This is a genomic window from Streptomyces sp. NPDC060031, from assembly GCF_042736805.1.
Taxonomy (GTDB): domain Bacteria; phylum Actinomycetota; class Actinomycetes; order Streptomycetales; family Streptomycetaceae; genus Streptomyces.
This window is the reverse complement of sequence record NZ_JBHWVM010000005.1, coordinates 1-55,123: the sequence shown is the minus strand read 5'-3', so window position 1 is coordinate 55,123 and position 55,123 is coordinate 1. Positions and strand designations below refer to the sequence as shown.

The following is a 55,123-nucleotide window of genomic DNA, read 5'->3' as shown; positions in this document are numbered from 1 at the left end:
CGGCATCGATGCGCGCCGGGGCCTCGGCACGCAGCTGCTCGATGAGCCCGGGCACCTTCTTGGCCTGCTGCACCGCGAGGTCGGCGGTGCCGGCGGCGAAGTAGAGCGGGGTCGGGTCGGTGAGGGTCTTCTTCAGGTCATCGGCGATGGCCATGTGCTTGGTCCTCCCGGATCACAGTTCAGTTCGTAGCCGTAGGGGGCATCGCGTCGCCGACGCCGGCCGGATCAGCCGGGTCGACGGGGTCGGACGGGGCGGCCGGGTCGGCCTCGAGCGCGTTCTCCTTGCGGAACGACTCGTAGATCTGGAGCAGCACCTGCTTCTGCCGCTCGTTGATGGACGGGTCGGCGAGGATCGCGGCCCGCGTCTCCACCTCGTCCCGATCCCGCTCGTCCAGGATCCCGGCCTGCACGTACAGCGTCTCCGCGGAGATCCGCAGCGCCTTGGCCAGCTGCTGCAGGATGTCCGCGCTCGGCTTGCGCAGGCCGCGCTCGATCTGACTCAGGTACGGATTCGACACCCCCGCCGCGTCGGCAAGTTGCCGCAGCGAAAGTTGAGCCTGCCTGCGCTGCTCGCGCAGGTACGCGCCGAGATTTCCGACGTTGAGCGATGCCATGCCCCCGATCCTGCCCGATGCTGCTAACTATTGCAAGCAGTTGCTTGCAACATCACGCACGAGCAGATCCGACCGCGCGCCAGAAGGGGTTGCCTTGTTTCATCGCGCCCCTAGCGGTTACGTTGCGTGAAATTGCGTACGCTGCGTAACCGTAAGGAGTGCCCGAATCGCCCGGCAAGGGCGCACGGCAGCCTTAGGGGGGCGTGACGGGCTCAAGGGGGCGTGACGGGGGCGCGCACCGCGCCCTTCCCTCACGCAGCGGGCGCGCGGGCGATGATCACCGTCGCGTCGTACTCGTCCGAGGTGACCTCGCGGACCCCCAGGCCCGCCGCCGACAGGGCCGAGGCCGTCACCGGGGACTGGCGGGCGCTCGTCTCGATCAGCAGGTGGCCGCCCGGCGCGAGCCACGCGAGGGCGCCCGCAGCGATGCGCCGGTGCAGGTCGAGGCCGTCCGCGCCGCCGTCGAGGGAGATCAGCGGCTCGTGGTCGCGGGCCTCCGGCGGCAGCAGGGCGATCTCGGACGTCGGCACGTACGGGGCGTTGACCACCAGTACCTCGACCCGGCTCCGCAGGGCCTCGGGGAGCGGGTCGTACAGGTCTCCCTCCCACACCGCGCCCCCGTACGGCGCCACATTGCGCCGCGCGTAGGCCAGCGCTCCGGGGTCGACGTCCGCCGCGTGCAGCTCCACGCCCCCGGCGCCCGGCAGCGAGGCCGCCACCAGCGCGCCCAGCGCGCCGACCCCGCAGCACAGGTCCAGCACCACCGCGCCGGGCCGGGCCAGCGCCACCGCCTCCCGCACCAGGAACTCGGTGCGCCGGCGCGGCACGAAGGCCCCCGCCCCCACCTCCACGCGCAGCCCCATGAACTCGGCCCAGCCCACCACGTGTTCCAGCGGTTCACCCCGCACCCGGCGGGCCAGCAGCTCCGCCAGGTGCCGCTCGTCGCTGGCGGCGGCCTTCAGCAGGTCCGCCTCCTCCTCCGCGAAGACGCAGCCGGCCGCGCGGAGGTGTTCCACAAGTGACTTCAAATACCTCAGTCCTCAGTTCTCGGTCTCAGTTCTCCAAGACCGTCACATCGATGCGGTCCAGCCTCGCCGGATCCGCCAGGATGTCGATCGCGACGATACGGCCGCCGCTCACCGTGAAGCCCATCACCGCAACCGCCTTGCCGCCCGGCGGAATCGTGACGACGCCCGGCGCCCCGTTGACCAGCGCGGCCCGCGCGTACGGCGCCATCCGGGCGAAGGTGAGCGCCTGCCGGGCCACCGCCCACGCACCCAGCGCCGTCTCCTCCAGATCCACCCGCAGCACCACGTCCGGGTCCAGCACCGCGATCAGGCCCTCGAAGTCGCCGCCGCGCGAGGCCGCCATGAAGGCCCCGACCACCTCGCGCTGGCGCCGCAGGTCGCGGTCCGGCGCCGGCGCGCCGCCCTGCACCCGGCGCCGCGCCCGGCTCGCCAACTGCCGCGCCGCCGCGGGCGTACGCTCCACGATCGGCGCGATCTCGTCGAACGGCACCCCGAACATGTCGTGCAGCACGAAGGCCAACCGCTCCGCCGGCGCCAGCTGTTCCAGTACGACGAGCAGCGCGAGCCCCACCGAGTCCGCGAGCAGCACCTCCTGCTCCGGGTCGAGCCCCTCCGGGCCGCTCAGCACCGGCTCCGGACCGCTGAACACCGGGCCGTCCAGGGACTCCTCGCGACGCGCCTTGCGGGTGCGCAGCTGGTCGAGGCAGACCCGGGCGACGACGGTGGTCAGCCATCCGCCCAGGTTCTCCACCTCGTCGGTGTCCGAGCGGTCGAGCCTGAACCAGGCCTCCTGCACGGCGTCCTCCGCCTCGCTGAGCGAGCCGAGCATCCGGTAGGCCACCGCCCGCAGGTGCCCGCGCTTCTCCTCGAAGCGCGCCGCCAGGTACGCGATGTCCGCAGACCGGGTCTCCGCCGTGCCGTTCATCCCGTGCTCCCTCGTCCGTGCCGCCGGTGCCGTCCGTGCAGTCGCTCCGTAGACCTGACGGTCGGCGGCCCGCCCGTGTGACGGGATCGGCGGATCAGAAGATGTCCGGGCACCAGGGCCTGCGGGCCGTGCGGAAGACCGTGTCCGCGAGCGCGACCGCCCCCGGCCGCTCCTCGTCGATGCGGCCGAGCGCGGCGAGCCGCAGCGCGGACTCCTCGCCGAGGTAGAGGGAACCGAGCGCGGCCACGTCCAGGCGCAGGTCGGCGGGGTCCCCGGTGACCTCGCACTCCCCCGTCGCGGCGTCCAGCCGGTAGCGGCCGCCGGCCAGCCCGGCGGGGTCCGTCACCTCCAGGACGAGGATCCCGGGGCAGGCGTACGTCCTGGCGCTCAGCGCGCGGACGACGTCCAGCAGCCGCACCCACAGGAAGTCCGAGACCGTCACGACCCTCGCGGCGCGCGGGTCGGGCAGCAGCTGTGCGACGAGGTCGTCAGGGGCGCGGTAGCCGGTACGGACCGTCTGCACCCAGTCGATGGAGCACAGGAAGTGCCACAGGGCCCGCTCCGCGGCCGGGGACAGCGCCAGCAGCCCCCTGACCTGGAGGGTGTTCTGCGGGGTCTTCGCTTCGGTCCACCGGTCGTCCAAGGTGTAGGCGGCCAGGCCCTCCACCTCGCCCGCCGCCGTCCGGTACACGGCGTGGAACTTCTCCTTGTACGGGCGGTGCGACAGCTCCTCCAGCCCGGTCGTCAGGTTCCACCAGCGCTCGTCGCGGTCGATGAAGCCGTGGGTGACCGCCCGCAGCCGCTCGTGCAGCCCCGGGCCCACCCGCCGCACCTCGGCCGCGTCCACGAGGTCGATCCGGGCGCCGTCGGCGGGCGCGGACCAGCGCCGGTCGAGTCCGCCGCGCGGTACGTCGATCTCCCATTCCGTGACGGAGGCCGCGGGCCCGTACCCGTACCGCCCGTAGATCGGGTACTCGGCGGCGACCAGGGTGCTCAGGACCTCGCCGCGCGCCTTCGCGGCGGCCAGTTCGGCGGCCATCATCCGGGTGAGCAGGCCTTGGCGGCGGTGCGTGGGCGTCACGGTGACGTTGGAGACGGCGCTGGCCGGGACCACCGCCCCGCCCGGCACGGTCAGTTGCTGGGCGAAGGAACGGAAGGACGCGACGCAGCGGCCGGTCGCGGTGTCGAACCCGCCCTGGAGGCGGGCGAGGTCGCTGTACTTGGCCCGATCGGCGACGTCCGGCTCCGTCACCCGGGCCGGGGTCAGGAACCCCGTGTTCAGGGCGTTCAGCCAGTCGGCGAGTTCGGATGCGGCGATCGGCCGGACTTCAGCGGTCATGACCGGCCACGCTAATCCCGCCCGTGCGGCCCCGTCGCCTGATTTTCCCGGCCGCGCCCGTGGGCCTCAGGCCAGCAGATCGTCCACCTGCGCCTCGCCCTCGCGGTAGCGCCGGGTGATCTCCGCGCTGGAGTCGTCCACCGTGCGCTGGAGCTGCTGGCGGCGCCGCGAGACCTGCTGCTCGTACCGCACGAGGCGGCCCATCGCCTCGTACAGCTCCTCGTCCGTGCGCGCCGCGAGGTCCGACAGCTCCACGTCGGACAGCATCTCGGCGACCAGCAGCCGGGACTCCTCGCCCTGTGGGGTCCTGAGGGTGAGGTGCCGGGCGGAGGCACTGCGGCTGGAGGGGGCGTCGGCGAGGATCTCGGAAAGCCGGTCGACCACCGGCGTCTCGGGGTCCGTACGCCGCGCGAGTTCGGCGCGCAGGATGTCGATGCGGCCCTGGAGCAGTCGGCGTACGTAACTCACGTCGGCCTCGTCGCGCTGCGCGTCGCGGCGCAGCGTGCGCAGCTCCGGCAGTTCGAGCGCGGTGGCCGGCGTCGCCGGTGCGTGCGGGTCGCCGGTGCGCTGCACGGGCGGCCGCAGGGCTCCCGTGACGTCGGAAGCGGGTACAGGTACGGAGGTACCAGAGATATTCATGTGAACGTGTCCGTCCCCTCGACCGGTGCTGGGGGCACCGCCTGCGTGCATCGTGCCACTCTCCGTGGTGCGGATGCAGTCCCGGACCACCCGATCGGCCCCGGACGGGCCAACGGTTGATTCGTTCTGCCTCTGGTTGGCCATCGGATACCTCGTACGGGTGAACGGTGGCGCGCGGCTACGCGAACCGGGCCGAACGCGCCCGGAAGCAAGGCCGGTTGCAGGTGCTCACCGTCCCCCTGGCCGGGGTGGAGCGGCGCGTTGAGACCGCGTCGGCCAAGCCCATACCGGCCGACCTCGCTAGGGACGGTGCACGCCTGGTACACAGGTGGTATGCGAGCAGTGGTGCAGAGGGTGGACGGCGCGAGTGTCGTCGTGGCCGGTGAGACCGTGGGCGAGATCGTCGGCGAGGGGTTGTGCGTGCTGGTGGGGGTGACCCACGACGACACCCCGGAGAAGGCGGCGCAGCTGGCGCGCAAGCTGTGGTCCGTGCGGATCCTGGAGGCGGAGAAGTCCTGCAGCGACGTGGACGCGCCGCTGCTGGTGATCTCCCAGTTCACGCTCTACGGAGACGCCCGCAAGGGCCGCCGGCCCACGTGGAACGCGGCGGCGCCCGGCGAGGTGGCCGAGCCGCTGGTCGACGAGGTCGTGGCGCAACTGCGGGCGCTGGGCGCGAGGGTGGAGACGGGCCGGTTCGGCGCGGACATGCGGGTCTCGCTCACCAACAACGGCCCGTTCTCCCTCGTCATCGACATCTGAGGCATCCGACGCCGGCTACGGCGCGACGACGACCTCCTGCGCGGCGGCCGTCTTGCCGACCAGCAGCGGCGCGTCCACCGGAACGTTCCTCTTGACCAGCGCGAGGGCGATCGGGCCCAGCTCGTGGTGGCGGACCGCGGTGGTCACGAAGCCCAGCTGGCGGCCCTCCTCCCCGTCGGCGGCGAGGCGTACGGGCGCGCCGTGCGCCGGGAGCAGCACCTCGGAGCCGTCCAGGTGCAGGAAGACCAGGCGGCGCGGGGGCTTCCCCAGGTTGTGGACGCGGGCGACCGTCTCCTGGCCGCGGTAGCAGCCCTTCTGCAGGTGCACGGCGGTGCCGATCCAGCCGAGCTCGTGAGGGATGGTGCGGTGGTCGGTCTCGGCGCCGAGCCGCGGCCGGTGCGACTCGACGCGCAGCGCCTCGTACGCGAGCAGGCCGGCGGCCGGGCCGTGCGTGGCGGCGAAGGCCTCCAGCTCGGCGCGGGGCAGGAACACGTCGCGGCCGTGCGGGGTCTCCCGTACGGCGTGCTCCTCGGCGACTTCGGCGATGGAGCCGGCGGGCAGGTGCACGACGGCGAAATCGGCGGTGCGGTCGGCGACTTCGACGCGGTAGAAGAACTTCATCGCCTCCAGGTAGGCGATCAGCGCCTCCTGGGTGCCGGGCTCGACGTGCGCCCACACCGTCTCGCCGTCGTCCACGAGGTACAGCGCGTGCTCGATGTGGCCGTTGGCGGAGAGGATCAGCGCCTCGGTCGCCTGCCCGGCCGGCAGCTCGGTGAGGTGCTGGGTGAGCAGCAGGTGCAGCCAGCTCAGCCGCTCCGGTCCGGAGACGGTGACGACGCCGCGGTGGGAGAGGTCGACGAAGCCGCGGCCGTCGGCGAGGGCGCGCTGTTCTCCGTACAGCTCTCCGTAGTGGGCGGCGACGCCCTCATCGCGGCCTTCGGCCTGCACGGCGCCGGGGAGATGGAGCAAAGGGCTGGTCATGAAACCAAGCCTACGACCCTATGGCGCGTGGCCGTCACGGTGTTTGGCGGCGCACTTCTTGCAGAGTCCGAAGATGGCGAAGTGCTTCATGTCGGTCTCGAAGCCGAAGGTCGCGCGGAGCTTGGCGGTGAACTCGGAGGCGATGTCCACATCGGCCTCGATGACGTCCGCGCATTCGCGGCACACCAGGTGGATGTGGTGGTGCCGGTCGGCGAGGTGGTAGGTGGGCGCGCCGTGGCCGAGGTGGGCGTGCGAGACGAGCTTCAGCTCCTCCAGCAGCTCCAGCGTGCGGTAGACGGTGGAGATGTTGACCCCGGAGGCGGTCTTGCGCACTTCGGCGAGGATCTCGTCCGGGCTGGCGTGCTCCAGGGCATCGACCGCTTCCAGCACGAGCTGGCGCTGCGGGGTCAGGCGGTATCCGCGCCGGCGCAGGTCGGTCTTCCAGTCGGCGCTCTCACTGGTCTCGCGTGCATCGGTGCTCTCGGCGCTCACCACTCGGCCAGTGTAAGCGCGGGAAGGGGACCGCGGGCTGCCCGGCGGTCCCCTTCTCGCACTCCGGTCAGTGGAAGAAGGCGATGCCGTCGTCCGGCATGTCGGGGAGGTTGCGCGCCATCTCGGCGACCTCCTCGGGGCTGACGACCTTCTTGAGCTGGGCCGACATGTACGGGCGCAGCTCGACGTCCGGGGTGGCCTTCTCGCCGACCCACATGAGGTCGCTCTTGACGTAGCCGTAGAGCCGCTTGCCGCCGCTGTACGGGCCGGAGGCCGCGGTGCGGGCGACCGCGTCGGTGACCAGGTCGATCTGGGGCTTCTGGTCGGCGAGCTCGCCGTACCAGACCTCGACGACGCCCTGGTCACGGACCATGACGATCTCGACCTTGCGGTCCTTGTCGATGCGCCAGTAGCCCGACTCGGACTCCAGCGGACGCACCTGCTTGCCCTCGGCGTCGAGGACCCAGGTGTGGGAGGTGTACTCCAGGAAGTCCCGGCCGTCGTGGCTGAAGACGACCTCCTGGCCGAAGTTGCACTTCTCCTCGCCCGGGAAGTCGAAGACGCCTGCGCCTTCCCAGGTGCCGAGGAGGAAGGCGAGGGGGACGAGGCCCGGGTTCAGGTCGGACGGGATCTGGATCATGGATGTCTGCTCAGGCGATCTGTGGGAGGGGTTCCGGTATCCGGGGCCAGGCGGTCAGCGCTGGCCCTGGTACAGCTTCTTCACGGCCAGACCGGTGAAGGCGAGGACGCCGACGCAGACCAGGACCAGCAGGGAGGTGAAGACTGCCTCAAGCACGGTGTGCTCCTCGGAGGTTTCGTTCGGGGGTACGGGCCGGTCCCCAAGCCTACTGGCCTGGGGACCGGTGCACTCTGTGAGGTGGGCCGTACAGCGGCGCCGGGCCGCCGCCGTCAGCGCAGCAGCTGGTCCTGGAGGATCACCGTCTGGTGGAACGGGACGGCCGCCACCTCGCCCTTGCGGGTCTGGAAGACCACGGTCTGGAGGTCGCCGGACTGGACGCATCCGACCTTGACCTGCTCGTCGCCGAACGGGGCGGCCTCCGAATAGAGGGACACCTCGCGCAGGTCGGGAGCGGACTGGGTGCGCTTGGCCCTGCTCCAGGCGGGGTCGGGCTCGATCCGGTTGACGCCGCTCACCTTCATCTTCAGGCCGCAGCCCTCGAAGGCGTCCGCGAAGCCGGAGGAGTGGAAGCGCAGCACGTAGATCCGGGTGCGGGTGCCGTCCGGCATGACCCAGCCGCGGGCCGCGATCTGGCGCAGGCCGTCGTCGACGAAGCTCTGCTTGATCTCCTGGCGCGCGCCGGGGTCGTACTCCTCCAGGAAGGTGTCCTGGGACACCATCTGGTCCTTCTCCAGCTTCAGCGCGGGGTCCTGGGCGGATCCCTGCGGGGCCGGCAGGAGCAGCTCGCCGAGGGTGGCGTAGTGGACGCCTTCCTTGTTGTCCTCGGCGAAGGGCTGCGCGGCGCCGGGAGCCAGGGTGGGCTTGGCCAGCGCAGGGAAGACCCAGCGGCCGTCGTCCTCGGTGTGCAGGCCGGGGATGTCGGTGCGCTCGGGCTGGGTGATCCCGTACGCGACGCCCGTGCCGACGGCGCCGAAGGCGAGGACCGCGGCGGTCCAGCGCAGGGCGGCGAACAGCTTGCGGCGGTCCTTGGGCACCTTCGGCGCCTCGGGGGCCTCCGGGGCCTCCGGGGCCTCCGGGGTCGCCTGCGTCTCGGGGACCGCGGGGGCCGCGGGGGCCGCGGGGGCCGCGGGGGCCGCGGGGGTCTCGGGCTCCTGGGGAGCCGTCGCCTCGGTCACGGTCTCGGGGGCGGTGTTCTGCTCGGTCACACGGACTCCCCGGGGGACTTCAGGTGGGTCAGCTGGTTCTTGAAGAACTGCGTGGCATCGGCGGTGGAGAAGGGCTTCGGCCCGTAGGCGCGGAAGTTGACCATCACGTCACCCTCGACCGCCACGCAGTCGAGCGAGTCGATCGTCTCCTTGTCCTTCTCGCCGAGCCCCATCACGGAGCACTTCGCGTCGGGGAAACCGTCGACCTTGGGCGCGTCGCGGCCCTCGCCCATGAACTCGATGAGCTTCTTGGTGACCTCGGCGAACTTGCCCAGGGACTGCGGGTCGGCCTGCATGATGCGGACCTCCAGCACCATCTGGCCGCCGCCCTTGGTGTAGCTGCGTCCGGCCAGCCCCTTGAGCTTCAGCTCGGCCAGGGCCTCGTCGCGCTGCTTGCGCTCGGTGCTGGACAGGCCCTTGCGGGCGTCCTTGAAGCCCTCGACCGCGCTCTCGCCGGAGACGACGAAGTTGTTTCCGTCGTCCGCGAGGTCCGGGCCCAGGGTGAAGGTGGTCGGTACCGGCAGCAGCTTGCCCGACAGCTCGTTCGCCGGCACGGCGGCCGGCTTCTCGGGCTGCGCGGCGTGCCCGCCCGCGGCGGTCCAGTAGCGGGTCGGCGAGGTGCGGTCCGCGTCCGCGATGGCGGCGGACGCGGCGACGGCGCCGCCCACGAGGACGGCCACGGCCACGCCGGCGGCGATGACGGCGATCTTCTTACGGTTCACCGTGCGCGCGGGCTTCACCGGCGCGGCCTCGGCGACCGGCGCCGGGGTCTCGGTGGCGACCTCGGTGACGGTCTCGGTGACGGTCTCGGCGACCGGTGCCGGAGCCTCGGCGACGGCCTCCGGAACGGCCTCGACCGGGGTGTTCTCGTTCTGCGGCTCGGTCACAGTCGCTCCAGCTGTCGCTTGGCCAGGTCGATGACATCGCTCTCCGCGATCTTGCCGCGGTTGTTGAAGTAGCCGATGTCCAGGACGATGTCGCCGCGGCGGGCGATGGCCCGGGCCCCGCGGATCGGGTAGTACCCCGGCTTCTCGTGCGCCTCGGCGTCCACCCACACGTGGCCGAGGTCGCCGGCGAGGCCGGGGATCTCCACGCCGGAGTTGCCCGCGTACTTCACCTGGGGCATGTACCGCGACTGTTCCTTCTCGTAATCGTCCGCGCCGGAGCGGTCGTTGAACTGCAGCAGCCGGACCTCGACGAACACGCGGTCGTCCTCGGACCAGACCGTGGACGCGACCCGGCGGACGTTGTCGCTCAGGATGCCGGGCAGCCCGTGTTCCGGGTTCTCGAAGAACTCCGCGGCGAAGAAGTCCAGCGATTCGTAGCCGCTGCCCTCGACCTTGGCCCCGCCCGGGGCCTCGATCAGCAGCTTGGCCAGGTCGTCGTCGGTCTTGTGCCAGCGGTTGGCGTTGATCGTCTTGTTCGTCGTTGCACCGTCCGGCGCGAGCGCCTTCGGGGTGACCACCTTGGCCTGGGCCAGCGGCGCGAGCGGCGTGGGTTCGCGGTTGAACTGGATCGCGTAACCGGTGACCGTCCCGGCGAGGACGCCGAGGACGACGGCGCTCGCGATCAGGAAGGTCGTACGCCCGCGGCGGCGCAGCCGGGCCGGAGCAACGGAATTTACGGCCGGAAATTCCGGACTGTCTGATTCCGGTACGTTCTCCGTCTCTTTCCGCTGCTCAGAGATGGTCTGTTCGTGTTCCAAAAGAGTCCCCCCACAGGACTGGTGGCGCGGGCCAATTACCCGTGCACACACATGACAGCTTGCTGTGGAGAGATGTTGTACGCACTCTTATTACAATTTTATATCGGCGGGTTTCACTCCTCGTGGCGCCGCTTTCCGTCGAGTTCGTCCCACCACTCGTCGGACTTCGGATCGCCCGAGGGGTCGTCCCACCAGCGGTCGTCCGGACCCCGGCGGTTCGCGACCATCGCGGCCACCGGCGGGATGACCATCGCCACCACGCACAGGGCGACGGCGGCCTCGACCGACCACAGGCGCACGAAGGACCAGGCGGAGACGAAGAGGAACAGGCATCCGCCCATCAGCAGGAAGTAGGCGCGGCGCCGCCGGGCGTACATGTCTCCAGCGTAGGGCCGGCGCCTGCGAAAACAAGTTCGGCGAGCGAGCACGGACGGCACGAGCACGGACGGCACGACCGCGGACGGCACGAAGGGCCGCACCCCGTTCCAGTGGCGTCCAACCCCCTGGGGTGCGGCCCTCCGGCCGGTTCAGCTGACGATCACACCGCGATGGCCACGTCCGTCACGCCGCCGGCGTCGGCGACGACCACGGCGCGGTCGGCCTGGCGGCCGCCGGGGACGAGCGCCCGCAGCGTCCAGGTGCCGGTCGCCGCGTAGAAGCGGAACTGGCCGGTCGCCGAGGTCGGGACCTCGGCGGTGAACTCGCCGGTCGAGTCCAGCAGGCGGACGTAGCCGCTCACTCCCTCGCCGTCCTTGGTGACCTGGCCCTGGATGGCGGTCTCACCGGGCTTGAGCGTCGCGAGGTCGGGCCCGCCGATCTGTGCTCCACACATGTTCTCTGTCCTGTCCTAGAGAGGTCGTACTACTGGGCGTCGCGTGCCCGGGACTACTTGTTGGCGCCCAGCTCGATCGGCACGCCGACCAGCGAGCCGTACTCGGTCCAGGAGCCGTCGTAGTTCTTGACGTTCTCCTGGCCCAGGAGCTCGTGCAGCACGAACCAGGTCAGCGCGGAGCGCTCACCGATGCGGCAGTAGGCGATGGTGTCCTTCGCCAGGTCGACCTGCTCGGCCTGGTAGAGGGCGGTCAGCTCTTCGTCCGACTTGAAGGTGCCGTCGTCGTTGGCGTTCTTCGACCACGGGATGTTGCGGGCGCTCGGCACGTGGCCGGGACGCTGCGACTGCTCCTGCGGGAGGTGCGCCGGGGCGAGCAGCTTGCCGGAGAACTCGTCGGGCGAGCGGACGTCGACCAGGTTCAGCGAGCCGATCGCGGCCACGACGTCGTCGCGGAAGGCGCGGATCGAGGCGTCCTGGGCCTTGGCCTTGTACGCGGTGGCCGGGCGGGCCGGAACCTCGGTGCCGTCGACCAGGTCGCGGGAGTCGAGCTCCCACTTCTTGCGGCCGCCGTCGAGCAGGCGGACGTCCTGGTGGCCGTACAGCTTGAAGTACCAGTAGGCGTAGGACGCGAACCAGTTGTTGTTGCCGCCGTAGAGGACGACGGTGTCGTCGTTGGAGATGCCCTTGGCGGAGAGGAGCTTCTCGAAGCCCTCCTGGTCCACGAAGTCGCGGCGGACCGGGTCCTGGAGGTCGCTCTTCCAGTCGATCCGGACGGCGTTGGTGATGTGGTTCTTGTCGTAGGCGGACGTGTCCTCGTCCACCTCGACGATGACGACGTTGGCGTCGTTCAGGTGGGCCTCGACCCAGTCGGCGTCTACGAGGACGTCGCTGCGGCTCATGGTGTTCTCCTCCGGGGCAGTGTGCGGCGGGGCTGTGCTGGTGGTGCTGGGGGCGTGCTTCCGGGTGCGCTCGAGATCCTGAACGGGGAGCCGTCAGGGGGCAGGAGGCAAGTGGGGTCACACGGGAAGGCAGAAGGCCGTCGTCCGGCCATGGAGCGGGATGCGCTCACACGTCACATGGATCGACAGAGCATGGCGGCGACGCGACACAGGTCTACTGCCCGTCGCTTCGTGAGGTCCGCCTGCTGATGCTTCATAGCCATGGATCGTAGGGACGAATCGGCTGCCCTGTCACCGTCGTGTCATATTTCGAGACAGGATCGTCCGTATGTTGGGATGCGATCACCCCGAACGGGCCGCCGCACCGCCTCGGGGGCCCTCGGCGCGGTCCGTCCATCTGCGGATCGGACCACAGCGTCTCACTATCCGGTAAGCGCCACGTTCGAACCGCCCAGCGACAGGTGCACACCGGCCTCGTCCGAGGTCAGCGCGGTCAGCTGGAGCCCGGACGGCAGACCGCCGTCGAGCCGGCGGTCGGAGTCGGTCTTCTTGCGGATCGCGGTCTCGATCCCGGGGATCCCCTCGCCCGGCACCTCGTCGGCCCGCAGCCGGACGGTCCTGGAGCCCTGCCCGTCCTTGGCGTCGACGAGGGAGACGGTCGACACCACGCTGCGGGTGAAGGTCCTGCCCAGCAGCTCCACCGACGCGGTGACCTTCACCTTGCCCGGCGCCCCGCCGTAGCTCAGGGTCACACCGGGCTGCGCGCCCGTGGTCAGGTCGGCGTACGTGACGAGGGCCGAACCGGCCGCGCGCCGGGCGGTGCCGCCGCTGTAGTCGCCGTTCAGCTCGACCCCGTGGAAGTCGGCGCGCAGCTGGGTGAGGCGGGTCTTGCGGCCGTCCGCGCTCACCTCGACGCCGTCCAGCTTCAGGTCGACCCGGTCGAGGTCGTGGCTGAGCGCCTGCGTCAGGAAGGGGAAGCCGTGGATGTCCACGCCCACTCCCCCGACGCCGGGCTGGCGGGCCTGGATCCGGTCGGCCAGCCGGTTCTCGGCATAGCCGACGGCCCAGCGGTCCGCCCCCACGAACAAGGCCCCGAGGACCACTGCGACGATCACGACAACGCGCAGGAAACGCACGCGTCCACCCCCCATGAAGATTGGTACGTACGTACTAGTTGACCATCCTCGCCGTCGGAAGCCGGTGAAGGGGCCGTGCGCCCGCCCCCTCGGCCCACCGCCTCAGCCCACCACCCGCCCCAGCAGGTAGACGGCGGGAGCGGCCACCGCCAGCGGCAGCGCGACACCGGCCGTCATGTGCACGAACTTCGACGGATAGTCGTACGCCGCCACCCGCAGCCCGATCAGCGCGCACGCCCCGGCCACCAGGCCCAGCAGCGCCCCGCCGGCGCCGACCGAGGTCAGCCCGCCGACCGCGACGCCCGCGCCCGCGGCCGCGGCCAGCGAGACGCCGACCGAGGGTCCGGTGGGCAGGGGCAGCGCGCGGGCGAAGACGGCGACCGCGACGGCGGCCGCCCCGACGGTCACCCAGGCGGTGTCGGCGGCCAGGTATCCGGCGCAGACGATGGCCAGTGCGGCGGAGGCCACCGAGGCCATGAGCCCGTACATCCGCTCGTCCGGCTCGGCCCGGCTGCGCAGCTGGAGCACGAGGGTGAGCAGCACCCAGGCGCCCAGGGTGCCGACGATCGCGCCGGGGCCGTACGCGCGGTCCACGGCGAGCACCGCCGCATCCGCGGCGAGGGCTCCGGCGAAGGCGAGGGCGATGCCCTGGCGGGCCGGCCACATGCCGTTGAGGCGGAACCAGCCGGCCGCGGTGAGCCCCTGGAGGGTGATCAGCGGCACGAGCAGCGCGAGCTGCCCGAAGGCCGCGGCCGCGGCGATCAGCAGCCCGAGGGCGGCGGTCAGTATGGCCGGCTGCGGGCCGGGGTCGATGATCGGCGACCGGCCCTCGGCGCGGGCCTGGGCGGGGTCGACGGCGCGCAGCGTGTTGCCGGCGAGCGTGGGCGGGGAGTACGCGGGCTCCTCGCCGGCGCCCTCCGCCGCTGCCGCTGCCGCTGCCGCTGCCTCCGGCGGCTCGGCCGCGACGGGGGTGGCCGGGGCGGCCGTCTGGGGCGGGAGGTAGGCGGTGGCCCAGTCCTGGGCGGGGGCCGGTGCGGGCGCGGGAGCCTCCTCGCGGAACCAGCCGTCGGGGGCGGCCGTCTGCTGGTACTGCTGCGGCTGCGGCGGCTGCTCCACGTACGGCTCCGCCGGGCCCGGGTACGGCGGCAGGTACGCGGTCTCGCCCCACTCCTGCACCGGTGCGGGGGCGGGGGCCTCCTCGCGGAACCAGCCGTCGGGGGCCGCGGTCTGCTGGTACTGCTGCGGCTCCGCCGGGCCCGGGTACGGCGGCAGGTACGCGGTCTCGCCCCACCCCTGCACCGGAGCGGGGGCCTGGGCCGGGGCCTGCTGGGCCTCGTCGCGGAACCAGCCCTCGGGAGCCGCGGGCTGGTGGGCGGTGTCCCAGGTCTCGGACTGCCAGGTCTGGGTCCCGTACGGATCCTGCTGTTGCTGTTGTTGCTGCTGCTGGTAGTACTGCTGCTGCTGCTGCTGCTGTTCCTCGGGAGTACTCATCGGACCGCGCTCACCCGCCCGCGAACGGCGGGAGCACCTCGACGGTGCCCCCCTCGGTCAGCTCGACGGATTCGTGCGCCCGCTTGCCCACGGGCTCTTCGTTCACGAGGAAGGAGCAGCGCAGCAGGACCCGGGTGAGCTCCCCGGGGTGGCGTTCCCGCACGCCGTCGAGCGCCTCGGCCAGTGTCCGCGCCGAGTACGGCTCCTCCGCCGTCTTGGCCGCGGCCTTGGCCGCCGCCCAGTAGCGGATGGTTCCGGTTGCCACTGCAGCTCCTATCGTCGTGTCCACGTCGGCCTCCATGATGAACCCTCGGACCCGCGGGCCCCGCGTGACTCCGCGCGCCCCTTATGCGCCCGGGCGGCTCCTCCGGGGTCCACCGAACCGGTGAAACCGGGGCATACGCTGGTCACAGGGGTGGTGCGAACCACAGAAGAGCCGCCCGCCGATACCTCGGCCCCGCGGGCACGGGTGGGCTATTCTGCTGGCGAGAGGATCCGGGCAATGTTGCCCCCGGGTCCTTTTGTGCTTTCAGCACGTTGAACGAACCGAGAACAGTGGTATCCATCCGGACCTCAGGGCGCGGGGACCGGGCGGACACCAGGCAAGCCGTACGAAGCAGTGCCGCGAAAGTCCTCGACGGGACCGAGGAGGAACCGACGTGATGGACATGCGAACCGTGCAGAACGACCCGACCCGGGCAGGTGTCGGGTCATGAGCTCTCTCCTGCTGCTGACCAATGCCCTGCAGCCGTCCACCGAGGTGCTGCCCGCCCTCGGCCTGCTGCTGCACAGCGTCCGGGTGGCGCCCGCCGAGGGCCCCGCCCTCGTGGACACCCCCGGCGCGGACGTGATCCTCGTGGACGGCCGCCGCGACCTGCCGCAGGTGCGGTCGCTGTGCCAGCTGCTCCGCTCCACCGGGCCGGGATGTCCGCTGATCCTCGTCGTGACCGAGGGCGGCCTCGCGGCCGTCACCGCCGACTGGGGCATCGACGACGTCCTCCTCGACACCGCCGGCCCGGCCGAGGTCGAGGCGCGGCTGCGGCTGGCCACCGGCCGCCAGCAGCTCGGTTCGGACGACTCCCCGATGGAGATCCGCAACGGCGACCTCTCGGTGGACGAGGCCACGTACTCGGCCAAGCTCAAGGGGCGGGTCCTGGACCTCACCTTCAAGGAGTTCGAGCTGCTCAAGTACCTCGCGCAGCACCCGGGCCGGGTCTTCACCCGCGCCCAGCTGCTCCAGGAGGTCTGGGGCTACGACTACTTCGGCGGCACCCGCACGGTGGACGTCCACGTACGGCGGCTGCGCGCCAAGCTCGGCCCCGAGCACGAGTCCCTGATCGGTACGGTCCGCAACGTCGGCTACCGCTTCGTCACCCCGGAGAAGGTCGAGCGGGCCGCCGCGGAGGCTGCGGCGCAGGCCGCGGCCAAGGCGGCCGCCTCCGCGGCGGCGCAGGCGGCGGCCGCCACCCGGATGGCGGAACCGCCTGTGGGAATCCCCTCTTCCGGGCGCCCTGCCCAGAGGTAGGTCACCCCGCGTAGACTGCCGCGCGTGGCCAAGGTGACGCGGGATGACGTGGCACGACTGGCGGGTACCTCTACCGCCGTCGTGAGCTACGTCATCAACAACGGACCCCGGCCGGTTGCCCCGGCCACGCGCGAGCGTGTCCTCGCCGCGATCAAGGAGCTGGGCTACCGCCCGGACCGGGTCGCACAGGCGATGGCGTCACGGCGCACCGACCTCATAGGCATGATCGTCCCGGATGCCCGTCAGCCGTTCTTCGCGGAGATGGCGCACGCGGTCGAACAGGCCGCGGCCGAGCGCGGGAAGATGGTGCTCGTCGGGAACTCCGACTACCGCGACGAGCGCGAGGTCCACTACCTGCGGGCCTTCCTCGGCATGCGGGTCTCGGGCCTGATCCTGGTCAGCCAGGGCATGAGCGAGCGGGCCGCGTCCGAGATCGAGGCGTGGGACGCGCGGGTCGTGCTGCTGCACGAGCGCCCCGAAGCCATCGATGACGTGGCCGTCGTCACCGACGACATCGGCGGCGCCCAGCTCGCCACCCGCCACCTGCTGGAGCACGGGCACGAGTACGTCGCCTGCCTGGGCGGGGTCGAGACGACCCCGGAGGTCGGCGACCCGGTGGCCGACCACGTCGAGGGCTGGCGCCGGGCCATGCTGGAATCCGGCCGGTCGGTCGAGGGCCGGCTCTTCCAGGCCCCGTACAACCGCTACGACGCGTACCGGGTGGCCCTGGAGGTCCTCTCGGGCCCGGACCGCCCGCCGGCCATCTTCTGCGCGACGGACGACCAGGCGATCGGCCTGCTGCGGGCCGCGCGCGAGCTGCGCATCGACGTGCCCGGGGAGCTGGCCGTCGCCGGCTTCGACGACGTGAAGGAGGCGGCCCTCACGGACCCGCCCCTCACCACGATCGCCTCGGACCGTCCGGCGATGGCCCGTGCGGCGGTGGACCTCGTCCTGGACGACGGCCTGCGCGTGGCCGGCTCCCGCCGGGAGCGGCTGAAGCAGTTCCCGTCGGCGCTGGTGATCCGCCGCTCCTGCGGCTGCCGCTAGCCTTCGGCGGTTCGGCGGTTCGGCGGTTCGGCGGATCGGCGGATCCACCGCTCGGCGGGCGCGCCCCGCCCGGGCCCGGTCCTTATGTCGGGCATACGCGGTTCTGTCGGGCTTCTCAGGTCAGACTCAGATTGCTCTCATGATCCGCGCGCAGAGTCATAGACATGACCGAGAGCTTCCGCCGCGAAGGCGAGTACCCGCAGGAGTACCTCCCGACTCAGCACTCGCCGTTCGGCGAGGACTGGCAGCGGGGCCACGACCGGCCGGCGCAGGAGGCCGCCGGGGCGTATCCGCCGCCGCCCGCGTACCCGCCCGCCGCACCGGGGTGGCACGAGGCGCACCAGGCCCCGGTCATCCCGGGCGAGACCGTGTCCGCCGGCGCCGGCGGACCCCAGGGGCCGGCCCACGCCGCCACCCCCGCCCCCCGCGCCAAGCGGCCGGTCGCCCTCCTCGCCGCCGTCGCCCTCGCCGCGGCCGTGGTCGGCGGCGCCTCCGCGGCCGCCTTCCAGCAGCTGGTCGGCAACACCACCGGCTCCGCCGCCGGCGTCAACGGCACGAACGTCTCCCAGTCCAGCAACGGCACGGTCTCCGGCGTCGCCGAGAACGTCAGCCCCTCCGTCGTGCGGATCGACACCCGCACCGGCTCCGGCCAGGGCACCGGCTCCGGCATCGTCGTGACCGCCGACGGCGAGATCGTCACCAACAACCACGTCATCGACGGCGCCTCCGAGATCCAGGTGACGATGAGCGACGGCAAGAAGTACGCCGCCAAGGTCGTCGGCACCGACCCGGACAAGGACCTGGCCCTCATCAAGCTCCAGGGTGCGAGCGGCCTCAAGCCCGCCAAGCTCGGCGACTCCGGCAGCCTCAAGGTCGGCGACCAGGTCGTGGCCATCGGCTCCCCCGACCGCCTCACCGGCACCGTCACCAGCGGCATCGTCTCCGCGCTGGACCGCGAGGTGAACGTCCCCAAGTCCGAGCAGCGGCAGACTCCGCAGCGCGGCCAGGGCGGCTGGCCGTTCAGCTACGACGGCCAGCAGTTCAACGGGAACACCGGCTCGGACACCACCTCGTACAAGGCCATCCAGACGGACGCCTCCCTCAACCCCGGCAACTCCGGCGGCGCCCTCGTCAACATGAACGGCGAGATCGTGGGCATGCCCTCCGCGATCTACTCGCCCTCCAGCGACAGTTCCTCCGCCGGCAGCGTCGGCCTCGGCTTCGCCATCCCCGTCAACACCATCAAGGCCGACCTCCCCTCCCTCCGCAAGGGCGGCGCCGCCACCGGATCCGGCAGCTCGAACAGCGGCAACGGCGGCGGCACCGCCGCCGACGGCTTCGGCACCTCCTTCTGACCCGCCCGTGCGACGCTGGGAGGCGCCGCGCACCGACCGAGACCACTGGGGTGGACCGAGATGAATCCCGCCGAAGGCGACCAGCAGCGGATCCTCGTCGTCGACGACGAGCCGGCCGTACGTGAGGCCCTGCGCCGCAGCCTCGCCTTCGAGGGCTACGGCACGCAGACCGCCGTCGACGGGCTCGACGCCCTCGACCAGGCGGGCTCGTACGCTCCCGACCTGATCGTGCTGGACATCCAGATGCCCCGGATGGACGGTCTGACGGCGGCCCGCCGGCTGCGCTCCGCGGGCAGCACCACCCCGATCCTGATGCTCACCGCCCGCGACACCGTCGGCGACCGCGTCACCGGCCTCGACGCGGGCGCCGACGACTACCTCGTCAAGCCGTTCGAGCTGGACGAGCTCTTCGCCCGCGTCCGCGCGCTGCTGCGCCGCAGCTCGTACGCCGCCCCCTCCGGCCTCGCGGACGGCGCCGGCGAGGACGTGCTGACCTTCGGTGACCTGCGGATGGACCTGGCCACCCGCGAGGTCACCCGGGCCGGGCGGCCGGTCGAGCTGACCCGCACCGAGTTCACCCTGCTGGAGATGTTCCTGGCGCACCCGCGGCAGGTGCTGACCCGCGAGCAGATCCTCAAGACCGTCTGGGGCTTCGACTTCGAGCCCAGCTCCAACTCCCTGGACGTGTACGTGATGTACCTGCGCCGCAAGACCGAGGCCGCGCGCGAGCCCCGCCTGGTCCACACCGTGCGCGGGGTGGGCTACGTACTGCGCCAGGGCGAGAGCGGTCCCGAGTGAGCCCCACCGCCAGATTCCGCGCCCTGCCCCTGCGCTCCCGCCTGGCGCTGCTGGTCACCGTGGCGGTGGCCCTCGCCGTGGCCGCCGTCGCGGCGGTGTCCTGGGTCATGGTGCGGGCCCAGCTGAACGACCAGCTCAACCAGTCCCTCAAGGCCACGAACCCGACCGCCCAGGTGCTGCGCACGCTGCGCGAGGGCTGCTCGACCCGCCCCGACCAGCAGGCGCAGCCGGAGATCGCCGGACAGCTGAACGCGACCGTCCAGATCATCGCGGCCGACGGCAGCCACTGCACGGTGAGCGGGCGCACCGATCTGCCCGCCACCCGGACCGACAAGGAAGTCGCCGCGGGAGAACGCGGCAAGGCCCTGTACGACGCGTCGACGACCGGCGGCGTCGAGATGCGCGTCTACACCTTCCCCGCGCAGGCGCAGCCCGGTTCCCCGGTCTTCGCGATCTCCGTCGCCAAGCCGCTCGCCGATGTCACCAAGCCGCTGTCCACCCTCGCCTGGGTGCTCCTGCTCGTCTGCGGCATCGGCGTCGTCGGCGCGGGCGCGGCTGGCCTGTGGGTGGCCCGTACGGGGCTGCGGCCGGTCGACGAACTGACCGGCGCCGTCGAGCACATCGCCCGTACCGAGGACCTCACCGTCCGGATCCCCGACGAGGGCGACGACGAGATCGCCCGCCTGTCGCGGTCCTTCAACTCCATGACGGCCGCGCTCGCCTCCTCCCAGGAGCGGCAGGCGCAGCTGATCGCGGACGCCGGGCACGAGCTGCGCACCCCGCTCACCTCGCTGCGCACCAACGTCGAGCTGCTCGCGCGCAGCGAGGAGACCGGCCGGGCCATCCCGCCCGAGGACCGTCGGGAGCTGCTGGCCTCGGTCAAGGCGCAGATGACGGAGCTGGCCTCGCTGATCGGGGACCTTCAGGAGCTGTCCCGCCCGGACGCCGGGGCCGGGAGCCCGCTCCAGGTGGTGGCCCTGCACGAGATCGCCCGGGCGGCGCTGACCCGCGCCCGGCTGCGCGGTCCGGAGCTGGTCTTCCGCTCCGACCTGGCGCCCTGGTACGTACGGGGCGAGGCGGCGGCCCTGGAGCGGGCGGTGGTCAACGTCCTGGACAACGCGGTGAAGTTCAGCCCGCCCGGCGGCGCCGTCGAGGTGTCGCTGCGGGCGGGCGCGCTGACCGTAAGGGACCACGGCCCGGGCATCCCGGCCGACGACCTCCCGCACGTCTTCGAGCGGTTCTGGCGTTCCCCGTCGGCCCGCGCCCTGCCCGGCAGCGGCCTCGGCCTGTCGATCGTGGCCCGTACGGTGCACCGCGCGGGCGGCAGCGCCGAACTGCGGGCGGCGCGGGACGGCGGCCCGGGCACGGAGGCGGTCCTGCGCATCCCGGGCGCTCCGACGCCGCCGCCGTCCGGGCCGTCAGTTGTGCCGGATCAGTGAGGCGACCAGGCCGGAGCGGGTGTTCGGGAAGTCCATCGGGACGATGCCGAGCCCGGTGCGGCCGGCCAGTTCGCCGCCGTCGACGAAGGCGTGGACCTGGGGGTTCAGCCGGTCGGAGTTCCAGCGGGGCGGCATGTAGGCGGCGGTGCTGACGTAGTTCACGAAGAGCTTGCCGGGCTGCTGGACGGCCTTGCGGAAGTGGTCCTCGATCCGGCCGCGCTTGGCGAAGGGCTCGGTGTTGTAGTCGTCCTGGATGTCGAAGACGTTGCCGTCGCCGTAGCGCAGTCCGGGCAGGCCGCCGTTGTCGGCGAGCAGGACGACCTTCCCGCGGGCCTGGCCGAGACTGGGCAGGGTGTCGGATATCCGGAAGAGCGGGCGCCAGCCGCGGTTGTCGAGGTAGTCGTCGAAGATCGCGCGGAAGGTGGCGTCGCTGTCGCCGGAGTACTCCTGCTTGACGCGCATCAGCACGGTTTCGGAGGGGTGCGCTGCGAGGAAGTTCCAGCAGGCGACGAGGACGTCCCCGAACATCAGGTCCTGGAAGAAGGCCGCGTGGTGGATGGCGAAGGAGCCGCCCGACACCCGGCAGCGGACGTCGAGGAACCGGATGCCGGAGTCGAGCTGCTGGGCGATCGAGGTGTTCTGGCAGGCGACGTAGAGCCCGCCCTTCGTGGCGCCCGTGTCGTGGGTGCCGGGGATCGTCATCCGCTGGAGGGCGGTGGCGTCGCCGATCCCGGCCATCCAGTCCTGCGTGCCGAGGGTCCCGGTGGTGCCGCGGGTCCCGGTGGTGCCGAGCGTGCCGGTCGTACCGAGCGTGCCGAGCGCGCCGCGTGTGCCGGTCGTACCGGCGAAGGCCGGAGCCGCCGCTGCCAGGCCGACGGCGGCGCTCGCCGCCAGCGCCCCCGCCCCGGTCAAGAACGCCCGCCGGTCCAGTCCCATGCCCATGCCCGCCCCTTTGCCGACCCAGTGGTGGGACCGGATTATGGCGTGGACACCTCAGCTTTACCACCGACCGGTAGCGGTCAGTTCTCCAGCAGCTCCGCCATCGCCCGCAGCCCTCGGGCGAGCTCCCGCCCGGTCGGCGCCTGCTCCGGGTCGGTCAGGCACTGCACCATCACCCCGCTCAGCAGCGCGAGGTGCACCGACCCGAGGGACCGTACGTCCTCCTCGCCGACCTCGTCCTCCGGCACCCCGCGCAGTTGCGCGGCCACCATGGGGCGGGAGCGGCGCTGGCTCTCGGCCAGGGTGGCGAGCAGTTCGGGCGAGGACTGCGCGGCGACGAAGGCCTCGACGTTGGCGGTCCAGAGCCAGCGCATGTCGCCGAAGTCCTGGATCTTGCGGTCCCACGTGTCGGCGTACCGCTCCGCGGCGGTGTCGCCCTTCCCCGCGAGGCGGCCGGAGCCCGCGGCCCACTCGTCCATCGCCGCGAACAGCGCCTGGTTGAGGAGGGCCTCGCGAGAGCCGAAGTGGTAGCCGATCGCGGCCATGCTCACCTGCGAGGCCGCGGCGATGTCGCGCACGGTCGTGCGCAAGTACCCCTTCTCCTCCAGGCAGCGGCGCGCCCCGGCCAGCAGGTCCTCACGATTTCCCATGCCCGGATCGTATCCGCGCAGCATTTTGGGCAAGCGCGCTACACGAGCGTATTGCGCACATGCCCAAACCCTGTCAGGCTGATGATGGCCGATCACCGGCCCGCCGACCAGCACACAGGGGAGAGCCACGCCATGCGCCACGAGCTGAAGATCGACGACCGCACCCTGTCCTACCTCGACTTCGGCGGCGCCGGCCGGCCGCTGCTCGCCCTGCACGGCGGCCTCTCCGAAGGCGCGCACTTCACCGGCCTCGCCGCCGCCCTGGGCGACGAGTGGCGGGTCATCGCCCCCGACCAGCGCGGCCACGGCGACTCCGCACTGGCCCCCGACTACAGCCGCGAGGGCTACGTCGGCGACGCCGCCGCCCTCCTGGAACACCTCGGCCCCGGCGGCCCGGTGCCCGTGCTCGGCTTCTCCCTCGGCGGGATCAACGCCTACCACCTGGCCGCCGCCCGTCCCGACCTGGTCTCCGCGCTCGTCAACGTCGACGCCCCCGTGGAGAGCCCGCGCCAGGACGGCCCGTCCTTCTGGGACTTCCTGCGCGACCTCCCGTACACCGCGCCGACCCGCGAGGAGCTCGTCGCCGCCCTCGGCCCGCTCGGCGAGGGGGTCGGGCCGTTCCTGCGCCCGCTGCCCGAGGACACCGGCTGGCGGCTGCCGTTCCACCCGCAGGCCACCCTCGCCACCCTGGCCGAGGGCGACGGCTCCCGCTGGGACGTCTGGCTCGCCAGCCGCTGCCCGGCGCTGCTGATCCACGGCCTGCGCAGCGAGGTGCTCCCGCTGGAGCTGGCCGAGGCGATGGTCTCCCGGCGCCCCGGGACCTCGTACGCCGGGCTCGACACCGAGCACTTCGTGCCCTTCCAGGACCCCGACGGCTTCGAGAAGGCCGTCCGCACCTTCCTGGCCGAACTCCCGTAACGCCGGAGGGGCGGCGGGCCGATGGCCCACCGCCCCTCCGGGCGTGCTGTACGCAGGTGTTACTTGATGACCGTGATCCGGTCCGCCGCCGGCGGGGCGATCGGGTTCGCCGCCGTCGACTTCGCCAGGAGCGCGTTGAAGCACTCCAGGTCGGGGGCGCCGACCAGCTTGTTCTTGTGCTCCTTCAGGACGGTGAAGCCGTCACCGCCGCCCGCGAGGAACTCGTTCATCGCGACCCGGTAGGTCTTGGCGGGGTCGATGGCCGCGCCGTTCAGCTTCACCGAGTCCACGACGACGCGGTCCGCGCCCGTCTTCGTCGCGTCCAGGGTGTAGGTGAAGCCCTTCGACACCTGCAGGATCTTCGGGTTCGGGCCGTTGACCGGACCGCTGACCTGCTGCTGGAGCGCGGTGATGAGCTGCGCGCCCGTCAGGTCCACGATGTTCATCAGGTTGTTGAACGGCTGGACCGTGTAGGACTCGCCGTACGTCACGACGCCGTCGCCCTCGTCACCCGCGGCCTTGTAGGCCAGGTCGGCACGGATGCCGCCCGGGTTCATGATGGCCAGCTGCGCGCCGCCCTTGGCGGCCGGGGCCAGCGCCTCCAGCTGCGCGTCGGCGATCAGGTCGCCGAGCGGCTTCTCCGGGGCCTCCGAGCCGCGGCCCGGGATGTCCGCGGAGATGTAGCCCATCGTGCGGTTGGCGACCGGCGCCGCCAGGGCCTTCCAGCGGTCGACCAGCTCGGTCATGTCCGCGGCCTTGGGCTGGTCCCGGGAGACGAGCTTGTTGACCGGCTTGGGCGAGGAGACCGGCGTACGGACGATGTCCTTGGTCTGCCGGTCGTAGGTGAGGGTGGTGTCCGTGAACAGCCGGCCGTAGGAGGCGGCGGAGGTCACCATGCGCGGGTTGCCCGCCGGGTCCGGGATGTTGCAGGCGTACGCCTGGTGCGTGTGACCGGTCACCAGCGCGTCGACCTTCGCGTCCACGTTCTTGGCGATGTCCACGATGGCACCGGAGACGCCGGCGCCCGCACCAGGGGCGTCGCAGTCGTAGTTGTACGCGCCGCTCGCGGGCAGACCGCCCTCGTGGATGAGCGCGACGATCGACTTCACGCCCTGCTTGTTCAGCTCGGCGGCGTACTTGTTGATCGTCTCGACCTCGTCGCCGAACTTCAGGCCCTTGACCCCGTCGGCGGTGACGACGTCCGGCGTGCCCTCCAGGGTGACGCCGATGAAGCCGATCTTCACGTCCCCCTTCTGCCAGATGAAGGTGGGGTTCATCATCGGACGCTTGGTCTTCTCGTCCGTGACGTTCGCGGCCAGGTACTTGAACTCGGAGCCCGTGAACTCCTTGCCGTACTCGAAGCAGCCCTCGACCGGGTGGCAGCCGCCGTACGCCATGCGGCGCAGCTCGGTCTTGCCCTCGTCGAACTCGTGGTTGCCGACGCTCGTGACGTCCAGCTTCAGCTTGTTCAGCGCCTCGACGGTCGGCTCGTCGTGGAAGATCCCGGACAGCATCGGGCTGCCGCCGATCATGTCACCGGCCGCGGCGGTGACGGAGTACTCGTGGCCCTTGCGGGCTTCGCGCAGGCTGGTCGCGAGGTACTCGACCCCGCCCGCGGGTATGGCCTTGGTGGTGCCGTCGGCCTGACGTTCGCTCACCGTTCCGGAGGAGCCCTGCGGGGGCTCGAGCGTGCCGTGGAAGTCGTTGAACGACAACATCTGCACGTCGACGGTCCGGCTCTTGGCGGCACCGCCACCACTCGCGGCCCCGGCCGGCAGTGCGGCGGCGACCATCGCCCCGGCCCCGGCCGTGACGGCGAGAGCGGTGAAGGTCAACCGGCGGGCTCGGCGGTGCCGTTGTGGCGTCGCTGACATTTAATCCCCTTTGTGGACAGCGATACTGCTTGGGAGGTCCGCCGAAGCCTATGGTCAACGCGCGTAGCACGACAGGGGGTAACGGGTATCGAGCTGGTTACGCGCACGAGGCGGATCGCCGCCGGGCCCCCCGGGGCCGGGCACCGGCACCCGTGCTCCCCCCACGGCCTCCGCGGTCGTAGGCTCGGCGCATGACTGACGACGCAGCAGCGGCCCTGGAGCCGGGACGGCAGATTGAGACCCTCGACGAGCTGACGGAGCAACAGGCCGGCACCGTGCTCGACCTGATCGAGGACGCGGCGCGTACGGACGGCACCACCGCGGTGTCCGAGCAGGGCCGCCTCCAGCTGCGCGGCGGGCCGCGCGAGGGCATCCGGCACTTCCTCCTCACGGAGAAGGGACGGCTCGCCGGCTACGGGCAACTCGAGGACACCGACCCGGTCGAGGCCCCGGCCGCCGAGCTCGTCGTGCACCCCGCGCTGCGCGGGCGCGGCCACGGGCGGGCCCTGGGCAACGCCCTGCTGGCCGCCTCCGGCAAGCGGATCCGGGTGTGGGCGCACGGCGGGAAGTCGGCTGCCCGCCACCTCGCCCAGGTGCTCGGCCTGACCCTCTTCCGCGAGCTGCGCCAGCTGCGCCGGCCGCTCGGCGCGGAGGCGCCGCCGCTGCCGGAGGCGGTGCTCCCCGCCGGGGTGACGGTCCGCACCTTCGTGCCCGGCGCCGACGACGCGGCCTGGCTCGCGGCCAACGCCGCAGCCTTCGCGCACCACCCCGAGCAGGGCTCGCTGACGCAGCGGGACCTCGACGACCGGATCGCGCAGCCGTGGTTCGACGCCAAGGGCTTCTTCCTCGCGGAGCGCGACGGCGAGCTCGTCGGCTTCCACTGGACGAAGATCCACCGCGAGCAGCGCCTCGGCGAGGTCTACGTCGTGGGCGTGCGCCCCGGCGCGCAGGGCGGCGGCCTCGGCAAGGCCCTCACCGCGATCGGCCTGCGGCACCTGGCCGAGGCGGGCCTGCCGACGGCGATGCTCTACGTCGACGCCGACAACCCGGCGGCCCTCGCCGTCTACGAGGGCCTCGGCTTCACCACCCACGAGGTCGACCTGATGTACCGCACGGAAAGCTGACCGCAGGCTCCGCCCCAGACCCGCTCCTCAATCGCCGGCGGGGCTGGATCCGGCTGATGCCCGGCCAAGATCAGCCCCGCCGGCGATTGGGGCGCGGGGCCGGGGGCGGAGCCCCGGCAACACCGCCGCACCCGCACCGGCGCACCCCCACCGGCGGAAACGTGCACCAGGCGGAGCCTGGAAGCCACACGCCATTAACCGGGCATTAAGACGCGCTTGCGACTCTCCCCGCATGCAACCCCGCCTCCGCCTGACGGCCGACACTTCCGACGCGCCTGTCCTGCCGCGTGCGCGGAAGAATGGAGTCATGAGCCACAAGCCCAGCGCAGGTCCCACCGAGGTCCCCTCCCAGCAGCCGTCCCACAGCTCCGCGGCCTCCGCGGAAGCGGTAGCCGCCCGCGCGGTGTCCGGAGCGCACGCGCGCCTGGGCTCCATAGCCGCGCACCGCCCGCACGTGGACCTCGAACCCGATCTCGACGCGGATCTGGACACCTACGAGGACAAGGACGACGGAGAGCTCCCCCCGGGCCGCTTCCTCGACCGGGAGCGCAGCTGGCTCGCCTTCAACGAGCGCGTGCTGGAGCTCGCCGAGGACCCGACGACCCCGCTGCTGGAGCGCGCGAACTTCCTGGCGATCTTCGCGAGCAACCTCGACGAGTTCTTCATGGTCCGCGTCGCCGGCCTCAAACGGCGCATCGCGACGGGCGTCGCCACCCGTTCGGCCTCGGGACTCCAGCCGCGTGAGGTGCTGGACCTCATCTGGACCCGCTCGCGCGAGCTCATGGCCCGGCACGCCGCCTGCTTCCAGCAGGACATCTCCTCCGCGCTGGCCGAGGAGGGCATCCACCTGATCCGCTGGCCCGACCTCACCGAGAAGGAGCAGGCCCGCCTCTTCACGCTGTTCCGGAACCAGATCTTCCCGGTGCTCACCCCGCTGGCCGTGGACCCCGCGCACCCCTTCCCGTACATCTCGGGCCTCTCGCTGAACCTCGCGGTCGTCGTCCGCAATCCCGTCAGCGGCCACCGCCACTTCGCCCGCGTCAAGGTCCCGCCGCTCCTCTCCCGCTTCCTGGAGGCCTCCCCGCAGCGCTACGTCCCGCTGGAGGACGTCATCGCCGCGCACCTGGAGGAGCTGTTCCCCGGCATGGAGGTGCTCGCGCACCACATGTTCCGCGTGACCCGCAACGAGGACCTGGAGGTGGAGGAGGACGACGCCGAGAACCTCCTCCAGGCCCTGGAGAAGGAACTCATGCGGCGCCGCTTCGGCCCGCCGGTGCGCCTGGAGGTCGAGGAGTCCATCGACCCGGGCGTACTGGACCTCCTGGTGCAGGAGCTGAAGGTCAACGCCTCCGAGGTGTACCCGCTGCCCGGCCCGCTGGACCTGACGGCGCTCTTCGGGATCGCCTCCCTGGACCGGCCCGAGCTGAAGTACACCAAGTTCATCGGCGGCACCCACCGCGACCTCGCCGAGGTCGAGTCCGCGTCCGCGCCGGACATCTTCGCCGCGCTGCGCGAGCGGGACGTGCTGCTGCACCACCCGTACGACTCCTTCTCCACCTCGGTGCAGGCCTTCCTGGAACAGGCCGCCGCCGACCCGGACGTCCTCGCGATCAAGCAGACGCTGTACCGGACCTCCGGCGACTCCCCGATCGTGGACGCGCTGATCGACGCCGCCGAATCCGGCAAGCAGGTCCTCGTACTCGTCGAGATCAAGGCCCGCTTCGACGAGCAGGCCAACATCAAGTGGGCGCGCAAGCTGGAGGAGTCCGGCTGCCACGTCGTCTACGGGCTCGTGGGCCTCAAGACCCACTGCAAGCTCTCGCTCGTGGTCCGCCAGGAGGGCGACACGCTGCGCCGCTACTCCCACGTCGGCACCGGCAACTACCACCCCAAGACCGCCCGGCTCTACGAGGACCTCGGCCTGCTCACCGCCGACCCGCAGGTCGGCGCGGACCTCTCGGACCTGTTCAACCGGCTGTCCGGCTACTCGCGCCGCGAGACCTACCGCCGGCTGCTCGTCGCCCCGCGCTCGCTGCGCGACGGCCTGATAGCGCGGATCGACAAGGAGGCCGCCCACCACCGGGCCGGCCGCCCCGCGTACGTGCGCCTGAAGATGAACTCGATCGTCGACGAGGCCCTCATCGACGCGCTCTACCGGGCCTCCCAGGCGGGCGTCCCGATCGACATCTGGGTCCGCGGCATCTGCGCCGTGCGCCCCGGCGTCCCCGGGCTCTCGGACAACATCCGGGTCCGCTCGATCCTCGGCCGCTTCCTGGAGCACTCCCGGCTCTTCGCCTTCGGCAACGGCGGCGAACCCGAGGTGTACATCGGCAGCGCCGACATGATGCACCGCAATCTCGACCGCCGTATCGAAGCACTGGTCAGGGTCACCGACCCGGCCCACCGCGCGGCACTGGACCGGCTGCTCGCGACCGGCATGTCCGACGCCACCTCCTCCTGGCACCTGGGACCGGACGGCGAATGGACCCGGCACAGCACGGACAGCGAGGGCCAGCCGCTGCGGCACGTACAGGAGATGCTCATAGACGCCCGGAGGCGCCGGCGTGGCTCAGCCAAACCATGACCCGACAGCGCGCGCGGAGGGCTCCGCGGGTGACGTGCTCGGCGCGTACCTGCGGGCCCAGGCCACCGCTTTCCTACGCGGGCTCCGCCTGCACGAGGAGAGCGGGGCCGACGCGGCGGAAGGCGGTGATGCGGCGCGCGGCCTGCGGGGGGCCGCGCGCCGGATCAGCGGATCCCTGGCCACGTTCCGGGCGGTGACCGAGTCCTCCTGGGCCGACGGGCTGCGCACCGAGCTGGTGTGGCTGTCCTCCACGCTGGCCGACGAGCACGCGTACGCCGCCCGTCTCGCCCGGCTCATGGAGGCCCTGCACCGGCTCGCGGGGACCCCCGAGGTGCCGGCCCCGCGCGGCGCGTCCGGGTCGCTCACCGTGGGCTCGGCCCGGGCGGGGGCGCTGCTGGAGCGCCAGCTGACCCTGGCCCGGACCCGCGCGCACTCCGCGACCCTGCAGGCGCTGGGCTCGTCGCGGTTCCACGCGGTGGCGGACGCGGTGGCGGTGTTGGCCTCGGAGGTCCCGCTGGACCCCGTGGCGGCCCGCGGGCGGGTGGGCGAGGTCCTGGCCCCGCTGGCGGCGGTGGCCGAAACCCGCCTGACGGCGGCAGTGGAGGCCCTTACTCCGGCCCCGCAGGCGCACCCGTACAACCCGGACCACGACGGCCCCTGGAACGAGGTGCGCCGCCTGCTGCGGGTCCACCGCTACGCGCGCGAGGCGCTGGGCGAGGACGTGGCCCGGCTGGCGGCCGCGGGCGAGGCCCTGGACCGCCACCGCGACGCGGCCGAGGCGGCGGCCGCCTCGGCGACGGCCGCGCGCACTCCTCGGATCGCCCCGGCGACGGCGTACGCGCTGGGCGTGCTGCACGCCGACCAGCGCCACGAGGTGGAGGCGGCCCGCTTCACCTTCCACGACCTGTGGCTGCCGGCCCCGGCCGTTCCGTAGCCCGACCGGCGCATTCCGGCCATGCGGGTCGTGCATCCGGACGGTCACGCCGGGGTAACGGACGGATAACGCCCGCTTACGTCCGGGGGTGAACCGGGGTACCCGCACCATGCCGTCCGCCATGGTTCACCATCCGTTCACCCGGCCCGGTCGGCCGCTTCACCTGTTCTGCCTAATTTCAGTGGTGCACGGTGCGAGTCGCGGCACGACGAGCGGCGGACCGGGCAAACCGACGTAGTCCTCTTCGCACGCCGCCCCGACACAGAAAGCGGCCGGCGGCTTCTGGAAGGAACACCCGAAAGTGAAGCTTCAGCGCAAGAACATGCTTCGTGCCTCCGCCCTCGGGGCGCTTGTCGTGTCCGGCGCCCTGGTCCTCACGGCGTGCGGCTCGGACGACAACACCAACGCGAACGGCGGCGCCAGCGGCAAGCCGTCCGCCTCGGCGGGCGACATCAAGTGTGACGACGCCAAGGGCAAGCTCCTGGCCTCCGGCTCCTCCGCGCAGAAGAACGCGGTCGAGCTGTGGGTGAAGAACTACATGGCCGCCTGCTCCGGCGTCGAGGTGAACTACAAGTCCTCCTCCTCGGGCGAGGGCATCGTCTCCTTCAACCAGGGCACCGTCGGTTTCGCCGGCTCCGACTCGGCGCTGAAGCCGGAGCAGGTCGAAGAGTCGAAGAAGGTCTGCACCGGCGGCCAGGGCATCAACCTGCCGATGGTCGGCGGCCCCGTCGCCCTCGGCTTCAACCTCTCCGGCGTGGACAAGCTGAACCTCGACGCCGCCACGGTCGCCAACATCTTCAACGACAAGATCAAGAAGTGGGACGACGAGGCGATCAAGAAGCTGAACCCGGGCGTCACGCTTCCCTCCACCGCCATCCAGGCCTTCCACCGCTCCGACGACTCGGGCACCACCGAGAACGTCACCAAGTACCTCAAGGCCAGCGCGCCCGACGCCTGGCCGTACGAGGCCGCGAAGAAGTGGGCCGCCCCGGGCGGCCAGTCCGCCTCCGGCTCCGCCAGCGTCGCCGCCCAGGTCAAGCAGGTCGACGGTGCGATCGGCTACTTCGAGCTCTCCTTCGCCAGCTCGCAGAGCATCAAGACGGTCGACCTGAACACGGGCGCCACCGCCCCGGTCAAGGCCACCGGCGAGAACGCCTCCAAGGCCATCGCCTCCGCCAAGGTCGCCGGCACCGGCTCCGACCTGGCCCTGAAGCTCGACTACACCACCAAGGCCGAGGGCGCCTACCCGCTCGTCCTGGTGACGTACGAGGTCGTCTGCGACAAGGGCAACAAGGCCGAGACGCTCCCGACCGTGAAGTCCTTCCTGAACTACGCCGCCTCGGACGCGGGCCAGAAGGTCCTCCTCGAGAACGGCTACGCGCCGATCCCGGCCGAGATCAACGCCAAGGTCCGCGAAGTCATCAAGACGCTGGGCTGATCCTGACCCCCGGGTGCGGGCCTCTTCCGTCCGATGAGGCCCGCACCCGGGGACCCTCCCCCTTCACCCGGGGGGAAATCCGGTGCACCGCCGCCAGGGGGCCCGCCCCCATCCAGACCGGAAAGACCATGGCTTCCACGACACCCACCCAGATAGACCAGGCTCCGCCTGTCGCCAAGAGCGGAAGGTCCACCGGCCGCGCCGGTGACAAGATCTTCGCTGGGCTCTCCAAGGGTTCCGGCATCCTGCTCCTGGTGATCATGGCGTCGATCGCCGCCTTCCTCACCTACCGCGCCTCGATCGCCCTGTCGAAGAACGAGGGGAACTTCCTCACCACCTTCGACTGGAACGCGTCGGCCAACCCGCCCGTCTTCGGCATCGCCGTCCTGCTCTTCGGCACCGTCGTCAGCTCGATCATCGCGATGGCCATCGCGGTTCCGATCGCCGTCGGCATCGCCCTCTTCATCTCGCACTACGCGCCGCGCAAGCTGGCCGCGCCCCTCGCCTACGTGGTCGACCTGCTGGCCGCCGTCCCGTCGATCATCTACGGCATCTGGGGCGCCCTCTTCCTCGTGCCGCAGCTGAACGGGCTCAACCTCTGGCTCGACGAGTACATGGGCTGGACCTACCTCTTCGACAAGACCCAGGTCGGCGTCGCCCGCTCGCTCTTCACCGTCGGCATCCTGCTCGCGATCATGATCCTGCCGATCGTGACCAGCGTCAGCCGCGAGGTCTTCCTCCAGGTCCCGCGCATGAACGAGGAGGCCGCGCTGGCCCTCGGCGCGACCCGCTGGGAGGTCATCCGGATGTCGGTACTGCCCTTCGGCCGCTCCGGCGTCATCTCCGCCTCGATGCTCGGCCTCGGCCGCGCGCTCGGCGAGACCATGGCCGTCGCGACCGTCCTCTCCCCGAGCTTCCTGATCTCGTTCCACGTCCTGAACCCGGGCGGCGGGACCTTCGCGCAGAACATCGCCGCGAAGTTCGACGAGGCCAACGAGTTCGGCCGCGACGCGCTGATCGCCTCCGGTCTCGTGCTCTTCCTGCTCACCCTGCTGGTCAACGGTGCCGCTCGCCTGATCATCGCTCGCCGCAAGGACTTCTCGGGGGCGAACGCCTGATGAGCCACGCAATCCAGGACCAGCGCCCGAGCCGGGCCACCAAGTCCGCAGCCCCCACCAGCCTCACCCGAGGCGGCCTGCCCCGCTGGGCACCGGCCGGCATCGCGGTCCTCTCGGTCGCCCTCGGCTGCGGCATCGGCGCCGTCTTCGGCCTCGACAGCAAGATCCAGTGGGGTCTGCTCGCGGCCGTCCTCTTCGTCGCCGTGACGTACACCTCCAGCGCGGTGATCGAGAACCGCCGCCAGGCCAAGGACCGTGTCGCGACCTCCCTCGTATGGGTCTGCTTCGTCCTCGCGGTCATCCCGCTGCTCTCGCTGATGTGGACCACGATCAGCCGCGGCATCAAGCTCCTCGACGGGAACTTCCTCAGCCACTCCATGAACGGGGTGACCAGCTTCGACGAGGGCGGCGGCGTCTACCACGCACTGCTCGGCACCATCGAGCAGGTCGCCCTGGCCACCGCGATCGCGGCTCCCATCGGCCTGCTGACCGCCGTCTACCTGGTCGAGTACGGCCGGGGCTCGCTCGCCAAGGCCGTGACGTTCTTCGTCGACGTCATGACCGGCATCCCCTCCATCGTCGCGGGTCTGTTCATCCTGACGACCTGGAACCTGATGCTCGGCTTCGGCCCCTCCGGCTTCGCCGGCTCGATGGCCCTGTCGATCCTGATGATGCCCGTCGTGGTCCGCTCCACCGAGGAGATGCTCAAGCTCGTCCCTAACGAGCTGCGCGAGGCCGCGCTGGCCCTCGGTGTGCCGAAGTGGCGCATGATCCTCAAGGTCGTGCTGCCCACGGCCATCGGCGGCATCGCCACCGGTGTCATGCTGGCGGTGGCGCGCATCGCCGGTGAGACCGCGCCGATCATGCTGCTCGTCTTCGGCACCCAGCTGATCAACAGCAACCCCTTCGAAGGTGCTCAGTCCTCGCTCCCCCTGTACATCTGGGAGCAGTACAAGGTCGGCAGTGACGCCTCCTACGACCGTGCATGGGCCGCGGCGCTCGTCCTGATCGCCTTCGTCATGATCCTCAATCTGGTGGCTCGCGGCATCGCCCGCTGGAAGGCCCCGAAGACCGGTCGCTAGAGCATCGATTTGCGGCTCCGCCGCGTGAGACTTGTATGAAAGAGAAGTGACCCCTCATGGCCAAGCGAATCGACGTCAGCGGCCTTTCCGCCTTCTACGGCACCCACAAGGCCATCGATGACATCTCGATGACCGTGGAGCCCCGCTCCGTGACCGCCTTCATCGGCCCGTCCGGCTGCGGCAAGTCCACCTTCCTGCGCACCCTGAACCGCATGCACGAGGTCACCCCCGGCGGCCGCGTCGAGGGCAAGGTGCTCCTGGACGACGAGAACCTGTACGGCCCCGGCGTCGACCCGGTCGCGGTCCGCCGCACGGTCGGCATGGTCTTCCAGCGCCCGAACCCCTTCCCCACCATGTCGATCTTCGACAACGTGGCGGCGGGCCTGCGCCTGAACGGCTCGTTCCGCAAGTCCGAGCTCACGGACATCGTGGAGCGGTCCCTCCAGGGCGCCAACCTCTGGAACGAGGTCAAGGACCGTCTGAACAAGCCCGGCTCCGGCCTCTCCGGCGGCCAGCAGCAGCGCCTGTGCATCGCCCGCGCCATCGCGGTCGAGCCGCAGGTCCTCCTCATGGACGAGCCCTGCTCGGCCCTCGACCCGATCTCCACCCTCGCGATCGAGGACCTGATCGGCGAGCTCAAGGAGCGCTTCACGATCGTCATCGTGACGCACAACATGCAGCAGGCGGCCCGCGTCTCGGACCGCACCGCCTTCTTCAACCTGTCGGCGGTCGGCCAGCCCGGCAAGCTCATCGAGATCGACGACACGGACCGGATCTTCTCGAACCCGTCCGTCCAGGCGACCGAGGACTACATCTCGGGCCGCTTCGGCTAAACCGGGATGTTCTGAACGTCCTGCGGTGCTGCATGGCGGTGCCACCGCGAGGCGAAAGAAAGAAAAAGGGCCGGCTCCCCCTGGGTGGGGGGAGCCGGCCCGATTTCGTACGGCCGCTACACGAAGGCGAGGTCCACGATCCAGAAGCTGACCGCGGCGACCAGGGCCGCGGCCGGCATCGTGATGAACCAGCCCAGGATGATGTTCTTGGCGACGCCCCAGCGGACCGCGTTCACCCGCTTGGTCGCGCCGACGCCCATGATCGCCGAGGTGATCACGTGCGTGGTCGAGATCGGCGCGTGGAAGAGGAAGGCCGAGCCGAACATGATCGAGGCACCGGTGGTCTCCGCCGCGAAGCCCTGCGGCGGGTCCAGCTCGATGATCTTCCGGCCGAGCGTACGCATGATGCGCCAGCCGCCCGCGTAGGTACCGAGCGACAGCATCACGGCGCAGGCGATCTTGACCCAGACCGGGATCGCGTCACCCGCGGCCTGCACATCGGCGATGACCAGGGCCATCATCACGATGCCCATCGTCTTCTGCGCGTCCTGCAGGCCGTGGCCCAGCGCCATGCCGGCCGCCGACACCGTCTGCGCTATGCGGAAGCCGCGCTTGGCCTTGTGCGGGTTGGCGCGGCGGAACATCCACAGGATGGCGACCATCACCAGGTAACCGACGATCAGGCCCACGACCGGCGAGACGAACATCGGGATGACGACCTTGTCGACCACACCCGACCAGATCACCTCGGTGCCGCCCGCCAGCGCCGCGCCCACCATGCCGCCGAAGAGCGCGTGCGAGGAGGACGAGGGGAGGCCGAAGTACCAGGTGATGAGGTTCCACACGATCGCCCCGACGAGCGCCGCGAAGAGGATCCACATGCCCCGGTTGCCGTGGGGCGTCTCGATCAGACCCTCACTGACGGTCTTGGCGACGCCGCTGCCCAGGAAGGCACCGGCGAGGTTCATCACCGCGGCCATCGCGAGCGCGGCACGCGGGGTCAGTGCCCGCGTCGAGACGGAAGTCGCGATCGCGTTCGCGGAGTCGTGAAAACCATTCGTATACGTAAAGCCGAGCGCGACACCGATGGTCACGATCAGAGCGAAGGTGTCCACGAGGTTCAGGACTCCTTGACCGCGATGGTCTCCACCGTGTTCGCGACGTGCTCGAACGCGTCGGCCGCCTCTTCGAGCACGTCGACGATCTGCTTGAGCTTGAGCACCTCCATGGCGTCGTACTTGCCGTTGAAGAGCTGGGCGAGCAGCTTGCGGTGGATCTGGTCGGCCTGGTTCTCGAGGCGGTTGACCTCGATCCAGTACTCGGTGAGGTTGTCCATCGTCCGCAGGTGCGGCATGGCCTCGGCGGTCAGCTCGGCCGCCCGCGCCAGTACCTCGATCTGCTGCTCGACACCCTTGGGGAGCTCCTCCACGTTGTAGAGGACGACGAGGTCGACCGCCTCCTCCATGAAGTCCATGATGTCGTCGAGCGACGAGGCGAGGTTGTAGATGTCCTCGCGGTCGAACGGCGTGATGAAGGAGGAGTTGAGCTGGTGGAAGATCGCGTGGGTGGCGTCGTCCCCCGCGTGCTCCGCTGCCCGCATCCGCTCCGCGATCTCGGCCCGGGCGGAGGAGTCCGCTCCGAGCAGTTCCATCAGGAGCTTGGAGCCCGTGACGATGTTGTCCGCGGATGCGGCGAACATGTCGTAGAAGCTCGTCTCCCTGGGGGTCAGACGAAATCGCACGTGAGGTCCTCGGGGTGCATTGGATTCGGTCAGGCTGATGCTAGGCGCATCCCCCGGCCACGGCTAACCGGCGGTTCACCAGTGTCCTCCATCAGGCAGAGTGGGAGCGAGCGCCCCCTGCTCCTGCGGACGGGGCCCGTTACCCTATACCCATGAGGGGTATGTCTCCCCTCGTTCCGGACCACGGGAGGACGCATGACCACCATCGAGGCGGGGGGCTCCGGAGCCGAAGCGGACACGGCACCGGTGCACGGCTACCACCACCAGAAGGACGAGCACCTCAAGCGGCTGCGCCGGATCGAGGGCCAGATCAGGGGTCTCCAGCGGCTCGTCGACGAGGACGTCTACTGCATCGACATACTCACGCAGGTCTCGGCGAGCACGAAGGCGCTCCAGTCCTTCGCCCTCCAGCTCCTGGAGGAACACCTCCGCCACTGCGTGGCCGACGCGGCGATCAAGGGCGGCGCCGAGATCGACGCGAAGGTGGAAGAAGCCACCAAGGCCATCGCCCGCCTGCTGCGCACGTAACCCTCGCCGCCCCTCTCGGCTCCGCCGGCGTTTGAGGCGCGGGGTCCGGGGCGGAGCCCCAGGACACGGCGGGGCGGGGGCTGCGGGGGCTACAGCCCCAGGCTCATCAGGACCTCGTCGATCCGAGCCTGGCTGAGCCGGTCCTCCTCGGCCGCCGAAGCCGCGATGATCAGCTCACCGCACAGCTCGATCTCGGCGAGAGCCACGTGGTCCTGCACCGTCGTACCGCCTGCGGGAGTCACGCGTGTCACCTCTATCTGCCGATCTGCCGCCATCGGTCGTGGGGCGCTCGGCTTCTCAGCGTAGGGAGGGCGGCACGTGGTGCGCATGACACGGATGGACCATTTCCGGCTACCCGCCCATGACCCGATCGCGCCGCCCCGAAAGGGCCCGCCCGGCTAGTCGGCGATCTTCCCGGCGTAAATGTCCCCGCTTGCCGGCAATACGACGGTCACCGGGGTCCCGAAGCCGTACAGCAGCGTGGTGGAGGACACATCGATCACGCCATCGTTGACGTACGTGAAACGGTGGCGGACCTTCCGCAGCCGCCCCTGCTCGTCGAGGTACGCGTCGAACGGCACGGTGTCCTTGCTGAACCCTTTCGCCGCCGCTTCCAGCGCTCCCCTCACCCCCGGCGAGGCACTCCGCGCGGCCCGCGCGATGTCGGTGGTGCCCCGGTAGTGCCGCACCTTGGTGCCCGCCACCTCGGTCTCCCCGACGTACGTCACGTCCTGCGCGCCGCGCAGCAGCTCGGCCGCGGCCAGCGGATCGGTGGCCCCGCCCGTGACGAGGTTCCCGTCCGTGAGGGTCGTGGTGTCGACCCGTACCCACTTGTCGTCCGGGACGCCGGCGCCGCGGTTCTTCATGTACAGCGCCCCCGGCACCAGCAGCTCGGTGATGGGCCGGTGCTCGGCCTGGCCCTTCACATCGGCCGGGAGCATCACCAGGAGCTGGCCCATCCGGTTCTTGAAGTCGACCCCGCCCTCGCCCCGGATCGTGACCCGGGTGCCGCCGGTGGCCATCTCCATGGCCGTACGGGCCCGGGCGCTGCCGGTCTTCACCAGCGCGTCCGCGGCGCCCCGGACCGTCGCGGCGGGGTCGGCGGGGGGCCGGTCGTCGCTGTCCGCGCCGCCGCACCCGCCCATCGCCGCCACGGCCAGGGCCACGCCGACGGTGAGCGCCGCCTCACCCGCACGTCCGCGCCGCCGCCTGTGCTGGTGCACCACCATCGCCTGCCAACCCCCAACGCGTGACCGCTGTTTGCCCGAGGCCCCACCCGCTCCGCTTAACGAGGTCCGGGGTTTCCCGTCACGGGGCCGGGCTTTCGGACAGCGGCCCCGCAGGCATTCCGGCACCCGGTTCGCCCCGGGTACCGTGGTCGCGTGGACCCGCACACCAAAGCGACCCCCGCCCCTCCGCTTGGCTGCATGCCGTTGCACCGCGACTCCGCGGGCCCGGTGCAGCCGCCTTCCGGACACGCCACGAGCACCGCCGATCGCGGCTCGTTCTGCCTCGCCGTCTGCACCTGCGGCTGGAAGGGCCCCGCCCGCCGCTCCCGCGACCTGGCCCGCAAGGACGCCACCGGCCACACGGCGGGGTAGGCCCTGCGCTGATCGCCCGTTCGGACGGCCCCGCTGGCCGACGCGCGCGGGAGCGGATGCCCTTGACTCATGCCCGGACTCGCGCCCCGCTTCGCCGCCCTCCTGTGGGCGTTGCTCCTCTCCTTCGCACCGGCCGCCGCGGCCTGGGCCGGCCCGGTCGGCAGTGCGGACGGGCCGGGTGACGTGGCCCTGGCCATCGGCCTCACCACCGCCGCGGCGGTGGCCACCGGGCTGTGGCTGCGCTCGCGCTACCGCCGCGACGAGGACGAGGGCGGCGACCCGTGAGCCCGCGCCCCCGCCCCCGCCCGGCGGCGGTGCGGTGGTGCTTCGGGGTGGCGGGGCTGTGCCTGCTGGCGGCCGTGCTGCTCGCCCTATGGGAGTCGTACGGGCACGCGTGAGCCCGTATCAGGCGGCCAGGTCGCTCTCGTGCCCGCGCCCCGGCGGCGCGGCCTGCGCCTGTGCGAGGTCCACCGGCAGGGGCACCGCGCGCCCCCGGGCCCGTACCAGCACGCCGAGGCGCGGGGAGCGGGCCACGCTGCGCACCACCGGGGTCAGCAGCGCCATCGCGAGCGGAGCGAACAGCAGCACGACCGCGGTGCCCAGGGCGAGTCCGCCGATGACGTCGGTCGGGTAGTGCACGCCCATGTAGATCCGGCAGAGGCCCTCCAGCATGGCCACGCCGATGCCGAGGTACCCGAGCTTGCGGTTCGCGATGAACAGGCCGACGCCCAGGGCCATGGCGAGGGTGGCGTGGTCGCTGACGAAGGAGAAGTCGCTGCGGCCGACCACGAGTCCGGGATCGAGCACCTCCACCCCGGCGTGCTGGCGCAGCGGCCGAGGCCGCCCCACGAATTCGCGCAGCGGGATGTTCACGAGCAGCGCGGCCGCGGCGCCCAGCGGGGCCCATACGAGCGCGGTGAACGACTCGACGGCCGTGGCCTCGTCCTGCCGGCGGGCGCCGCGCCAGCACCACAGGACCAGGAGCACCAGGGCGGCGAGGAACCCGTACTCGCCGATGATGCCGACGGCGCGGTCCACGACGCCCGGGGCGTGCCGGGACAGGCCGTTGATCTCGTACAGCAGGCTTACATCCAGGTTCGGCCCACCAGTTGTGAGTCCAGCCATGGTGATGCGGCCCCTTGCCCTTGCCTTGGTTCGCGTGCGGGCGCACGCCGGTGTGCGCCCCTTCGCGCCCTGTTGATCAACCCTGTGCCCATGGAACGCCCCTTCTGGCGGCTAGGTTCCACTCTCCACCGAATGATCACCCCAACGTTATCGAAGAGTGACTGATTGTTGCAGCCCAGGGCCTTCGCCTCACGGAGCGTTGCCGGCACCGACGCGCCTGGGCAGCGCCTCCGCCCCGTCCTTCGTCACGCGGGTCGCCCCGAAGTAGTCGGGGGTGTCGATCTTGTCGAAGCGGATCACGGCACCGGTGTAGGGAGCGTTGATCATGTAGCCGCCGCCGACGTACAGCCCGACGTGCCGGATCTCCCGAGAGTTCGTCAGATCGTCGGAGAAGAACACGAGATCACCGGGCAGCAGATCCGCCCGCGCGGGATGCGGCCCGGCGTTGTACTGATCGTTCGCCACGCGCGGCAACTCGATCCCGACGCTCTCGTAGGCCGCCTTGGTCAACCCGGAACAGTCGAACCGCCCGTCCTGATCGGGCGTCCCGTTCCCACCCCACAGATACGGCGTCCCAAGCTGCTTCTGCGCAAAGTAGATCGCCCCGGCAGCCTGCTGCGAAGGCGCCACCCGCCCGACGGGGGCCTCGAAGCTCTTCGCGAGGGTCGTGATGGTCTTCACGTATCCCTCGGTCTCGCGGAAGGGGGGCACTCCCTGGTGCTGAACGACCGCGCCGGGACCCGCGTTGTAGGCCGCGAGCATGTTCTTGACGGGGTCTCCGGGCACCTTGCCCACGTAGCGCGCGAGTTCACAGTCGTACGAAGCAGCCGAGGGGATCGCGTCGTTCGGGTCCCAGATGTCGCGATCGCCGTCGCCGTCCCCGTCGATCCCGTGCGTGGCCCAGGTCCCCGGGATGAACTGGGCGATGCCCCGCGCGTCCGCCGGACTGACGATGTCCGGGTCCCAGCCGCTCTCCGAGTAGAGCTGCGCCGCGAGCAGGGCGGGCGTGAGTGTCGGGCAGAGAGTGCCCCACTTCTGTACGAGCGGCTGGTACTTCGCCGGTACGGCCCCCTTGGCGAGCCCCACGAGACGTCCTCCGGCGCCGCTCGCCAGGCCGGCGGCCGCCGAGTACGTGCCGACCACGAGCAGGGCGACGAAGCACAGGCATGCCCCGAAACCGATCCCGCCCATCACCCAGACTCTGCGCACCCGGCAACCCTCCCCCATCGAGCGGCCTTTATCAGGCATTCGCCCCCCGTGTCGAATCATCCCTTCTGTCGGCCCTCCCGGTCAGCCCTTGGGGCCGATCCCTTCCGACTCAGCTGATGAATCCCGTACAGAACATGCTCTTGTGCTCCGTGTCCGAAGTGGCGTGACGGAACACCACCGTCCAACCGCCCGGCTCCTGCGCGAGCGACGGCGCCTTCACCTTCTTGCCGTTCAGCTCCATGGAGAAGTCGTCGGGGTAGGTGAGGTCCTTCCAGTTCGTCCCGACGCCCTCGTACACGTTGCGGGCCTTGGCGACGAAACCCAGCTGGCGGTTGTTCGTCACCGAGGTGGACCGGCCGTTCTCGTCGATCTCGTGCTGCGGCTTCACGACGACGGCCACGTAGTACGGAGGCATGTCGTCCGGGGCGTACTTCATCCGGAAGCCGATCTGGACGGTGCCCGGCTTCACCTCATGCAAGTAGTCGCTCTCCGCCGTGGTCACGGCGATCTGAAAATCCGACTTGGCTTGCTCCTCCACGGGTTCCTTGCAGGTGTTCTTCGTGGGGTCGAAGTCGTCGATGTTCGGCCCGGTCTGCTTGATGAACACGGGAGGACCGGCCGGAGACTGGGCGGCGGGAGACTGTGCGGCCGGCGTCCCCGACGGCCCGCCGGCGCCCGGGCTCTGCGCCCCGGTCCGGGGGTCCTCGCCGCCCTTGCCTCCCAACGGGAGCTTCCACACAGCCACCGCACCCACCACCGCCAGAGCCACCGCGGCGGCCACCCAGAGCGCCCTCCGCCGCTGCCGCGGGGCCGGGCCCGCGGCCCCGGCCGCGTGCTGGGTCGGCGTGTACCCGTAAGGCATGCCGGGGCCCTGCGTACGCATCTCGTGCACCGGCACGGCCTCGCCCAGCACACCCAGCCCGGCGTACACCGGATCGTCGAGCAGCGCGTCCCGCACCCCGCATCGCCGGATGACCTCGGCCGGATCGGGCCGCTGCGCCGGGTCCTTCGCCACGCACGCCCCGATCAGCGCGGCCAGCCCCGGCTCCACCCCCGACACGTCGATCGGCTCGTGCACCGCGCGGTAGCTCACCGTCGCCGCCGCGCCCGTGCCGAACGGCGGCCGCCCGGTCGCCGCGTAGGCGAGTGTCGCGCCGAGCGCGAAGACGTCGGCGGCCGCCCCGGCCTCGGCGCCCAGCAGCACCTCGGGCGCCGTGTACCCCGGAGTGCCCGGCGCCTGCCCGTCCTGGGTGAGGGCCGTATCGCCCACGCCGCGCGCGATGCCGAAGTCGATGAGCTGCGGACCCTGCGCGCCCAGGATGACGTTCTGCGGCTTGAGGTCCCGGTGGGTCACCCCGTACGCGTGGACGCTCGCCAGCCCCTCCGCCAGCGCCGCGAACAGCCGCCGGCAGGTGTCCGTCGGCAACGCGCCGCGCTCCGCCACGGCGTGACTGAGCGTCGGGCCCGCCACGTACTCGGTCGCGATCCAGTACGGGGGCGCCTCCAGCGAGGCGTCGATCAGGTTCGCCGTGTACGCCGACCGCACCGCGCGTACCGTCTCCGCCTCCCGGCGGAAGCGCGCCAGCGCCTCCGGGTGGCCGGTGATCTCGTCCCGGATCACCTTGACCGCCACCAGCCGCCCGCCCGGCGAGCGCCCCAGATACACCTGCCCCATGCCGCCGGCGCCGAGCCGGGCCAGCAGTGCCTGCGCCCCGATGTGGGCGGGGTCGGTGTCTCTCAGAGCCTCCATCCGCACGAGACTGCCACACCGACTCGCCTGCGCGGAAGGCGGGTTGGAGTCAGCGCGGGGCCACGAACAGGCTCTGCGCGCTCCGCCCGATCGGGCCCTTCTCGTCGTGCAACCGCGCGTCCGCGAGGCCGATCCCGGCCGCGTCCACGCTCGTACGGGCCTCCACACAGGCCCACTCGCCGACCGGGTGGCGGTGCAGGTGGACGGTGAGGTCGCCATTGACGAAGACGTAGCGCCCGAAGTCCATGACCGCGCTGATGCCGTTGCCGGAGTCGGCGGCGATCAGCACACGGTCCAGGGGCTTGACGTCCTCACCGGCGATGAGCGGAACCTTCATCCGCATCCAGCAGGTACCCGGGCCCAGCGACACGAAGGCGCCCTCGGTGAAGCGGGTTTCCATGGCGGAGTGGTAACCGGTCTCCCACGGCACCGGAAAGAACGGCGTCACCTCCACCTCCCCCGGCGGCGGCAGCACCGGGCCCTCCGCCACCGCGGGCACGGGGTCGGACGCCACCCGGATGCGCAGGGCCCGCGCCAGCATCACGGGCGCGGCGCCCGCCGGCGCGAGGGCCGCCTCGACCACCTCGGTGCTGCGCCCGGCCCGCAGCACGCTGGTGGTGAGTTCCAGCGGGCCGATCGGCACCGGGCGCAGGATCTCGTACGTGATCCGGGCGATCCGCATGTCCTCGCGCGCACCCGGCCGCTCCTCGACGGCCCGCCCGAGCAGCGCGGCCGGCGGCCCGGCGTGCTGCGAGCCGGGGTCCCAGGGGCCGCGCGTGTACTCGGTGGCCTGGAACCGGCCCGTGTCGATCCGCTCGAAGAACGCCTCGGGAGTACCCATACCCCGCACGCTACCCACAGGTAACCGGCCCCGCCAGCCCCTCGGCCGGGGTCAGCGGGCGAACCCCAGGCCCACCCCGAGCCCCACCAGCACCGAGCCGATGGCCCGGTTCAGCGCCTTCTGCGCCTTCAGCATCCGGTCGCGCAGGCGGGAGTCGGAGAAGAAGAGCGCGACCGCCGAGAACCAGCCCAGGTGCGCCGCCGACATGAACAGCCCGTACCCGGCCTGCTGCCACAGCCCGGTCTGCGGGTCGACGACCTGCGTGAAGGTGGACACCACGAACAGCGTGGTCTTCGGGTTCAGGACGTTGGTCAGGAAACCGGAGCGCATCGCGCCCAGCGGGGTCTGCCGCGGCTTCGACTCCAGGTCCACGGTCACCTCGGCGCGCGTCCGGAAGGTGCGGATGCCGATCCACACCAGGTACGCGGCGCCGGCCAGCTTGATCGCCGTGAACAGCGCGGTGGAGGAGGCGATCAGCAGACCGACGCCGAGCATCGTGTACGAGACGTGGACCAGCACCCCGGCCGCGACCCCGGCGGCCGCGAACAGCCCGGTGGGCCGCCCGTAGAGGTAGCTGTTGCGGACCACCATGGCGAAATCGGCGCCGGGGCTGATCACGGCGAGGAGGGTGATGACGGCGACTGCGATCACTTCTGTCATGCGGCGATGCTCACCGGACCCCGCCATTCGATCAAGTCCCGCCCGGAATACGGATACTTGCCCCATGACCACACCGACGACCGACCCCACCGCCCCGGAGCCCATCCCGACGCCCATCGCGACCCCCATCCCGACCCCCATCCCCGCCCCGGGCGTGGCCCTGCGCCCCTTCCGCCCCGAGGACCACACACTCCTGCGCGACTGGATCACCACCGAGACCGAGCTCGTCACCTGGGCCGGCAACGCGTTCCGCTGGCCCCTGGACGACGCACAGCTCGACGCCTACGCCGCGGAGCCCGGCCGCCACATCTGGACCGCGGTCCCGGCGCTCGCCGCGCACGACCCCGAAGCCCGCCCCCTCGGACACGTCTCCCTCGGCGGCACCCGCCTCGGCCGCGTCCTGATCGCCCCCGAGGCCCGCGGGCAGGGCCTGGGCGGCGCCCTGGTCTCCCTCGTGATCGAACGCGCCTTCGGCGAGCTGGCCCTCCCGTCCCTCGGGCTCGGGGTCTGGGCGCACAACACCCCGGCGCTCCGCATCTACGAGAAGCTCGGATTCCGTACGGAGGAGGTCCTGGTGGACGTGGAGGAGGTCGACGGCGTCCCGTGGACCGCGGTCCAGATGCGGCTGGACTCCCCCGGCCGGTGACAGGCGACAATGTCCCCGTGTCCCACACCACCGCCTCCGCCGCCTCACACCCCGCCTCACACCCCGCCCTGCACGCGGACTGCGCCAACTGCTTCGCGCTCTGCTGCGTCGCGCTGCCCTTCGCCAAGTCCACCGACTTCGCCGTGAACAAGTCCGCCGGAACCCCCTGCAAGAACCTCCGGCAGGACTTCCGCTGCGGCATCCACACCGAGCTGCGCGACAAGGGCTTCCAGGGCTGCACCGTCTTCGACTGCTTCGGCGCGGGCCAGCAGGTCTCGCAGGTCACCTTCGGCGGGCGCGACTGGCGCACCCACCCCGGCACCGCCGGTCAGATGTTCGAGGTCTTCCCGGTGATGCGGCAGCTGCACGAACTGCTCTTCTACGTCACCGAGGCGCTCACCCTCCCCGATGCCCGGCCCGTCCACGCCGAGCTGCGCCTGGCCCTGGCCGAGACCGAGGCCCTGACCCGGGCCGACGCGGAGACCCTGGCCCCCTTCGACGTCGGCGCGCTGCGGCAGGGGATCAACGCCCTGCTGCTGAAGACCAGCGAGCTCGTACGGGCCAAGGTGCCGGGCCGCACCAAGAACCACCGCGGCGCCGACCTGATGGGCGCCCGCCTCTCCGGCGCGGACCTGCGGGGCGCGAACCTCCGCGGCGCCTACCTGATCGCGGCCGACCTCAGCCGCGCCGACCTGCGCACGGCCGACCTGATCGGCGCGGACCTCCGCGACACCAACCTGCGCGGCGCGGACCTCCGCGGCGCCATCTTCCTCACCCAGCCCCAACTGAACGCAGCCCAGGGCAACACCACCACCCGCATCCCCACCCCCCTCACCCGCCCCACGCACTGGACCTGACCCCACCCCAGGCGCCATCCCCCCGCGCCCCTCCAGCCCGGCCCCGCAGCTCTCCCCGGCCGCCGCTGCAGCTGGGCGGCCGCTGCCGGCCACCCCTTGGCACCGGCGGCCGTCGCCCTACCCGCCGGGCCACCCCCACCAGCCCCGCCGGCGTTCGAGGCGCGGGGCCTGGGGCGGAGCCCCAGCAACGGCGCCGCACCCGTGCACACCCGCCCGGCAACCGGCACCGGCACCGACCCTCACACCCGCGCCAAAAACCCCCGTACCGCCCCGCCAAACCCCTCCCAATCCCCCGCGTGCACCACATGCCCCGCCGGCAGCTCCACCAGCCGCACCCCCGGCCGCCGCAGGGCCATCTCCCGCGCGTGCTCCGCCGACAGCACCCCACTGCGGTCCCCCCGCACCAGCAGCGTCGGCTGCCGCACCGCCAGCCAGTCCGCCCAGTGGTCACCGTTGAGCCCGCGCTGGGACTCCACCATGTCCTCCGGCACGAAGGCCGTGCCCCACCCGTCGGCGTACTCCCGCAGCGACCCCGCCAGGAACGGCGCCGCGCTCCCCGTCCCCGCGAGCAACGCCTCGCGGCTCGCCGCCCGCCTCGGCCAGCCCAGCGCGAAGGACAGGTCGTCCTCGACCACCGCGCCTATGTCCTCGACCACCACCGCCCGCACCAGCTCCGGCCGCCGCGCCGCGAGCTGGTACGCATTGACCCCGCCCAGCGAATGCCCCAGCACCACCGCCGGCCCCAGCCCCAAGTGCTCCAGTACGGCCGCCGCGTCGGCGACATAGCCGTCCCGCGAGTACTCCGCGGCCCGGTCGGACTCCCCGTGCCCCCGCTGGTCGAGCGCGATCACCCGCCACGCGGGACCCACCTCCCGGGCCAGCCGCTCGAAGGCCGACCCGTCCTGGAAGTGCCCGTGCAGCGCGAGCAGCGGCGCCCCCGGCCCTCCGAAGTCCGTATAGGCCAGCCGCCGCCCGTCGGCGGTCTCCAGCACCCCCGGCAGCGGCCCCAGCCTGTCGATCACCCGCTGCCGCAGCAGCTGGTACTCCTCCCAGCGCCTCGACAGCCGCCCGTACGGCCGCTTCACGACCCGCCCCGGCGTCACCGCCTCACCCCGCCGGAACTGCTCCCGCGTCAGATCGATCCGTATGCCCCCGGGCAGCACGTTCCACCAGTGGTAACCCTCCTGCCGGCCGTCGAGGAACACCTCACCCACCACGAGGTCGCCGCCCACGATGTCCTGCACGACCACCGCGGTGATGTCACAGTGCCCCCAAGCCGGATTCTCGGCAGTCCAGGGCAGCTGCGAGATGTCGGCGGGCTCAGAGGTCTCGGCCGACCATCCCGCCCGGATGGCCGCCTCGACATCGGCAAGGCTCCACGGAGTCATCGTCATGTCCCAACCCTGCCGCACCCCACTGACAACGGCTCCAGCACCGGGGACCGGCATCAGGGCCTTGGCCTCCCCAGGCAGGGGAGCACGCCCCGGCGTACGACATACACATGGAATGACTGAAGGAATGTCGGACACGTGTCAGCGAGTTGGCCGAACGACACGCACCCCCGTTGCGCCGAACGGCCCCGCCTCGATCCGCCCCCCGTACGCCGGGACGACAATCATTGCCCGGGGTCACCCTCCGTGATACACAGAGTGACCCCAGGTTCTTTCCCGGACAGACCACCCCACGCCCAGGTCAGAGGACACGGGCGGGGCGCGGGCCGGGAGATCGGGCAAAGAGAGCCGCCAAGTCGACGTACGGCGGCGGTTTCATCAGCGAAGATAGTGCGTGACCCCTGCCGTCGGGCACGGGCTATTCGGAACTACCCATACAGGGGCGGTGAGTTAAATGATCCTGGCAGCCGAAAAGGGCGACATCACCACCATCATCGGCGGAATCGCCCCGAATTGGGGGCCGTTCGGCAGTCTCGGCAACGAAGCGAAGGTCATGATCGAGGTGGTCATGGCGGTCGCGATCCTCCTCTGCCTCGGCATCGCCATCTGGGGCGCGGCCAAGCAGCGCATCGGCGCGACCGCGCTGCGCGACACGTTCAGCGCGGAACAGGGCAAGGGCCTGATCGTGGCCGGCCTGACCGGCGTCTTCATCATCGGATCCCTCGGCACCCTGTTCACGATCGTCTACGGGATGGCCGTCTAGCCGGGCCGGTCCCCGGACTCCGGACCTGATGAGGACTCACCACGCCGCGCGTGCGCGGGAACGAGCACTACCGTCGTACGAGGCGGAGGGGGCGGACACGGAATGAGCAACGACGACCAGTACGGCGGCGGCGCGGGCCACGGCGAGGTCGGCGGCACGGGCCAGACCCGTACCCGCCTCCCGGAATCCCCCTCCGACCCGTACGGCTCCCCCCGCCGCACCCCCCGCGCCTCGCGAGGCCTGGTCACGGTGGTCGGCGTGGTGGTCCTCCTGATCGCGGCCATCGCGTTCGCGAACCAGTCCTCCGACACCCCCACCACCCCCGCCTCGAACAAACCCCCGGCCACCACCCCCACCTCCGCCACAGGCGTCCCCCCGGTAACGGACAAATCCGCAGGCATCCCCAAGGGCTTCGCGCGGTCTGAACAGGGCGCTCAGTCGGCCGCCGCCAACTACTCCGTGGCGCTCGTCTCCGCTGAAATCCTCAAGCCCCAGGCGCGGCGTCAGATCGTCCGACAGGTCTTCGTGACGGACAAGGTGTCCGAGCTCGAGGCGCGGCTCGATCAGGCCTACGGCAAGGCTTTCCTGGACCAAGCCGGGCTGGATGCCAACGGAAACGCCGTTCGTGGGCTGACCTACATCTCGAGAACGGTGCCTGTAGGCACCAAGACGGTGAACTACTCCGAGGCCACAACGACGATCGAGGTGTGGTGCACGGGCGTTTTCGGCACCGCGGGCATCGGCTCGAACAACCCCGTCAGCAATGACTGGTTCACCATGATCCTGACCCTCAGGTGGGCGGAGAACGACTGGAAGGTCGAGAGCTTCGCCCAGAAGGACGGACCGGCCCCGGTCAACACGGACCGGTTGGCATCGACGGCGGAGGAGATCTCCAAGGCCGCAGCGGAGTTCGGAGGGTTCACCTATGCCCGGTAACCGCGCACTCCGCGTCTCCGGAGCCCTAGCTGCTATCCAGACGACAGTGGTTCTAGTCTCGGCCCGCGCCTTCGCAGCGCCCAATCCCACGCCGTCGCCTTCGCCGTCTGCCTCGCAACCAAACGACAACCGGTGCGACTTGATCGTCGGCCCGGCCAAGGACTACTGCGAACGCGGCCAAGGCGCAGCCACCGGCGGAGCCCCCCGCACCGGCCTGGCCCCCAACGACCCCGCCGACGCCCTCAACCCCCTCGCCTCCCTGGCCAAAGGCTGCGCCGACGCCGCCGCCTGGATCGTCACCGAGCTCAGCAAGGCGGTCAACGGCTCCGCGAACGTCGACTTCACCAACGGCGCCTTCCTCAAGCAGTACTCCATCGTCTTCGCCGCCTCCACCATCCTCACGCTCGTCCTCTGGCTCTTCGCCGTCGCCAAGCGCGCCATCCGCGGCGTCCCCTTCACCACCGCCATCTCCGAAGCCGTCGGCTTCCTCTGGCTCACCGTCCTCGCCTCCGCCTTCACCCCCCTCATCCTCTACACCGTCGTCTCCGCGACCGACGGCGTCACCGAGGTCATCGCCTCCGCCAGCGGCGGCCAGACCGACGTCTTCTTCGGCTCCTTCACCGAGGCCCTCAAAAAGGGCGACTCCATCGGCGGCGGCCCGATCATGCTGATCGTGGTCTCCCTCGTCACCGTCCTCGCCGCCGGCATCCTCTTCCTCGAGCTGTTCATCCGCGCCGCCCTGCTCTACGTCGGCGCGCTCCTCGGCGTCGTCGTCTACGCCGGGCTCGTCGACCGGAACCTCTGGGGCCACGTCCGCCGCTGGGCGGGCATCATGATCGCCGTGATCCTCGTGAAGCCCGTGATCGTCATCGTCCTCGGCCTCGCCGGGGCCCTGGCCGGCGAAAAGGGCCCGAACGCCTTCTCCGCCGTCGTCTCCGGCCTCGCGATCATCCTGCTGGCGATCTTCGCCTCCGCGATGATCTACCGCTTCGTCCCCGGATTCGGCGACGAGATCGCCTCCGCCCGCGCGGGCCGCAGCTCGGCCACCGACGGCGCCCAGGCCGCCGCCGTCATCAGCTCCCCCGCCTCCCTCGTCTCGCAGGGCATCAAGACCCACAGCAGCCGCGGCAACCACCGCGCAGGCGACGGCGGCGGCGCGAGCAGCGCCCCCCGCCCCGCCAATCCGATCTCCGGAGGCGTGGCCGCCCACAGCAGCCGCCCGTCCTCCGGCGGCGGAGCCGGCGGCGGATCTGTCCCCTCCGCCGCACCCCCGCCCCGCACGAGCTCGCGTACGAGTACGAGGAACACAGGAGGTGACGGGCGTTGACGACCCAGTCCCACCAGATCCACCCGGTCGCGCCCCGCCGCACGTATCTCATCGGCCGCGCCCGGCCGAACGCGATCGTGGGCAAGAACCGCGAGACCGGCGAGATCGCCCTGATCATCGCCGGCGCGTTCCTCGGGATGATGAGCGGACTGCTCGTCCCCGGCCTCACCCTGCGCATCGTCACCCTCGCCGGGTTCCCCGTGCTCGCGCTCGCCGCCGTGTACGTCCCCTACAAGGGCCGCACCTTCTACCGGTGGTTCGAGATCAGCCGGAGCTACAAGCGGACCCTGCGCCGCGGTACGACGTACCGCTCGACCGCCATGGAAGCCGGCGTCCGCGGCTCCGACGGCCGCGAGGTCGAGGTCGGCCCGCCCCCCGGCATCGGCCGCATCAACTGGCTCGCCGCGCCCTTCGGCCCCGACGAGATCGCCGTACTGCTCCACGCCGACCGCAGAACCGTCACCGCCGCCATCGAGATCGAAGGCCCCGGCGTCGGCCTGCGCGACAGCGAGGACCAGGAAGCCCTCGTCGACCGCTTCGGCACCCTCCTCAAGCACGTGGCCAACGGCGACGGCTTCGTCACCCGCATCCAGATGCTGGCCCGCACCCTCCCCGCCGACCCCGACGCCCACGCCAAGGACGTCGCCCAGCGCGGCGACACCCACGCCCCCGGCTGGCTCCGCGACTCCTACGACCAGCTCCAGTCGATGGTGTCCACCTCCTCCGAGCAGCACCGCGCCTACCTCGTCGCCTGCATGCACTTCACCCGCGACCTGGCCGCCGAAGCCGTCACCATCGCCCGCGCCGGCACCCCGCACAAGGGCCGCAAGCTCGACCGCGACGCCGGCCTCGCCATCGTCATGGCCCGCGAGCTCACCGACATCTGCGCCCGCCTCGCCGAGGCCGACATCCGCGTCCGCCAGCCGCTGGGCCAGGGCCGGCTCTCCTCCCTCGTGCACTCCATGTACGACCCGGACCACCCCATCGACCACATCCAGGCCATGACCAAGCGCAACGCCTGGCCGGCCGAACTCGACGCGGTCGAACCGACGTACCTCCAGGCCAAGACCCGCGAATCCTCCACCCGCGCCCCCTGGTGCCACGCCACGGCCTGGGTGAAGGAATGGCCCATGACCCCCGTCGGCGTCAACTTCCTCGCCCCGCTCCTCGTCCACACCCCGGACGTGATCCGCACGGTCGCCGTCACCATGGACCTGGAGCCCACCGAGGTCGCCATCGAGCGGATGCTCACGGAGAAGACCAACGACGAGGCCGACGCCTCCCGCGCCGCCAAGATGAACCGCACCGTCGACCCCCGCGACATCGCCGCGCACGGCCGACTCGACCAGAGGGGTGAAGATCTCGCCAGCGGTGCGGCCGGAGTCAACCTCGTCGGGTACATCACGGTGTCCTCGCGTTCCCCCGAAGCCCTCGCCCGCGACAAGCGCACGATCCGCGCCTCCGCCGGCAAGTCCTACCTGAAGCTGGAGTGGTGCGACCGCGAGCACCACCGCGCCTTCGTCAACACCTTGCCGTTCGCCACCGGCATCCGACGCTAGCTGGAGGGAAGTGCCGCCCATGCGAGATCCCATGTCCGCCCTGACGGACGCCTTCACCAGCTTCCTCTTCGGCAAAGTCGAAACCACGCGCCTGCCCGTACGCACCTCCACCGGGCAGGCGCAGGCCGTCTACCTGCCCACCGCCGCCCCCGGACTCGGCGACTCCGGCGTCATCATCGGCCGCGAGGTCTACAGCGGCAAGGGCTACATCTACGACCCCTTCCAGCTCTACGGGCAGCAGCTCCCCGCCCCGCACTGGCTGGTCCTCGGCGAATCCGGCAACGGCAAGTCCGCGCTCGAGAAGACGTACGTCCTGCGCCAGCTGCGCTTCCGCGACCGCCAGGTCGTCGTACTCGACGCCCAGGGCGAGGACGGCGTCGGCGAGTGGAACCTGATCGCCCAGCAGTTGGGAATAACCCCCATCCGCCTGGACCCCGTCGCCGCCAACGACGACGGGATCCGCCTCAACCCCCTTGACCCGGCGATCACCACGACCGGCCAGCTCGCGCTGCTGCGGACCATCATCGAAGTCGCCATGGGCCACGGCCTCGACGAGCGCTCCGGCTTCGCGCTCAAGGTCGCCCACGCCTACGTCGTCGACACCATCCGCGACCGCCAGCCCGTGCTCACCGACATCGTCGAGCAACTGCGCCACCCCGAGCCCGAATCGGCCCTGGCGATGAACGTCGACATAGACGATGTACGGGCCTGGGGCCTCGACGTGGCGCTCGTCATCGACCGCCTCGTCGACGGCGACCTGCGCGGCATGTTCGACGGCCCGACCACCGTCGGCATCGACCTCGACGCCCCGCTGATCGTCTTCGACCTGTCCCACATCGACCGCAACTCCATCGCGATGCCGATCCTCATGGCCATCGTCGGCGTCTGGCTGGAACACACCTGGATCCGCCCCGACCGCAAGAAGCGCATCTTCCTCGTCGAAGAGGCCTGGCACATCATCAACAGCCCCTTCGTGGCCCAGCTGTTCCAGCGCCTGCTGAAGTTCGGCCGCCGCCTCGGCCTGTCCTTCGTCGCCGTCGTCCACCACCTCTCCGACGTCGTCGACGGCGCGGCCGCCCGCGAGGCCGCCGCCATCCTCAAGATGGCCTCCACCAGGACCATCTACGCCCAGAAGGCCGACGAGGCGCGCGCCACCGGCCGTGTCCTCGGCCTGCCCCGCTGGGCCGTGGAGATCATCCCGACCCTCACCCCGGGCATCGCCGTCTGGGACGTCAACGGCAACGTCCAGGTGGTCAAACACCTGATCACCGAGGCCGAACGCCCCCTCGTCTACACCGACCGCGCGATGACCGAATCCTCGGCCCAACACCAACTCCCCGACGACCTGCTGGCGGCCGAACTGGAGGCGGAGGAGCGGGCCCTGCTCATCGAACGCCACCGCAACGGCGGCCCGGGGTCCGCGACCACGGTGGCATGAGCATGTACGACGCACGAGACGCCCGCCGTACGGAGGGCCCCGCACGCGGCGGCATCCCGGACGGGCTGCTCATCGCGCTGCTGGCCTTCCTCCTCGGCCTCGCGGTCCTGGTCTGGACGGCCACCGGCCTGGCGGCCCTCTTCTCCAAGGGCGCCTGGCCGGACAGCGTCACCTTCACCCGCACCCCGGGGGCGGTACGCGCCCTGATAGGGCAACCCCATGACCTCCCGGGCGCCTGGCCGGACACCGACCCGGCCGCGCTGTCGGGCTGGGGCCTGTTCTGGGGCCTGTTCATCAGCCAGCTGCTCGTGATGTTCGTGCTGACCGTGTTCTGCATCGGCGTCATCGCCCGTACGAAGTCCCGCCGCGCGCTCGCCAAACAGCCCGCCCCGGACGCCGTACCGGCCCCCGCACCGGCACCGGCACCGACGCAGCCGGCGCCCATGCCCGAACCCGTCCCGTACGAGCCCCCGCACCCGGCCCCCGTACCCACAGCCGCCCCGGCCCCGGCCCTGGCTCCGGCGGACGAGGCCTACCGCTACGGCTTCGGCTACGCCCCGGCAGCCGCCCCCGTACCCACGTCACCGGCCGCGGCCGGTGCCGCGCCACCGCCCCGCATGGCCTACGCCGGCCCCTCCGGGCGCCACCGCCTCGCCGCGCAGGGCATCGCCGCCGCCGAAGGAGCGGTACTGGTGGTCACTTCCTCCCCCGCCCTGTGGGCCGAGACCAAGGACGCCCGCGCCAAACTCGGCCCGGTCCTCCTCTACGACCCCTCCCACCTGTGCGACACCCCGGCCCGCATGCACTGGAGCCCGGCCGAGGGCTGCGCCGACCGCGACGCCGCGGCCGCCCGAGCCGTCGCCCTGCTGGCCCCCGTCCGCCCGCAGGCCCGTATGGACGCGGCCGTCGCCGACACAGCGGAAACGCTCCTGCGCAGCTGGCTCCAGGCAGCCGCCCTCGACGCCCGGCCGTTCAAACAACTGCACCGCTGGGCCCAGGGCAACAGCGCCCAGGACCCGGTCCGCATCCTGCGCACCCACCCCCAGGCAGCCCCCGGCGCCGCCGGGGAACTGGAGAACGCCCTCACCGCCCACCCGGAACGCCGAGAACTGGCCCAGCACCTGACGGCCCGGGCCCTCTCCTGCCTGACCTCGATCCACATCCGCGAGGCCTGCAACCCGAACCGAACAGATTCGCTCACGTTGGCATCGTTCGTCTCCGAAGGGGGCAGTCTCTACGTGGTGGGTGAACCGATCGAAGATCCGCGGACCCACCCGGGTGCGATGCCCTTGCTGACGGCGCTCGCCTCTGACGTGGTCGAGCACGGCCGCCGCATGGCCGCACGGTCATCCCACGGTCGGCTCGACCCACCAGTCACGCTCGTCCTGGACGACGTGGCCGCCGTGGCCCCCGTCCCCCAGCTCCCGGAACTCCTCCAGGACGAGACGCTGCCCCTCCTCGCCCTGTGCCGCAGCCGCGAACAGGCCCGCTCGCGCTGGCCGGAGGCGGCCCTCCCCTAAGGCCGGGCGAGCACGTACTCCAGCTCCTGGGCGGACGGATCCGCTGCCATGGGCACCCGCACGCCGCTGTCCTGGAACCCGATGCGCCGGTAGAAGGCCTGGGCCCGCTCGTTGCGCTCGTGCACGTAGAGCCGGACGCGTTCCAGCGCGGGATCCTCCAGCGACCAGGCCCACTCCAGCCCGGCCCGGAACAGGTCCTCGGCCAACCCGGCGCCCCGCCGGCCCTCGCGCACGAAGACACCGACGACGTGCCCCTGGGTCGTCTCGATCTCGCGGTCGAGGAAGTCGGTGCTCCCCCGCTCCTCGACGAGCACGGCCACGGTGCCGTCCCACACCCCGTCGGGCCCGACGGCCACGAACTGCCGCACGGCCCGCCCGGAGGCAGCGCCGGCGGTCCGCTCCTGCCAGAAACTGTCCGGCCGGGCCTCGGCGAGTTCCGCGGTGTCGAGGAAAGCGATGGGTGCCACGGGATCGTGGAGCGAAGCGATCCGCAGCTCCTTGACCTGCTCCCATTCATCGGCCCGGACGGGACGTATCAGGTACTGGTTCTGTTCTGCGCTCATGCCGGGGATCCTAGCCCTGAACGCAGAAAAGCCCCGCACCATTAAAGGTGCGGGGCTTTCCCACAATGATTGTTCGGCGGCGTCCTACTCTCCCACAGGGTCCCCCCTGCAGTACCATCGGCGCTGAAAGGCTTAGCTTCCGGGTTCGAAATGTAACCGGGCGTTTCCCTAACGCTATGACCACCGAAACACTATGAAGTTAACCAACCGGATATGGACACAGTTCGTTACTTCAGAACTAACACAGTGGACGCGAGCAACTGAGGACAAGCCCTCGGCCTATTAGTACCAGTCAGCTCCACCCGTTACCGGGCTTCCACATCTG

General features: G+C 71.3%; 58 protein-coding genes and 1 rRNA gene (1 of these 59 cut by a window edge). 25 read left to right on the top strand and 34 right to left on the bottom strand.

The features are described 5' to 3' along the window. The 6 genes from ACFWB8_RS03395 to ACFWB8_RS03370 form a co-directional block, all read right to left on the bottom strand. Positions 1-154, bottom strand: the 5' portion of a protein-coding gene (locus tag ACFWB8_RS03395; protein ID WP_385221809.1) for a hypothetical protein. Its footprint begins 413 nt before the window's first position; the window shows 154 of its 567 coding nt (coding positions 1-154); the start codon lies at positions 152-154; the stop codon falls past the left edge of the window. Positions 155-179: 25 nt separating this feature from the next. Further along, positions 180-614 carry a helix-turn-helix domain-containing protein gene (locus ACFWB8_RS03390; RefSeq protein ID WP_385221807.1) on the bottom strand — a complete coding sequence of 145 codons (435 nt, stop codon included), beginning with the start codon at positions 612-614 and terminating at the stop codon, positions 180-182. A 251-nt stretch (positions 615-865) separates the two neighbouring features. Next, a complete protein-coding gene (locus ACFWB8_RS03385; protein WP_385221804.1) occupies positions 866-1,642 on the bottom strand; it encodes a putative protein N(5)-glutamine methyltransferase in 777 nt (258 codons plus the stop codon). A 25-nt stretch (positions 1,643-1,667) separates the two neighbouring features. Continuing rightward, entirely contained in the window at positions 1,668-2,567 is a 900-nt protein-coding gene (locus ACFWB8_RS03380) for a sigma-70 family RNA polymerase sigma factor (RefSeq protein ID WP_385221801.1), read from the bottom strand. 94 nt (positions 2,568-2,661) lie between these two features. Beyond that, on the bottom strand, positions 2,662-3,906 hold the full coding sequence (locus ACFWB8_RS03375) for a GNAT family N-acetyltransferase (protein WP_385221799.1): 1,245 nt from the start codon (positions 3,904-3,906) through the stop codon (positions 2,662-2,664). Between the two features lie 66 nt (positions 3,907-3,972). Beyond that, positions 3,973-4,545, bottom strand: a complete 573-nt coding sequence (locus ACFWB8_RS03370) for an AmfC protein (protein WP_385221796.1) — start codon at positions 4,543-4,545, stop codon at positions 3,973-3,975. Between the two features lie 333 nt (positions 4,546-4,878). Here ACFWB8_RS03370 and dtd point away from each other — a divergent pair, with 333 nt between their 5' ends. Then, complete coding sequence (dtd, locus tag ACFWB8_RS03365) at positions 4,879-5,304, top strand: D-aminoacyl-tRNA deacylase (RefSeq protein WP_385221793.1); 426 nt, start codon at positions 4,879-4,881, stop codon at positions 5,302-5,304. A 15-nt stretch (positions 5,305-5,319) separates the two neighbouring features. On the opposite strand, the gene ACFWB8_RS03360 is transcribed toward dtd, so the two are convergent. The 13 genes from ACFWB8_RS03360 to ACFWB8_RS03300 form a co-directional block, all read right to left on the bottom strand. After that, positions 5,320-6,285, bottom strand: a complete 966-nt coding sequence (locus ACFWB8_RS03360; protein WP_385221790.1) for a YgfZ/GcvT domain-containing protein — start codon at positions 6,283-6,285, stop codon at positions 5,320-5,322. A gap of 18 nt (positions 6,286-6,303) precedes the next feature. Beyond that, entirely contained in the window at positions 6,304-6,780 is a 477-nt protein-coding gene (locus tag ACFWB8_RS03355) for a Fur family transcriptional regulator (RefSeq protein ID WP_385221787.1), read from the bottom strand. Positions 6,781-6,844: 64 nt separating this feature from the next. Continuing rightward, positions 6,845-7,417 carry an FABP family protein gene (locus ACFWB8_RS03350; protein WP_385221785.1) on the bottom strand — a complete coding sequence of 191 codons (573 nt, stop codon included), beginning with the start codon at positions 7,415-7,417 and terminating at the stop codon, positions 6,845-6,847. Positions 7,418-7,686: 269 nt separating this feature from the next. Beyond that, positions 7,687-8,622 (bottom strand): hypothetical protein, encoded by a 936-nt coding sequence (locus tag ACFWB8_RS03345; protein ID WP_385221782.1) that lies wholly within the window; start codon positions 8,620-8,622, stop codon positions 7,687-7,689. Beyond that, complete coding sequence (locus ACFWB8_RS03340) at positions 8,619-9,509, bottom strand: hypothetical protein (RefSeq protein WP_385221780.1); 891 nt, start codon at positions 9,507-9,509, stop codon at positions 8,619-8,621. The genes ACFWB8_RS03345 and ACFWB8_RS03340 overlap by 4 nt, the downstream gene beginning before the upstream one ends. After that, a complete protein-coding gene (locus ACFWB8_RS03335; RefSeq protein WP_385221777.1) occupies positions 9,506-10,327 on the bottom strand; it encodes a hypothetical protein in 822 nt (273 codons plus the stop codon). The genes ACFWB8_RS03340 and ACFWB8_RS03335 overlap by 4 nt, the downstream gene beginning before the upstream one ends. Positions 10,328-10,440: 113 nt before the next feature. Beyond that, a complete protein-coding gene (locus ACFWB8_RS03330; protein WP_385221774.1) occupies positions 10,441-10,704 on the bottom strand; it encodes a DUF3099 domain-containing protein in 264 nt (87 codons plus the stop codon). A gap of 161 nt (positions 10,705-10,865) precedes the next feature. Next, positions 10,866-11,159 carry a DUF1416 domain-containing protein gene (locus ACFWB8_RS03325; protein WP_385221771.1) on the bottom strand — a complete coding sequence of 98 codons (294 nt, stop codon included), beginning with the start codon at positions 11,157-11,159 and terminating at the stop codon, positions 10,866-10,868. Positions 11,160-11,212: 53 nt separating this feature from the next. Next, the gene (locus ACFWB8_RS03320) at positions 11,213-12,058 is read right to left on the bottom strand and encodes a sulfurtransferase (protein WP_385221768.1); all 846 of its coding nucleotides are present in this window, start codon (positions 12,056-12,058) and stop codon (positions 11,213-11,215) included. Between the two features lie 173 nt (positions 12,059-12,231). Then, a complete protein-coding gene (locus tag ACFWB8_RS03315) occupies positions 12,232-12,315 on the bottom strand; it encodes a putative leader peptide (protein WP_350206375.1) in 84 nt (27 codons plus the stop codon). Positions 12,316-12,480: 165 nt separating this feature from the next. Beyond that, positions 12,481-13,194: a DUF2993 domain-containing protein gene (locus ACFWB8_RS03310; RefSeq protein WP_385221765.1), complete on the bottom strand. Its 714-nt coding sequence runs from the start codon at positions 13,192-13,194 to the stop codon at positions 12,481-12,483. Between the two features lie 102 nt (positions 13,195-13,296). After that, positions 13,297-14,685: a hypothetical protein gene (locus ACFWB8_RS03305; RefSeq protein WP_385221762.1), complete on the bottom strand. Its 1,389-nt coding sequence runs from the start codon at positions 14,683-14,685 to the stop codon at positions 13,297-13,299. A gap of 10 nt (positions 14,686-14,695) precedes the next feature. Beyond that, a complete protein-coding gene (locus ACFWB8_RS03300) occupies positions 14,696-14,950 on the bottom strand; it encodes a MoaD/ThiS family protein (RefSeq protein ID WP_385221759.1) in 255 nt (84 codons plus the stop codon). Positions 14,951-15,397: 447 nt separating this feature from the next. Between ACFWB8_RS03300 and ACFWB8_RS03295 the strand changes: the two genes are divergently transcribed. The 5 genes from ACFWB8_RS03295 (at position 15,398) to ACFWB8_RS03275 (ending at position 20,849) form a co-directional block, all read left to right on the top strand. Then, on the top strand, positions 15,398-16,210 hold the full coding sequence (locus tag ACFWB8_RS03295) for a response regulator transcription factor (RefSeq protein ID WP_385221756.1): 813 nt from the start codon (positions 15,398-15,400) through the stop codon (positions 16,208-16,210). Between the two features lie 24 nt (positions 16,211-16,234). Continuing rightward, positions 16,235-17,257: a LacI family DNA-binding transcriptional regulator gene (locus ACFWB8_RS03290; protein ID WP_385221753.1), complete on the top strand. Its 1,023-nt coding sequence runs from the start codon at positions 16,235-16,237 to the stop codon at positions 17,255-17,257. A gap of 164 nt (positions 17,258-17,421) precedes the next feature. Continuing rightward, positions 17,422-18,612: a S1C family serine protease gene (locus tag ACFWB8_RS03285; RefSeq protein WP_385221750.1), complete on the top strand. Its 1,191-nt coding sequence runs from the start codon at positions 17,422-17,424 to the stop codon at positions 18,610-18,612. Positions 18,613-18,672: 60 nt separating this feature from the next. Continuing rightward, positions 18,673-19,410 carry a response regulator transcription factor gene (locus ACFWB8_RS03280; protein WP_385221747.1) on the top strand — a complete coding sequence of 246 codons (738 nt, stop codon included), beginning with the start codon at positions 18,673-18,675 and terminating at the stop codon, positions 19,408-19,410. Continuing rightward, entirely contained in the window at positions 19,407-20,849 is a 1,443-nt protein-coding gene (locus tag ACFWB8_RS03275) for an ATP-binding protein (RefSeq protein WP_385221744.1), read from the top strand. Before ACFWB8_RS03280 ends, ACFWB8_RS03275 begins: the two co-directional genes overlap by 4 nt. Here ACFWB8_RS03275 and ACFWB8_RS03270 read toward each other — a convergent pair. Both ACFWB8_RS03270 and ACFWB8_RS03265 read right to left on the bottom strand, forming a co-directional pair. Continuing rightward, complete coding sequence (locus ACFWB8_RS03270) at positions 20,829-21,791, bottom strand: phosphatidylinositol-specific phospholipase C (protein WP_385221742.1); 963 nt, start codon at positions 21,789-21,791, stop codon at positions 20,829-20,831. The two genes, ACFWB8_RS03275 and ACFWB8_RS03270, sit on opposite strands and share 21 nt — an antisense overlap. A 77-nt stretch (positions 21,792-21,868) precedes the next feature. Next, positions 21,869-22,438, bottom strand: a complete 570-nt coding sequence (locus tag ACFWB8_RS03265) for a TetR/AcrR family transcriptional regulator (RefSeq protein ID WP_385221740.1) — start codon at positions 22,436-22,438, stop codon at positions 21,869-21,871. A 132-nt stretch (positions 22,439-22,570) separates the two neighbouring features. On the opposite strand from ACFWB8_RS03265, the gene ACFWB8_RS03260 reads away from it, so the two are divergent. After that, the gene (locus ACFWB8_RS03260) at positions 22,571-23,356 is read left to right on the top strand and encodes an alpha/beta fold hydrolase (RefSeq protein ID WP_385221737.1); all 786 of its coding nucleotides are present in this window, start codon (positions 22,571-22,573) and stop codon (positions 23,354-23,356) included. A gap of 59 nt (positions 23,357-23,415) precedes the next feature. Here ACFWB8_RS03260 and ACFWB8_RS03255 read toward each other — a convergent pair whose 3' ends face one another. Continuing rightward, positions 23,416-25,230, bottom strand: a complete 1,815-nt coding sequence (locus ACFWB8_RS03255; protein WP_385221735.1) for a bifunctional metallophosphatase/5'-nucleotidase — start codon at positions 25,228-25,230, stop codon at positions 23,416-23,418. A gap of 191 nt (positions 25,231-25,421) precedes the next feature. Between ACFWB8_RS03255 and mshD the strand changes: the two genes are divergently transcribed. From mshD to pstB, 7 genes are all read left to right on the top strand, one after another. Continuing rightward, positions 25,422-26,354, top strand: coding sequence for a mycothiol synthase (mshD, locus tag ACFWB8_RS03250; RefSeq protein ID WP_385221732.1), 933 nt, complete (start codon positions 25,422-25,424; stop codon positions 26,352-26,354). Between the two features lie 307 nt (positions 26,355-26,661). Next, positions 26,662-28,938 (top strand): RNA degradosome polyphosphate kinase, encoded by a 2,277-nt coding sequence (locus ACFWB8_RS03245; protein ID WP_385221729.1) that lies wholly within the window; start codon positions 26,662-26,664, stop codon positions 28,936-28,938. Next, positions 28,919-29,872, top strand: a complete 954-nt coding sequence (locus ACFWB8_RS03240) for a CHAD domain-containing protein (protein ID WP_385221726.1) — start codon at positions 28,919-28,921, stop codon at positions 29,870-29,872. Before ACFWB8_RS03245 ends, ACFWB8_RS03240 begins: the two co-directional genes overlap by 20 nt. 301 nt (positions 29,873-30,173) lie before the next feature. Then, positions 30,174-31,310, top strand: coding sequence for a phosphate ABC transporter substrate-binding protein PstS (pstS, locus tag ACFWB8_RS03235; RefSeq protein ID WP_385221723.1), 1,137 nt, complete (start codon positions 30,174-30,176; stop codon positions 31,308-31,310). Positions 31,311-31,438: 128 nt separating this feature from the next. Then, positions 31,439-32,428 (top strand): phosphate ABC transporter permease subunit PstC, encoded by a 990-nt coding sequence (gene pstC / locus ACFWB8_RS03230; protein ID WP_385221720.1) that lies wholly within the window; start codon positions 31,439-31,441, stop codon positions 32,426-32,428. Then, positions 32,428-33,510, top strand: a complete 1,083-nt coding sequence (gene pstA / locus ACFWB8_RS03225) for a phosphate ABC transporter permease PstA (protein ID WP_385221717.1) — start codon at positions 32,428-32,430, stop codon at positions 33,508-33,510. Before pstC ends, pstA begins: the two co-directional genes overlap by 1 nt. A 56-nt stretch (positions 33,511-33,566) precedes the next feature. After that, positions 33,567-34,343, top strand: a complete 777-nt coding sequence (gene pstB, locus ACFWB8_RS03220) for a phosphate ABC transporter ATP-binding protein PstB (protein WP_385221714.1) — start codon at positions 33,567-33,569, stop codon at positions 34,341-34,343. 116 nt (positions 34,344-34,459) lie between these two features. On the opposite strand, the gene ACFWB8_RS03215 is transcribed toward pstB, so the two are convergent. Together ACFWB8_RS03215 and ACFWB8_RS03210 are read right to left on the bottom strand one after the other, a co-directional pair. After that, positions 34,460-35,458 carry an anion permease gene (locus tag ACFWB8_RS03215; protein ID WP_385221711.1) on the bottom strand — a complete coding sequence of 333 codons (999 nt, stop codon included), beginning with the start codon at positions 35,456-35,458 and terminating at the stop codon, positions 34,460-34,462. A gap of 5 nt (positions 35,459-35,463) precedes the next feature. Then, positions 35,464-36,084 carry a DUF47 domain-containing protein gene (locus ACFWB8_RS03210; RefSeq protein WP_385221708.1) on the bottom strand — a complete coding sequence of 207 codons (621 nt, stop codon included), beginning with the start codon at positions 36,082-36,084 and terminating at the stop codon, positions 35,464-35,466. Positions 36,085-36,279: 195 nt separating this feature from the next. Between ACFWB8_RS03210 and ACFWB8_RS03205 the strand changes: the two genes are divergently transcribed. Further along, entirely contained in the window at positions 36,280-36,612 is a 333-nt protein-coding gene (locus ACFWB8_RS03205; protein ID WP_385221705.1) for a metal-sensitive transcriptional regulator, read from the top strand. An 89-nt stretch (positions 36,613-36,701) separates the two neighbouring features. Here the strand turns inward: ACFWB8_RS03205 and ACFWB8_RS03200 are convergent, their stop codons facing one another. Together ACFWB8_RS03200 and ACFWB8_RS03195 are read right to left on the bottom strand one after the other, a co-directional pair. Next, entirely contained in the window at positions 36,702-36,887 is a 186-nt protein-coding gene (locus tag ACFWB8_RS03200) for a hypothetical protein (protein WP_385221702.1), read from the bottom strand. Between the two features lie 123 nt (positions 36,888-37,010). Further along, entirely contained in the window at positions 37,011-37,841 is an 831-nt protein-coding gene (locus ACFWB8_RS03195; RefSeq protein ID WP_385221700.1) for a hypothetical protein, read from the bottom strand. A gap of 198 nt (positions 37,842-38,039) precedes the next feature. Between ACFWB8_RS03195 and ACFWB8_RS03190 the strand changes: the two genes are divergently transcribed. Next, on the top strand, positions 38,040-38,213 hold the full coding sequence (locus ACFWB8_RS03190) for a hypothetical protein (protein WP_385221697.1): 174 nt from the start codon (positions 38,040-38,042) through the stop codon (positions 38,211-38,213). 69 nt (positions 38,214-38,282) lie between these two features. Beyond that, on the top strand, positions 38,283-38,498 hold the full coding sequence (locus tag ACFWB8_RS03185) for a hypothetical protein (RefSeq protein WP_385221695.1): 216 nt from the start codon (positions 38,283-38,285) through the stop codon (positions 38,496-38,498). A gap of 120 nt (positions 38,499-38,618) precedes the next feature. On the opposite strand, the gene ACFWB8_RS03180 is transcribed toward ACFWB8_RS03185, so the two are convergent. The 5 genes from ACFWB8_RS03180 to ACFWB8_RS03160 form a co-directional block, all read right to left on the bottom strand. Further along, entirely contained in the window at positions 38,619-39,338 is a 720-nt protein-coding gene (locus ACFWB8_RS03180) for a phosphatase PAP2 family protein (RefSeq protein ID WP_385221693.1), read from the bottom strand. 189 nt (positions 39,339-39,527) lie between these two features. Next, complete coding sequence (locus ACFWB8_RS03175) at positions 39,528-40,532, bottom strand: NlpC/P60 family protein (RefSeq protein ID WP_385222031.1); 1,005 nt, start codon at positions 40,530-40,532, stop codon at positions 39,528-39,530. 124 nt (positions 40,533-40,656) lie between these two features. Further along, the gene (locus ACFWB8_RS03170) at positions 40,657-42,297 is read right to left on the bottom strand and encodes a serine/threonine-protein kinase (RefSeq protein WP_385221690.1); all 1,641 of its coding nucleotides are present in this window, start codon (positions 42,295-42,297) and stop codon (positions 40,657-40,659) included. 49 nt (positions 42,298-42,346) lie between these two features. Further along, on the bottom strand, positions 42,347-43,138 hold the full coding sequence (locus ACFWB8_RS03165; protein ID WP_385221687.1) for a thioesterase family protein: 792 nt from the start codon (positions 43,136-43,138) through the stop codon (positions 42,347-42,349). A 51-nt stretch (positions 43,139-43,189) separates the two neighbouring features. Continuing rightward, positions 43,190-43,798, bottom strand: a complete 609-nt coding sequence (locus tag ACFWB8_RS03160; RefSeq protein WP_385221684.1) for a LysE family translocator — start codon at positions 43,796-43,798, stop codon at positions 43,190-43,192. Positions 43,799-43,862: 64 nt separating this feature from the next. Between ACFWB8_RS03160 and ACFWB8_RS03155 the strand changes: the two genes are divergently transcribed. Then, the gene (locus ACFWB8_RS03155; protein ID WP_385221682.1) at positions 43,863-44,444 is read left to right on the top strand and encodes a GNAT family N-acetyltransferase; all 582 of its coding nucleotides are present in this window, start codon (positions 43,863-43,865) and stop codon (positions 44,442-44,444) included. Positions 44,445-44,461: 17 nt separating this feature from the next. Next, entirely contained in the window at positions 44,462-45,301 is an 840-nt protein-coding gene (locus tag ACFWB8_RS03150; protein WP_385221679.1) for a pentapeptide repeat-containing protein, read from the top strand. Between the two features lie 239 nt (positions 45,302-45,540). Here the strand turns inward: ACFWB8_RS03150 and ACFWB8_RS03145 are convergent, their stop codons facing one another. Beyond that, positions 45,541-46,695, bottom strand: a complete 1,155-nt coding sequence (locus tag ACFWB8_RS03145) for an alpha/beta fold hydrolase (protein WP_385221677.1) — start codon at positions 46,693-46,695, stop codon at positions 45,541-45,543. 451 nt (positions 46,696-47,146) lie between these two features. On the opposite strand from ACFWB8_RS03145, the gene ACFWB8_RS03140 reads away from it, so the two are divergent. From ACFWB8_RS03140 to ACFWB8_RS03115, 6 genes are all read left to right on the top strand, one after another. Further along, on the top strand, positions 47,147-47,455 hold the full coding sequence (locus ACFWB8_RS03140) for a hypothetical protein (RefSeq protein WP_008742356.1): 309 nt from the start codon (positions 47,147-47,149) through the stop codon (positions 47,453-47,455). Between the two features lie 102 nt (positions 47,456-47,557). Next, positions 47,558-48,391 (top strand): hypothetical protein, encoded by an 834-nt coding sequence (locus ACFWB8_RS03135; protein ID WP_385221674.1) that lies wholly within the window; start codon positions 47,558-47,560, stop codon positions 48,389-48,391. Beyond that, entirely contained in the window at positions 48,381-49,718 is a 1,338-nt protein-coding gene (locus ACFWB8_RS03130) for a hypothetical protein (protein ID WP_385221671.1), read from the top strand. Before ACFWB8_RS03135 ends, ACFWB8_RS03130 begins: the two co-directional genes overlap by 11 nt. Next, positions 49,715-51,277 (top strand): SCO6880 family protein, encoded by a 1,563-nt coding sequence (locus tag ACFWB8_RS03125; protein ID WP_385221669.1) that lies wholly within the window; start codon positions 49,715-49,717, stop codon positions 51,275-51,277. Before ACFWB8_RS03130 ends, ACFWB8_RS03125 begins: the two co-directional genes overlap by 4 nt. A 19-nt stretch (positions 51,278-51,296) precedes the next feature. After that, positions 51,297-52,715 carry an ATP-binding protein gene (locus ACFWB8_RS03120; RefSeq protein ID WP_385221666.1) on the top strand — a complete coding sequence of 473 codons (1,419 nt, stop codon included), beginning with the start codon at positions 51,297-51,299 and terminating at the stop codon, positions 52,713-52,715. A 2-nt stretch (positions 52,716-52,717) separates the two neighbouring features. Next, positions 52,718-54,235: a type VI secretion protein gene (locus ACFWB8_RS03115; RefSeq protein ID WP_385221663.1), complete on the top strand. Its 1,518-nt coding sequence runs from the start codon at positions 52,718-52,720 to the stop codon at positions 54,233-54,235. Here the strand turns inward: ACFWB8_RS03115 and ACFWB8_RS03110 are convergent. Together ACFWB8_RS03110 and rrf are read right to left on the bottom strand one after the other, a co-directional pair. Beyond that, complete coding sequence (locus ACFWB8_RS03110) at positions 54,232-54,798, bottom strand: GNAT family N-acetyltransferase (RefSeq protein WP_385221661.1); 567 nt, start codon at positions 54,796-54,798, stop codon at positions 54,232-54,234. The genes ACFWB8_RS03115 and ACFWB8_RS03110 overlap by 4 nt on opposite strands. A 71-nt stretch (positions 54,799-54,869) precedes the next feature. Then, positions 54,870-54,986 (bottom strand): 5S ribosomal RNA (gene rrf, locus ACFWB8_RS03105). Positions 54,987-55,123 lie beyond the last annotated feature (137 nt).

Coding starts and splice junctions, on each gene's coding strand:
- ACFWB8_RS03390 (WP_385221807.1), bottom strand. CDS start 614: ATGGCATCGCTCAACGTCGGAAATCTCGGCGCGTACCTGCGCGAGCAG.
- ACFWB8_RS03295 (WP_385221756.1), top strand. CDS start 15,398: ATGAGCTCTCTCCTGCTGCTGACCAATGCCCTGCAGCCGTCCACCGAG.
- ACFWB8_RS03135 (WP_385221674.1), top strand. CDS start 47,558: ATGAGCAACGACGACCAGTACGGCGGCGGCGCGGGCCACGGCGAGGTC.
- ACFWB8_RS03360 (WP_385221790.1), bottom strand. CDS start 6,285: ATGACCAGCCCTTTGCTCCATCTCCCCGGCGCCGTGCAGGCCGAAGGC.
- ACFWB8_RS03285 (WP_385221750.1), top strand. CDS start 17,422: ATGACCGAGAGCTTCCGCCGCGAAGGCGAGTACCCGCAGGAGTACCTC.
- ACFWB8_RS03325 (WP_385221771.1), bottom strand. CDS start 11,159: ATGTGTGGAGCACAGATCGGCGGGCCCGACCTCGCGACGCTCAAGCCC.
- ACFWB8_RS03170 (WP_385221690.1), bottom strand. CDS start 42,297: ATGGAGGCTCTGAGAGACACCGACCCCGCCCACATCGGGGCGCAGGCA.
- ACFWB8_RS03305 (WP_385221762.1), bottom strand. CDS start 14,685: ATGAGTACTCCCGAGGAACAGCAGCAGCAGCAGCAGCAGTACTACCAG.
- ACFWB8_RS03330 (WP_385221774.1), bottom strand. CDS start 10,704: ATGTACGCCCGGCGGCGCCGCGCCTACTTCCTGCTGATGGGCGGATGC.
- ACFWB8_RS03140 (WP_008742356.1), top strand. CDS start 47,147: ATGATCCTGGCAGCCGAAAAGGGCGACATCACCACCATCATCGGCGGA.
- pstB (WP_385221714.1), top strand. CDS start 33,567: ATGGCCAAGCGAATCGACGTCAGCGGCCTTTCCGCCTTCTACGGCACC.
- ACFWB8_RS03195 (WP_385221700.1), bottom strand. CDS start 37,841: ATGGTGGTGCACCAGCACAGGCGGCGGCGCGGACGTGCGGGTGAGGCG.
- ACFWB8_RS03320 (WP_385221768.1), bottom strand. CDS start 12,058: ATGAGCCGCAGCGACGTCCTCGTAGACGCCGACTGGGTCGAGGCCCAC.
- ACFWB8_RS03115 (WP_385221663.1), top strand. CDS start 52,718: ATGTACGACGCACGAGACGCCCGCCGTACGGAGGGCCCCGCACGCGGC.
- ACFWB8_RS03350 (WP_385221785.1), bottom strand. CDS start 7,417: ATGATCCAGATCCCGTCCGACCTGAACCCGGGCCTCGTCCCCCTCGCC.
- dtd (WP_385221793.1), top strand. CDS start 4,879: ATGCGAGCAGTGGTGCAGAGGGTGGACGGCGCGAGTGTCGTCGTGGCC.
- ACFWB8_RS03205 (WP_385221705.1), top strand. CDS start 36,280: ATGACCACCATCGAGGCGGGGGGCTCCGGAGCCGAAGCGGACACGGCA.
- ACFWB8_RS03315 (WP_350206375.1), bottom strand. CDS start 12,315: ATGAAGCATCAGCAGGCGGACCTCACGAAGCGACGGGCAGTAGACCTG.
- ACFWB8_RS03160 (WP_385221684.1), bottom strand. CDS start 43,798: ATGACAGAAGTGATCGCAGTCGCCGTCATCACCCTCCTCGCCGTGATC.
- ACFWB8_RS03375 (WP_385221799.1), bottom strand. CDS start 3,906: ATGACCGCTGAAGTCCGGCCGATCGCCGCATCCGAACTCGCCGACTGG.
- ACFWB8_RS03110 (WP_385221661.1), bottom strand. CDS start 54,798: ATGAGCGCAGAACAGAACCAGTACCTGATACGTCCCGTCCGGGCCGAT.
- ACFWB8_RS03270 (WP_385221742.1), bottom strand. CDS start 21,791: ATGGGCATGGGACTGGACCGGCGGGCGTTCTTGACCGGGGCGGGGGCG.
- ACFWB8_RS03255 (WP_385221735.1), bottom strand. CDS start 25,230: ATGTCAGCGACGCCACAACGGCACCGCCGAGCCCGCCGGTTGACCTTC.
- ACFWB8_RS03280 (WP_385221747.1), top strand. CDS start 18,673: ATGAATCCCGCCGAAGGCGACCAGCAGCGGATCCTCGTCGTCGACGAC.
- ACFWB8_RS03380 (WP_385221801.1), bottom strand. CDS start 2,567: ATGAACGGCACGGCGGAGACCCGGTCTGCGGACATCGCGTACCTGGCG.
- ACFWB8_RS03145 (WP_385221677.1), bottom strand. CDS start 46,695: ATGACGATGACTCCGTGGAGCCTTGCCGATGTCGAGGCGGCCATCCGG.
- ACFWB8_RS03180 (WP_385221693.1), bottom strand. CDS start 39,338: ATGGCTGGACTCACAACTGGTGGGCCGAACCTGGATGTAAGCCTGCTG.
- ACFWB8_RS03200 (WP_385221702.1), bottom strand. CDS start 36,887: ATGGCGGCAGATCGGCAGATAGAGGTGACACGCGTGACTCCCGCAGGC.
- ACFWB8_RS03130 (WP_385221671.1), top strand. CDS start 48,381: ATGCCCGGTAACCGCGCACTCCGCGTCTCCGGAGCCCTAGCTGCTATC.
- ACFWB8_RS03190 (WP_385221697.1), top strand. CDS start 38,040: ATGCCGTTGCACCGCGACTCCGCGGGCCCGGTGCAGCCGCCTTCCGGA.
- pstC (WP_385221720.1), top strand. CDS start 31,439: ATGGCTTCCACGACACCCACCCAGATAGACCAGGCTCCGCCTGTCGCC.
- ACFWB8_RS03370 (WP_385221796.1), bottom strand. CDS start 4,545: ATGAATATCTCTGGTACCTCCGTACCTGTACCCGCTTCCGACGTCACG.
- ACFWB8_RS03265 (WP_385221740.1), bottom strand. CDS start 22,438: ATGGGAAATCGTGAGGACCTGCTGGCCGGGGCGCGCCGCTGCCTGGAG.
- ACFWB8_RS03185 (WP_385221695.1), top strand. CDS start 38,283: ATGCCCGGACTCGCGCCCCGCTTCGCCGCCCTCCTGTGGGCGTTGCTC.
- ACFWB8_RS03165 (WP_385221687.1), bottom strand. CDS start 43,138: ATGGGTACTCCCGAGGCGTTCTTCGAGCGGATCGACACGGGCCGGTTC.
- pstA (WP_385221717.1), top strand. CDS start 32,428: ATGAGCCACGCAATCCAGGACCAGCGCCCGAGCCGGGCCACCAAGTCC.
- ACFWB8_RS03260 (WP_385221737.1), top strand. CDS start 22,571: ATGCGCCACGAGCTGAAGATCGACGACCGCACCCTGTCCTACCTCGAC.
- ACFWB8_RS03120 (WP_385221666.1), top strand. CDS start 51,297: ATGCGAGATCCCATGTCCGCCCTGACGGACGCCTTCACCAGCTTCCTC.
- mshD (WP_385221732.1), top strand. CDS start 25,422: ATGACTGACGACGCAGCAGCGGCCCTGGAGCCGGGACGGCAGATTGAG.
- ACFWB8_RS03155 (WP_385221682.1), top strand. CDS start 43,863: ATGACCACACCGACGACCGACCCCACCGCCCCGGAGCCCATCCCGACG.
- ACFWB8_RS03245 (WP_385221729.1), top strand. CDS start 26,662: ATGAGCCACAAGCCCAGCGCAGGTCCCACCGAGGTCCCCTCCCAGCAG.